This window comes from Paenibacillus sp. FSL R7-0312 (assembly GCF_038004445.1).
Lineage (GTDB): Bacteria > Bacillota > Bacilli > Paenibacillales > Paenibacillaceae > Paenibacillus_AQ.
In genome coordinates, this window is record NZ_JBBORE010000001.1 from 5,128,052 (window position 1) to 5,185,722 (window position 57,671).

46 protein-coding genes and 1 pseudogene (2 of these 47 running past the window's edge) are annotated in these 57,671 nt (G+C 50.9%); 3 read left to right on the forward strand and 44 right to left on the reverse strand.

Going from position 1 to position 57,671, the window contains the following annotated elements:
• The 3 genes from MKX70_RS22315 to MKX70_RS22325 form a co-directional block, all read right to left on the reverse strand.
• A protein-coding gene (locus tag MKX70_RS22315) for a sensor histidine kinase (protein ID WP_042236414.1) crosses the window boundary here: on the reverse strand, nucleotides 1-1,089 show its 5' portion. 333 nt of this gene lie to the left of the window's left edge; 1,089 of the gene's 1,422 nt are visible here — the first part of the coding sequence; the start codon lies at nucleotides 1,087-1,089; its stop codon lies beyond the left edge, outside the window.
• Entirely contained in the window at nucleotides 1,067-1,774 is a 708-nt protein-coding gene (locus tag MKX70_RS22320) for a response regulator transcription factor (RefSeq protein ID WP_042236412.1), read from the reverse strand. Before MKX70_RS22320 ends, MKX70_RS22315 begins: the two co-directional genes overlap by 23 nt.
• A 249-nt stretch (nucleotides 1,775-2,023) precedes the next feature.
• Nucleotides 2,024-2,818, reverse strand: coding sequence for an SDR family oxidoreductase (locus MKX70_RS22325; RefSeq protein WP_340840755.1), 795 nt, complete (start codon nucleotides 2,816-2,818; stop codon nucleotides 2,024-2,026).
• Between the two features lie 158 nt (nucleotides 2,819-2,976).
• On the opposite strand from MKX70_RS22325, the gene MKX70_RS22330 reads away from it, so the two are divergent.
• Nucleotides 2,977-3,861, forward strand: a complete 885-nt coding sequence (locus MKX70_RS22330) for a LysR family transcriptional regulator (protein ID WP_042236410.1) — start codon at nucleotides 2,977-2,979, stop codon at nucleotides 3,859-3,861.
• An 87-nt stretch (nucleotides 3,862-3,948) separates the two neighbouring features.
• On the opposite strand, the gene MKX70_RS22335 is transcribed toward MKX70_RS22330, so the two are convergent.
• The 31 genes from MKX70_RS22335 to MKX70_RS22485 all read right to left on the reverse strand — a co-directional run bounded on the left by MKX70_RS22335 (nucleotide 3,949) and on the right by MKX70_RS22485 (nucleotide 43,851).
• Entirely contained in the window at nucleotides 3,949-6,762 is a 2,814-nt protein-coding gene (locus tag MKX70_RS22335) for a glycoside hydrolase family 2 TIM barrel-domain containing protein (RefSeq protein WP_340840756.1), read from the reverse strand.
• Between the two features lie 2 nt (nucleotides 6,763-6,764).
• Nucleotides 6,765-8,369 carry a response regulator gene (locus MKX70_RS22340; protein WP_340840757.1) on the reverse strand — a complete coding sequence of 535 codons (1,605 nt, stop codon included), beginning with the start codon at nucleotides 8,367-8,369 and terminating at the stop codon, nucleotides 6,765-6,767.
• Nucleotides 8,370-8,380: 11 nt separating this feature from the next.
• Nucleotides 8,381-10,156, reverse strand: coding sequence for a cache domain-containing sensor histidine kinase (locus tag MKX70_RS22345; protein WP_042242531.1), 1,776 nt, complete (start codon nucleotides 10,154-10,156; stop codon nucleotides 8,381-8,383).
• A gap of 63 nt (nucleotides 10,157-10,219) precedes the next feature.
• On the reverse strand, nucleotides 10,220-11,902 hold the full coding sequence (locus MKX70_RS22350) for a hypothetical protein (protein ID WP_340840758.1): 1,683 nt from the start codon (nucleotides 11,900-11,902) through the stop codon (nucleotides 10,220-10,222).
• A 31-nt stretch (nucleotides 11,903-11,933) separates the two neighbouring features.
• Nucleotides 11,934-12,830 (reverse strand): carbohydrate ABC transporter permease, encoded by an 897-nt coding sequence (locus MKX70_RS22355; protein WP_340786211.1) that lies wholly within the window; start codon nucleotides 12,828-12,830, stop codon nucleotides 11,934-11,936.
• A 6-nt stretch (nucleotides 12,831-12,836) separates the two neighbouring features.
• Nucleotides 12,837-13,730 (reverse strand): ABC transporter permease, encoded by an 894-nt coding sequence (locus MKX70_RS22360; protein WP_340840759.1) that lies wholly within the window; start codon nucleotides 13,728-13,730, stop codon nucleotides 12,837-12,839.
• Between the two features lie 207 nt (nucleotides 13,731-13,937).
• Nucleotides 13,938-15,419, reverse strand: coding sequence for an Lsa family ABC-F type ribosomal protection protein (locus tag MKX70_RS22365; RefSeq protein ID WP_340840760.1), 1,482 nt, complete (start codon nucleotides 15,417-15,419; stop codon nucleotides 13,938-13,940).
• Nucleotides 15,420-15,707: 288 nt separating this feature from the next.
• The gene (locus tag MKX70_RS22370; RefSeq protein ID WP_340840761.1) at nucleotides 15,708-16,565 is read right to left on the reverse strand and encodes a Cof-type HAD-IIB family hydrolase; all 858 of its coding nucleotides are present in this window, start codon (nucleotides 16,563-16,565) and stop codon (nucleotides 15,708-15,710) included.
• 152 nt (nucleotides 16,566-16,717) lie between these two features.
• Nucleotides 16,718-17,878 carry an amidohydrolase family protein gene (locus MKX70_RS22375; RefSeq protein WP_340840762.1) on the reverse strand — a complete coding sequence of 387 codons (1,161 nt, stop codon included), beginning with the start codon at nucleotides 17,876-17,878 and terminating at the stop codon, nucleotides 16,718-16,720.
• Nucleotides 17,875-18,939 (reverse strand): pyridoxal-phosphate-dependent aminotransferase family protein, encoded by a 1,065-nt coding sequence (locus MKX70_RS22380; protein WP_042236400.1) that lies wholly within the window; start codon nucleotides 18,937-18,939, stop codon nucleotides 17,875-17,877. The genes MKX70_RS22375 and MKX70_RS22380 overlap by 4 nt, the downstream gene beginning before the upstream one ends.
• 23 nt (nucleotides 18,940-18,962) lie before the next feature.
• Nucleotides 18,963-19,712, reverse strand: coding sequence for an ABC transporter ATP-binding protein (locus MKX70_RS22385; protein ID WP_042236399.1), 750 nt, complete (start codon nucleotides 19,710-19,712; stop codon nucleotides 18,963-18,965).
• Nucleotides 19,712-20,473: an ABC transporter ATP-binding protein gene (locus MKX70_RS22390; protein ID WP_340840763.1), complete on the reverse strand. Its 762-nt coding sequence runs from the start codon at nucleotides 20,471-20,473 to the stop codon at nucleotides 19,712-19,714. The genes MKX70_RS22385 and MKX70_RS22390 overlap by 1 nt, the downstream gene beginning before the upstream one ends.
• On the reverse strand, nucleotides 20,473-21,339 hold the full coding sequence (locus tag MKX70_RS22395) for an ABC transporter permease (protein WP_340840764.1): 867 nt from the start codon (nucleotides 21,337-21,339) through the stop codon (nucleotides 20,473-20,475). The genes MKX70_RS22390 and MKX70_RS22395 overlap by 1 nt, the downstream gene beginning before the upstream one ends.
• Nucleotides 21,336-22,325: an ABC transporter permease gene (locus tag MKX70_RS22400; protein ID WP_231637665.1), complete on the reverse strand. Its 990-nt coding sequence runs from the start codon at nucleotides 22,323-22,325 to the stop codon at nucleotides 21,336-21,338. The genes MKX70_RS22395 and MKX70_RS22400 overlap by 4 nt, the downstream gene beginning before the upstream one ends.
• The gene (locus tag MKX70_RS22405; RefSeq protein WP_340840765.1) at nucleotides 22,322-23,941 is read right to left on the reverse strand and encodes an ABC transporter substrate-binding protein; all 1,620 of its coding nucleotides are present in this window, start codon (nucleotides 23,939-23,941) and stop codon (nucleotides 22,322-22,324) included. The genes MKX70_RS22400 and MKX70_RS22405 overlap by 4 nt, the downstream gene beginning before the upstream one ends.
• A 141-nt stretch (nucleotides 23,942-24,082) precedes the next feature.
• On the reverse strand, nucleotides 24,083-25,210 hold the full coding sequence (locus tag MKX70_RS22410) for an NAD(P)/FAD-dependent oxidoreductase (RefSeq protein WP_042236395.1): 1,128 nt from the start codon (nucleotides 25,208-25,210) through the stop codon (nucleotides 24,083-24,085).
• Between the two features lie 18 nt (nucleotides 25,211-25,228).
• The gene (locus MKX70_RS22415; RefSeq protein ID WP_081956528.1) at nucleotides 25,229-25,987 is read right to left on the reverse strand and encodes an alpha/beta fold hydrolase; all 759 of its coding nucleotides are present in this window, start codon (nucleotides 25,985-25,987) and stop codon (nucleotides 25,229-25,231) included.
• Nucleotides 25,988-26,165: 178 nt separating this feature from the next.
• Nucleotides 26,166-26,597, reverse strand: a complete 432-nt coding sequence (locus tag MKX70_RS22420; RefSeq protein WP_042236393.1) for a cupin domain-containing protein — start codon at nucleotides 26,595-26,597, stop codon at nucleotides 26,166-26,168.
• A gap of 3 nt (nucleotides 26,598-26,600) precedes the next feature.
• On the reverse strand, nucleotides 26,601-27,482 hold the full coding sequence (locus MKX70_RS22425) for an amidohydrolase family protein (RefSeq protein ID WP_042236391.1): 882 nt from the start codon (nucleotides 27,480-27,482) through the stop codon (nucleotides 26,601-26,603).
• A 20-nt stretch (nucleotides 27,483-27,502) separates the two neighbouring features.
• Entirely contained in the window at nucleotides 27,503-30,625 is a 3,123-nt protein-coding gene (locus MKX70_RS22430; RefSeq protein WP_340840766.1) for a GNAT family N-acetyltransferase, read from the reverse strand.
• Nucleotides 30,626-30,818: 193 nt separating this feature from the next.
• The gene (locus MKX70_RS22435; RefSeq protein WP_340840767.1) at nucleotides 30,819-31,313 is read right to left on the reverse strand and encodes a DedA family protein; all 495 of its coding nucleotides are present in this window, start codon (nucleotides 31,311-31,313) and stop codon (nucleotides 30,819-30,821) included.
• A gap of 6 nt (nucleotides 31,314-31,319) precedes the next feature.
• The gene (gene pssA, locus MKX70_RS22440; RefSeq protein WP_042236385.1) at nucleotides 31,320-31,844 is read right to left on the reverse strand and encodes a CDP-diacylglycerol--serine O-phosphatidyltransferase; all 525 of its coding nucleotides are present in this window, start codon (nucleotides 31,842-31,844) and stop codon (nucleotides 31,320-31,322) included.
• A gap of 57 nt (nucleotides 31,845-31,901) precedes the next feature.
• On the reverse strand, nucleotides 31,902-33,656 hold the full coding sequence (locus MKX70_RS22445) for a sensor histidine kinase (protein WP_042236383.1): 1,755 nt from the start codon (nucleotides 33,654-33,656) through the stop codon (nucleotides 31,902-31,904).
• Nucleotides 33,653-34,333, reverse strand: a complete 681-nt coding sequence (locus MKX70_RS22450; RefSeq protein ID WP_042236381.1) for a response regulator transcription factor — start codon at nucleotides 34,331-34,333, stop codon at nucleotides 33,653-33,655. The genes MKX70_RS22445 and MKX70_RS22450 overlap by 4 nt, the downstream gene beginning before the upstream one ends.
• A gap of 149 nt (nucleotides 34,334-34,482) precedes the next feature.
• Nucleotides 34,483-36,327 (reverse strand): ABC transporter ATP-binding protein, encoded by a 1,845-nt coding sequence (locus tag MKX70_RS22455; protein WP_340840768.1) that lies wholly within the window; start codon nucleotides 36,325-36,327, stop codon nucleotides 34,483-34,485.
• On the reverse strand, nucleotides 36,311-38,056 hold the full coding sequence (locus MKX70_RS22460) for an ABC transporter ATP-binding protein (RefSeq protein ID WP_340840769.1): 1,746 nt from the start codon (nucleotides 38,054-38,056) through the stop codon (nucleotides 36,311-36,313). Before MKX70_RS22460 ends, MKX70_RS22455 begins: the two co-directional genes overlap by 17 nt.
• A 31-nt stretch (nucleotides 38,057-38,087) precedes the next feature.
• Complete coding sequence (locus tag MKX70_RS22465) at nucleotides 38,088-38,573, reverse strand: nitroreductase family protein (RefSeq protein ID WP_340786254.1); 486 nt, start codon at nucleotides 38,571-38,573, stop codon at nucleotides 38,088-38,090.
• 130 nt (nucleotides 38,574-38,703) lie between these two features.
• Nucleotides 38,704-39,648, reverse strand: a complete 945-nt coding sequence (locus MKX70_RS22470) for a ketopantoate reductase family protein (protein WP_340786257.1) — start codon at nucleotides 39,646-39,648, stop codon at nucleotides 38,704-38,706.
• Nucleotides 39,649-39,926: 278 nt separating this feature from the next.
• A complete protein-coding gene (locus tag MKX70_RS22475) occupies nucleotides 39,927-40,253 on the reverse strand; it encodes a hypothetical protein (protein WP_042236375.1) in 327 nt (108 codons plus the stop codon).
• A 228-nt stretch (nucleotides 40,254-40,481) separates the two neighbouring features.
• Nucleotides 40,482-41,198, reverse strand: a complete 717-nt coding sequence (locus MKX70_RS22480; RefSeq protein WP_042236373.1) for a response regulator — start codon at nucleotides 41,196-41,198, stop codon at nucleotides 40,482-40,484.
• Nucleotides 41,191-43,851 (reverse strand): sensor histidine kinase KdpD, encoded by a 2,661-nt coding sequence (locus MKX70_RS22485; RefSeq protein WP_340786262.1) that lies wholly within the window; start codon nucleotides 43,849-43,851, stop codon nucleotides 41,191-41,193. The genes MKX70_RS22480 and MKX70_RS22485 overlap by 8 nt, the downstream gene beginning before the upstream one ends.
• A gap of 226 nt (nucleotides 43,852-44,077) precedes the next feature.
• On the opposite strand from MKX70_RS22485, the gene MKX70_RS22490 reads away from it, so the two are divergent.
• Complete coding sequence (locus MKX70_RS22490) at nucleotides 44,078-45,061, forward strand: SHOCT domain-containing protein (protein WP_340840770.1); 984 nt, start codon at nucleotides 44,078-44,080, stop codon at nucleotides 45,059-45,061.
• A 145-nt stretch (nucleotides 45,062-45,206) separates the two neighbouring features.
• Here the strand turns inward: MKX70_RS22490 and MKX70_RS22495 are convergent, their stop codons facing one another.
• The 7 genes and pseudogenes from MKX70_RS22495 to MKX70_RS22525 form a co-directional block, all read right to left on the reverse strand.
• On the reverse strand, nucleotides 45,207-45,983 hold the full coding sequence (locus MKX70_RS22495; protein WP_340840771.1) for a flavodoxin family protein: 777 nt from the start codon (nucleotides 45,981-45,983) through the stop codon (nucleotides 45,207-45,209).
• A gap of 189 nt (nucleotides 45,984-46,172) precedes the next feature.
• Nucleotides 46,173-46,526: pseudogene (locus MKX70_RS22500) on the reverse strand (prolyl oligopeptidase family serine peptidase); the annotation flags it as partial.
• 10 nt (nucleotides 46,527-46,536) lie between these two features.
• Nucleotides 46,537-46,716 (reverse strand): hypothetical protein, encoded by a 180-nt coding sequence (locus MKX70_RS22505; RefSeq protein ID WP_340840772.1) that lies wholly within the window; start codon nucleotides 46,714-46,716, stop codon nucleotides 46,537-46,539.
• A 301-nt stretch (nucleotides 46,717-47,017) separates the two neighbouring features.
• Complete coding sequence (locus MKX70_RS22510; RefSeq protein ID WP_340840773.1) at nucleotides 47,018-48,619, reverse strand: peptide ABC transporter substrate-binding protein; 1,602 nt, start codon at nucleotides 48,617-48,619, stop codon at nucleotides 47,018-47,020.
• Between the two features lie 150 nt (nucleotides 48,620-48,769).
• Entirely contained in the window at nucleotides 48,770-52,726 is a 3,957-nt protein-coding gene (locus MKX70_RS22515) for a discoidin domain-containing protein (RefSeq protein ID WP_340840774.1), read from the reverse strand.
• A gap of 289 nt (nucleotides 52,727-53,015) precedes the next feature.
• The gene (locus tag MKX70_RS22520; protein ID WP_340840775.1) at nucleotides 53,016-53,621 is read right to left on the reverse strand and encodes a hypothetical protein; all 606 of its coding nucleotides are present in this window, start codon (nucleotides 53,619-53,621) and stop codon (nucleotides 53,016-53,018) included.
• Between the two features lie 126 nt (nucleotides 53,622-53,747).
• Nucleotides 53,748-54,227, reverse strand: coding sequence for a GNAT family N-acetyltransferase (locus MKX70_RS22525; protein WP_231637868.1), 480 nt, complete (start codon nucleotides 54,225-54,227; stop codon nucleotides 53,748-53,750).
• A 391-nt stretch (nucleotides 54,228-54,618) separates the two neighbouring features.
• Here MKX70_RS22525 and MKX70_RS22530 point away from each other — a divergent pair, with 391 nt between their 5' ends.
• Complete coding sequence (locus MKX70_RS22530) at nucleotides 54,619-55,221, forward strand: AAA family ATPase (protein WP_340840776.1); 603 nt, start codon at nucleotides 54,619-54,621, stop codon at nucleotides 55,219-55,221.
• Here MKX70_RS22530 and MKX70_RS22535 read toward each other — a convergent pair.
• From MKX70_RS22535 to MKX70_RS22545, 3 genes are all read right to left on the reverse strand, one after another.
• Entirely contained in the window at nucleotides 55,218-55,790 is a 573-nt protein-coding gene (locus MKX70_RS22535; protein WP_340840777.1) for a GNAT family N-acetyltransferase, read from the reverse strand. The genes MKX70_RS22530 and MKX70_RS22535 overlap by 4 nt on opposite strands.
• Nucleotides 55,791-55,868: 78 nt before the next feature.
• Complete coding sequence (locus MKX70_RS22540) at nucleotides 55,869-56,786, reverse strand: class I SAM-dependent methyltransferase (protein ID WP_340840778.1); 918 nt, start codon at nucleotides 56,784-56,786, stop codon at nucleotides 55,869-55,871.
• A 104-nt stretch (nucleotides 56,787-56,890) separates the two neighbouring features.
• A protein-coding gene (locus tag MKX70_RS22545; RefSeq protein WP_340840779.1) for a sedoheptulokinase crosses the window boundary here: on the reverse strand, nucleotides 56,891-57,671 show its 3' portion. Its footprint extends 605 nt past the window's final position; 781 of the gene's 1,386 nt are visible here — the last part of the coding sequence; its start codon lies off the right edge, out of view; the stop codon is at nucleotides 56,891-56,893.

Genomic DNA, 57,671 nt, shown 5'->3' on the forward strand with positions numbered 1-57,671 from the left:
ATAATGGGCATACACCTGTTCTTCAGGCACCTGCAGCTGCAGCTCGAACTCTTTTTGCTCAATTTCACCGTAGGTATCGGCGATAATCTCCCGCAGCTGATCCCCCAGCTCCAGCCGCTCCACGCGAAGAATGAAATCCGGTGATTCCAGCTTGAGCAGGTCCAGCATATGCTGAATCAGCTTCGTCACCTGTACGGATTTGGTATAAATATAATTCAGGTATTTGGTCTGCCGTTCAGGGTCCGTAACCCGTCCTTCGATCAGCGCCTGTGCATAACCCTGAATACTGGTAATCGGTGTCTTCAGATCATGTGACAGATCGACCATCAGCCGCTGCTTGCTCTTCTCGGCCTGCCGCTTCTCCTCCGTAGTCCGCTCAATGACATCCGCCATATAGTTGAAGCTATTGCCAATCCGCAGAAATTCCGTCTCCGCATAGAGGGCAATCCGTGTATTGTAGTGCCCTTCCATCATACGGTTCATCCCCAGATTTAGAACCCGCAGCGGCTTCTTGATCCTTCTGGAGACCCAGTAGCTATATACAAAAATCAGCATTAGAATCAGACCGCTGACCACAAACACATAAAAGAACACCGAATGGTTCAGATAGGCCATCAGCATTTCGTTGTTAATGGATACGCTGACCACATGGCGGGGAATCTTGAGCAGCAGCCAAGCCACTCCGCTGTCACTATCCACTTGAGAAATGGAGTAGTAATAGGGCTGATCGCTGCGGTTCTCCAGCCCCTGGAACAGACTGTTCTCATCATAGCCCATAGTCTGATCCTGCTTATCTCCAATAACGCGGATAACCTGCTTGCCCGAATCGAGCAGCTCCAGCCACCCTCCGCTTTGCAGCAACCGGTCGCTCTCCGGTCCCTGGCCCAGCTCGTTACGGTAATCTCCAGCTTCGACCGACAGATCGGGATCGGGGATCAGTTTCTCCATGATGACGTGGGTGATATCCTTCTGGATGAACAGATAGACCACCAGTACAAGCATCACCAGCATACAGTTGAACAGCAGAAAGTCGATCGTCAGCGACGTTTGCAGCGGGCGGTTATCTCTACTTTTCCACGGGTGCTTCAATTTTGTACCCCAATCCCCTGATCGTCTTCAGGTATTCCGGTTTCTTGGAATCACGCTCGATCTTATCGCGGATATTGCTGATATGCACCATAATGCTGTTGTCCTCATAGACATAGAAGTCTTCCCAGACGGCCTCATAAATCTTCTTGCGCGTAAATACCCGGCCCGGCTGCTCCATCAGCAGTTCGAGGATTTTGTATTCGGTAGAAGTCAGCGCTACCGGTTCGCCGGATACCTCAACCTGACAGCTGCTCCGGTCAAGCGTTAACCGTCCGAGCACAATCTGTTCTTTCGTCTGTTCTTCTTCTATAGCCTTGGCATCGAACTGATGCACCCGCCGCAGCAGAGCCCCGACACGGGCAACGATCTCCAGCGGATTGAAGGGCTTCGAGATATAATCGTCTGCTCCCAGCTCAAGACCTAAGATTTTATCATGATGCTGGCTCTTGGCTGACAGGAACAGCACCGGGAAATGCTCATGCTCACGAATCCGCTTCAGCAGCTGCAGCCCGTCCATCCCCGGCATCATAATATCGAGAATAGCCAGATCTATCTTGTTATTCTGCATCTGCTTCAGCGCCTCGATTCCGTTCTGTGCTTGCAGAATGTTGTATTCCTTCTCCAGATACAGCTGCAGAAGCTCTACAATCTCCGATTCATCATCAGCTATGAGAATGGTATACATGGTGAAATCCCCCTCTATCTAGTTGTGCAAGCTGCGCTAACTGTAACTATAGCCTGCCATTCTTAATCCAGTCTAAACCAAATCTAAAGAATAGCTAAAGATTAATGCTGCTTTTCTTAAGAAATGATATCCCGAATAAGACAAAAAGAACAGCCTGGAGCAGCCATTAAGCTGCTTCCCGGTCTGTTCTTTATCTTTTAGCGCAGATTTGCTCCTGCTTGCCAGTGAAAGTGAAAGTACGTCTGATGCTTATACCGTAGGCACGGTTCCTCCGTCTATCACATATTCAGCACCTGTAATGGATGCTGCGCGGTCGGAGGCCAGGAAAGCCACAAGCTCGCCTACCTCCTCCGGGAAGCCTGGACGGCCCAGCGGAATGCCGCCCAGTGAATCCATTACGGACTGCAGCGCACTTTCCACACTCCCTGTAACCTTCGCAATATTCTCCATAAAGGCATTGGCTGCTGTCGTCTGAATGAAGCCAGGGGCAACACGGTTTACACGGATACCTTGTGGAGAGAATTCTTTAGAGAGGCTTTTGCTGTAATTGCTTAGTGCTGCCTTAGCGGCTGCATAAGGAATAGTGGATTCGACCAGCGGCAGCACTCTTTGAATTGAAGAGATATGAATAATCACACCTTTTCCCTGTTCCAGCATTAAGGGGATCAGGCCCCGGTCCAGCCGGACCGACGCAAGCAGGTTGAGATTCAGCGCATCCATCCAGTGCTCGTCGCTTGCCGCAAGAAACCCGCCGGGAGGTGTAGAGCTGCCTCCGATGTTATTCACTACGATATCGATGCTGCCGAAACGTTCCTTAACCGCAGCAATCACTTTCTCCACGCCTTCTTTGGCAGACAGATCTGCTTGTACGAACAAGTCAGCATCCGCCAATCCAGACGGGAGTGTGCGGGCAGTAGTCATCACTTCAGCACCGGCTGCTTTAAACCGGTTAACGATGGCCTCCCCCATACCCTTGGTGCCACCTGTCACCAGTATTTTTTTGCCCTCGTATTCTGTCAGCGGGTTTGCATAAGTTATAGTCATTGTTGCAGCCTCATTTCATTAGTGATTCCTCGTTCAAGCTGCCGGGTGCAGTCCTTCAAGGTCTATAATAATTTTAAGCTTGATTAAGTTATGCGTCTAATTTATTATTTTCATTAAATCTATTATTAATATTAATGTAATGAGGAGACCCGTCTGAAATGGAGCTTACCCAATTAGAATATTTCCTGACCGTGGCTCGGCTTGAGCATATGACCTCCGCATCCAAGGCGCTTAGAATTACCCAGCCCGCGCTGAGTCATGCTATCTCCAAGCTGGAGAGTGAGCTGGGCGTTCCTCTGTTTGAGCGGAAAGGACGCAATGTCCAGTTGAATAGGTATGGGGTTATGTTCAGCAAATGGGTAGAAGAAGCGATGAACAATATCGGCAACGGTATACGTGAAATCGGAGAATGGTCGAATGCGGAGAGCGGTGTCATCCACATTTCGTATCTGAATATTCTCGGTGTTGACCTGGTGCCTTCACTGATCAGGGATTATCAGGCGGACAACCCCAAGGTACGGTTTAATTTGTATCAGGGAAATCATGGGGATATCGATGAAGCTCTGGAGACTGGCACTTCGGATATGCTGATCACTTCCAGAGAAACCACAATGAACGATGACGAATGGATGATTATCCGGCGAATGCCGATCTTTATTGTGGTCTCCACTCAGCACCGGTTTGCTTCACGCTCCAGTCTGAGTTTGTTTGAGCTGTCCGGTGAACCCTTTGTCGGCTTGAAAACGAACTGTGGACTCAAAGCTACGATTAGCTCGCTATTCAAAAACACCCATTTCGAGCTGGCCTCGACTTATGAAGCAGAGGACCTGATTACGGTAGCCGGCTTCATCAAAGCCGGGCTTGGAGTCTCTGTACTGCCGCAGACGCTGGGCTTAATGCTGGACGGCCTGGTCTGGATTCCGATTGAGGAAGAGGGCTGGGAATGGGAGGTCGGCTTGAAATGGCGTCATGACCGTTACCTGTCTCCTGCCTCCAGACGGTTTCTGGATTATATTCAGCAGGTTCGACTGAAGTCTGAATAGATGAGGGCTTATAATCTTGAAAAAGACACAAAGGAGCGACTCTCCCGGAATGGAGAATCGCTCCTTTGTGTTATTATTTCGTTCCTGCTATTGAATCAGCGCCTGAAGCTCGGCAACAGTTGCCTCATATTGCGGTTTGAATTCAGCAGATTTCATATAATTTGCCACGCTGGTCAAGAACTGTCTGCCTTCAGGGGTCTCGCTCACCTTCCCTGCATCCAGTGCACATACCAGCAGATTACCGTTGCCTACACGGCACTCCGTAAGGAAGCTAAGCTTATGATTACGTTCGAAATTATCAATGGTCTGCACAATGGGATTCCAACTGCGGTCCGCATCATCCATGATCAGTGATTTCGAATTCTCGACAATGCTCCACCATGGATAGGTCGAATGCTCCTCACCCGGGAACTCACGAAGTACCGGGTGGCTGTTATCAATCAGCAGACCCATTGTACCGACAGGTACAGGCCGGTTCATGCTCTCCGATATCGAACGGAACATCGGATAACACCAGAAATCTGTGCAGTAATATCCTTCTACAGCATTCTGGAGAGAGTCCGGCTCTGGCATCAGCAGCACATTTCCACCCTTCTCCAGCATTGTAAGCGCCTCTTCGGACAGCTCCGTGAATACGTGAATGTGCTCAAGCGGGTTGCTGCTCTGCTCAGGGTATACCCACAGGTCGTAGCTCTTGCGGATATCCGTTCCCTGGATGGAAAGGGATAATACGAACTTATTCATCCGGTCTACGGCAGGAAGAGTTACCGCCAAATCGCAAATGTCGATATAATGGCTTCCGGCCGGAATGGCCGCTAAGGTTGATCCTTCGGCTATTACGCTATCTTCTGCTGCAAGCTGCCATAGCAGCTGAGCGGAATCCGGCATACCGCTACGGAAGCAGCTAAGCTCCACATGGGCAGTGAACAATTCGCCCGAGGTATAATTATACTTAGGAAATCGTGCCATCAGCACCGCATCATTGCAGAATGTACGCCATTCCTCGGCACTAACCAGTCCTTTGGAATCCATGAAGGCATCAAGCACGCCAACCAGCGCAGTTCCCTGACCGCTGAAATCCTGCAGATCCAGCAGCTGGAAGCCGGCCAGCCGCCGCGAGCGGAAGGCGGCCTCAAGCTCTTCCTTATAACAGGCTACCGCAAGCTGGCCGGAGGCTTCAAAGTATTTCGATGCCAGATGACCCAGCCCCTTGCTCTCCAGCCGTTCACGGAAAATTACAAAGTTCTCAGCTTTGAGCGAACCTGTGTATTTCGCGATTTCTTCGAAATTAGGGAACGTAGCGTATTGTCCGATCTCATGCGAGACCACCGGAACCTGCGGAATCCATTCGCCGGATTCTCCGCCAGCCTGCACCGTTTTGGCTTCGGTGCCATACTGGATCTGGATCTCGCCGCCGGCAGCAGCAGCCTGTCCTCCTCCATTCAGGAAGTCCGGAGGAACGATCTGGTCGTCATAATCCTTCATCGTGCCTGGCACAGCCGTCTGGACATGGCCCAGCGGAGCATCGCACATTGCATAAGAGCCTCTGAACAAGCGGTCCCGGGTAAAACGCACCCCGCTGAAGAAGTCGTCATGCTCCAGAATCTCCGGTACCCATTGGTGGTTATTGGAGCCTTGGGTGTATAAAGGGCGGTCATCGAACGCTTTGTAGTCCTTCAGGAAGGAATCAATCTTCTCTTTGCTGCCCCACAGCTCGTTGCCGAGAGACATCATCACAAAGGATGGATGATTGCCAAACTCCCTTAGAATGGCATAGCCTTCACTGATCAGGTAATCCTGCTCTGCCTGATTATGCCCTTCGTCCGTTTCTACCGTAATCGTACCCCAGAACGGAAGCTCCGGCTGCATGTAGATCCCAAGCATATCTGCAGCGGTAAAAGCAGCCTCCGGCGGACAGCAGGTATGGAAACGGTAATGATTGATCCCGTAAGACTTGGCAATCCCAAGAATTCTGACCCATTCTTCAACATTTGTAGGAGCATAGCCGGTCAGCGGGAAGATCAGGCCGTCATGTTTGCCGCGGAGGAAGGTCTTCTCCCCGTTAATCGTGAACTTGTCCCCTTCTGCCCGGAATTCCTTCAGTCCGAAGATAACCTCCTGCCTGTCTATGACATTGCCTTTGCCATCCTTCAGAACCAGGAGGATGTTATACAGATTGGGAGCGGATTCACTCCATAGCAGCGCCTCATGACCGAGAGCGTAATCTACAGAGAATTTCCCCGGAGCTACTATGTACTCCTGCTCTTCTACCGTGTGTGAATCCTCACTATTGAAGCTCTTGGCAGATACTACAAGTGTAGTTTCGCTCTTACTCTCCAGAGTTGCTGCGATGCGGACGGAACGTGCAGCCAGTTCTGAATCCAAGCGGATGCCGCTAAGCTGTGACTCTCCGTAGAATTGCAGCTCCATACGGCCGGTAATTCCGTTCCAGTTCGTCTGGGTATCCGGCGAAGTCAGATGTCCGCCTTTGGTCGGGTAACCCGTGTTGTCTACCCGGACCGTGATCGTATGCGTACCCGGCTGCAGCTGCGGCAGCTTATATACATGGGCAGTGTTCAGACTGTCACGGCTGCCAATCTCCTGCCCGTCCACCCACAGCGTTGTAAGCCGTGTACGTTCCAAATATAGATAACTGCTCTTGCCGGCCAGCTCCTCTGGAATGTTAATCTCCCTGGAGTACCAGACGGGTCCTTCGAACATATATTCATCCGTAAGAGCGCTTACCAAAAACTCCTCATTCTTCGGTCCTTTGCGTGCATGGGAGGTTGTTCCCGGCAGTGTGATTACATCTGTGTAAGGTAATACAAGTCCCTGCTTACTCTCGTCTAACTGCAACTTCCATTCGCCTTCGAGGCTGATCTTTGTCTGCAAAATCCTCACTCCTAGTAATGGTAATCTCTGAACTCCTGCGGTGTGGTACCGGTAGTTTTCTTGAACAGGAAGGTGAAATAAGCCGCGGTCTGGAATCCCACCTGCTCTGCAACCTCATAGACCTTAACATTCGGGTCCCGGAGCAGCTCCTTGGCCTTGTTCATTCTTGCTTCCTGCGTGAAATCAGAAATCGTCCGGCCCATTTCTTTCTTGAACAGAACACTTAAATAACTGTGATTCAGGTGAAACTGCTCGGCCAGCTGCTTCACTGTTATATTCTCCTGGAGACGTTCCTCCAGCTGGCGGGCAACCCGCTGGATCAGGTTATGCTGCTGGGCGACTTGTTCTCCCTGACTAAGCTTAGCATATTGCGCCAAATATTCCAGTAATACCTTCCTGACGTCATTCACTCCGGTGCAGTCGATCAACCGCTGCCACATGAGAATATTCATCTCTGTATCCGTCTCTTGAAGCCGCTTCGTCTTACGCGCCAGCTCACTGAGCAAGCCCATACCGAAAGCCTGCACATAAGAAAAGGATACGGGCTCACGCGCTAGCAGCCTTTCAAATGCATGATTGAAATACACTGCTGCCTTCTCGCCCTCTCCGGTGTCCAGCAGCTTCACGATCTCCGGAATATATTCCTCACGTAGCCGGAAGTCCTGATATTCGTTCATCAGGCTCTGGTCAAAATATAGGATTTGCCCGTACCCGGCCAGTCTGGCACCGGACATCATATGCCTTACTTCCTTGTACAGCAGCGGTATTTCCGTCCAGGTATGGCACTCCCTGCTGATTCCGACTGTAACGGAAGCAGTGTACTGCTCCTTTAGAATATCTTGGATGAACGTGAGCTGCTTCTCAAGTCTTGCCCGGACCAAGGGTGTTGCATTCAGTACAATGACCGCCAGCTCATCCGCCCCAGTCTTGCCGATATAAACAGTAGAGAATCCCGCAAGCCCAAGCTTCACACAATTCAAGAGCCCTTCGCTATGCATAATCCGCTCCTTGGCATCATGCGGATTGTCCCGGAACAGACGGTCATAGCCGAAGAGGAATAACGAAGTCTGCCATTCCCCATCCGGCAATTCCAGCAGCCGCCGCCAGGATTCAAGCAGTTCTTCATTATGAATCCAGCCTTCGATCATATCCTTGACGAACCGCTCCTGCAATACCTCATAGCTCTCTGTAACCTTCTCCTTAAGCAAGGCGGTTTCCTGTTCGATCTGTTTTTTCTTCTCATACACTTCCCTGAACGCCGCAAGCTTCAACTCCAGCTCTTCTGTCCGGACAGGCTTCAGAACGTAGGCTTTAGCCCCCAGATGTATAGCTTCCTGCACAAATTCAAATTCGTCATATCCGCTTATCATCACTGTCTGCATAGACTGCAGTGCCGGATAATCCGCTTTGCATATGGCCAATAGCTCAATTCCGGTCATACCGGGCATGGAGACATCCGTAATCAGTACATCTACCGGAGTTTCCCGCAGGATCGCCAGTGCCTCCTCACCAGACTGCGCGGTTAGCGGCTCCTCGTATCCCAGGGCCTTCCAGCTGATATGCCGGACAAGCCCCTGAATCTGCATAGGTTCATCGTCAACAATTATTGCCCGCATAAAAGCACCCCCTATTTAATCTCAGGACTATCCGTGCAGACAGGGATAGATATGGTTACCTTGGTCCATTCGTCTTCTGTGCTGTCAATTTCAAAACGGCCCTCCGGACCGAAATACAGCGCCAGGCGCTCCCGGATATTGTTCATGCCGAATCCGTTTCGGGTTCCCCTGTAGCTGCCGGAACGAATCTGTTCCAGCTTCTCCCGGCTGATCCCCTGGCCATTATCAAAAATCTGGAACTGAATTCGATTCCCAACCCTCCTGATCGTGATCTGTATAAAAGCATGCGCCCTGGTCGGAATCCAGCCGTGCAGATAACAATTCTCTACCGTGGGCTGGAGGATCAGCTTAATGCTGTAAAGATCCAATACCTCAGGCTCCACCTGCCATTCTACCGACACCTGACCGGGATACCGCAGCTGCTGGATTTCAATATACGCCTTCAGATGCTCAATTTCATCACGGATTAGGGTCACATTAACCCGGTTGTTGAGCGCAAGCCGGTAGAAGGTGGTCAAGGCATCTATCGTCCGGATTTGGATATCATCCTGCTGATCCATAGCCCGCCAACGGATCAGGCTAAGGGAATTATAAATGAAATGAGGGTTGATCTGTGCCTGCAGCGCCCGGAATGATTGCTCACGTTCCTTGAGCATGGCCTCTGTATGCTCCTCTACCAGCTTTCTCAAACGGCCGGACATGGAGTTGAACAGTACCTCAAGCTCACCGAGTTCATCATTGTCACGGTTCCTGACGGTCGCTTCGAAATACCCTTCCGAGATATCGGTCATCCGGATCCCCAGCTTGCGTATCCGCCAGATGACATTTTTGAGGACAATCATGATCAGAAAAATGGATATCAGCAGGAAGAAGGCAATGCCTATTGCAATATAGTACATAATACGCGTAGATTGCTCTTCCAGCCGGTCGAGATGTACAAGCGCAGCAACGGTCCAGCCGGACTTAATCTCTTCTGTGATCAGCATCATTCCGTTCCGGGTGACCGTGGACGGCTCAGAACCGTTCCAATACTGCCCTAAGGAGGAGGAATCCAGGCGGCTGCCTATCTTCGCAGGCTCGGAGGAGGCAATAATCTGCCGGTTGTCGTCTACGATATACATTTGCCCGGCCCCGTCAAAGGGATGGTCGAAGGATTCCATGAACACACCGTTATAGTCCAGCAGCAGATAGACTATTCCGTAGACATCGCCGTACGCATTCAGAATCTTGTGGGACACCACCAGCTTTGTTTTGTCATCGGCGGCATTCCTCCATACCAGATTGTCCGGGGTATTCAGCATCTGCGTATACCAGTCCTTCTCACGTACGCCGGAGAGCAGCCGGTCCTCCGGCTTCCATAGAAGGCCACCATCCTGCACAAGGGTGTCGTTGGTATGATAGATCCGGAAGTTCTCAATGCCCGGCAGGTATTTGCTCGTAAGCAGGAACGAACGGTCCACATAATTTACGGTCGCCAGCTGCTCTTCGATATTTCCGTAATCCCTGGACAGCCTGGAGATCAGCTCCCCGTCCGTAGCTGTCCTGGTGGCCAGAAGATCATAGCTCTGCTTGCGGAACTCGATGCTCTGCGCACTTTGCCGCACCGCCTCGCGGATGGTAAGCAAGTAATTTGCCCGTACCGTATGCAGCATCATATAACCCGCACCTGCCGCGAGCATTACGGTAGGGATGAATACAATCAGACTATAGAATAAGACGATCTTGCTCCTCAGATTCATGGAACGGGTCATACGGATGATCCATTTCTCTATATGTTGTTTAATCATATGTCCCCCCATGAAGTGCAAAGGGAGCCCCCTCTTTACGAGAGGTGCTCCGTACTTAATATCTTATTGGGCTGGTACTTCTTCCTTGTAGGTATCCAGCCATTCCTGTCTGACTTCACTCCAGTGTCCGCGTTTCTCCAACGCTGCCTGGAAGTCCTTCCAGTTGCTCTCGAACTGGTCCGCATCCTTGGACATCAGCAGCTTGGCACGGTATTCCTTGCGGATATTCTCGATTTCCGGGGCGTATTTCTCCCATGAGCCGCCTTCCTTCATCGGGAACAGATCGTAAGGCTCAGCTACGCGTATAGTACCCATTTTACCAATGGCTTCGGTGAACTCTATTGTCTTAGCGGCTCCGGCTTTACCGCCATCCTCCGTGTTCCACCAAGGGTACCATGCGTTACTGTATGAGGAAGCCATGTAGAGCTCAGGTGTAACCTTTGCCTTTTGTGCAGCATCTCCTGAATTACGGCCTGTTTCGTATGTTTCGTCGATAAATTTCCATTTGCCCAGCGGCTGATCGCTCCAGTCCCAATACAGACCCGCCGGTCCTTCATTGATAATCTGCTGCATTTCCGGTTTAGGCTGCAGCGTATAATCGAAGAATTTCAGAATGGCATCCAGGTTTTTAGTTTTATCACTGATATACACATCATAACCCGGATTCGGATTAGTAACCTGATTAATACCCAGCTTCTCTACACCATCCACTTTAGGGAATGGGATCGTTTCATAGAACCAGCCCGGTTCGGTTGGTCCGTCCAGCGTCTCCCAAGCGGAGGAAGGAATGTTCCAGAAGCTGCCTGCATTCATGGCAACACGGCCTGACTTATTTTTCTCCCCGTACTGCTCCTTCTTGCTGGTTACTACCTCAGGATCAATCAGCTTCTCCTGATACATCTTATTCATCCATTGATAGGCGGCTTTGTAGTTAGGATCATCGTAAGCGAATACAAATTCATCGCCGCGTTTGTCGACCCCCTTACCTGCGGTGCTCACACCGAAGGCGGTCAGAATGGCGTTCTCGTCACTCCAGCCTATGGAATCGCTGGTATCCATCAGGAAGGAAAGCGGAATCAGCGGTTTGCCCGAAGCGTCCTTCTGCTCGGCAGCTTTTTTAAGGAAGGTCTCAACCCCGGCAAGCGTAGACAGATCCTCTTTGGTCATCCCTGTCTTCTCCAGGACATCACTTCTCACAATCCAAGCCTGTGAAGCCCAACCCGGCCACGGCTCTTCAGGGTTCTGGTCAAACCAGGTCGGAATGGACCAGATATGTCCTTCATCATCCTTCATCAGGTCCAGATACTGCTTAGGGATGGAGGCCAGTCCCGGATATTTGTCGGGCATGTCGAAATACTGCTCAAGCGGCATCAGCTGTTTGGACCGCTGCATCGCACTTTTCACCGTTTCATTCCGGCTGAAGATGGCAGCATCCTCGAACCCGCCGGTATTGATTTTGAGATTAAGCGCTGTCATTGCATCGCCTTGTGTAGTCTCAAGCTTAACATCCACTTTCGGCTCCTGCTCACGCCAATACTTCTGAACCAGGCTGTCGTTGTTAAGAGTTGCGGTCCAGCCCAGCCAGAGATTGAAGGAGGTTGAACCGCTCGCTGGCGTATTGCCTGCGGTTTCGTTGCCTAAAGCAGCATTGTTAGGTGTATCCTTGCTGTTTCCGGAACATGCCGTAATGGTTGTCAGTAAGACTGCGGCTGCCAGGACCGTTAGTCCTGATCTCTTGATCTTCATTAAATAACTCCCCCTGTGTTCTTATTGTACCTCATCCTTTCACTGAACCTACAAGTACCCCCTTTACGAAGTATTTCTGCAGAAACGGATACACGCATAGAATCGGAAGAGCGCTTACCATAACGACTGCCATTTTAATCGACATCAGCGTTATGTTCGCCATCTGTGAACTTCTGGCCAGCGCTTCCTGGTTTGTATTTGATCCGAGGACAGCGGATAGATCCTGAGCCGCCAGCAACTGCTGCAGGAAGGTCTGTACAGGAATTAAATCTTGCCTTGTGACATAGAAGGCACCGGCGAACCAGTCATTCCAGTGACCTACTGCGGTGAACAGCCCAAGAGCGGCTAACATCGGCTGAGAGAGCGGAACCACAATCTGTATCAGAGTGCGGAAGGGGCCTGCCCCGTCCAGCTCCGCGGACTCGATCAGCGCTTCCGGAATTCCCTGGATGAACTTCAGCATGACGAACATATTCCAGACCGAGAACAGGCCGGGGAAAATATAAACCCAGAACGTGTTGATAAGCCCGAGATTGTTCAGCTGAATATAGAAGGGAACCAGCCCACCGCTAAATAACATGGTCAAGAGAATGTAGCCAAGAATGGTGCTTCTTAAAGGCAGTCCCCGGTAGGACAAGCCAAATGCTACCAAGAGCGTAACAATAAGTCCCGCAAACGTGCCTATTACGGTTCTGCCAATCGTGATCAGATATGACTGGCGGATGACCTGATTGCCGAGTACGATTTCATAGTTAATCCAAGTAAAATCCTTTGGCCATAAATACACGCCGCCTTTGGCTGCACTTGCCCCATCATTTAAAGAAATGGCCAGCATATACAGGAACGGGTACAGGACAGACAAGCATAGCCCGCCCAAAATGATGACGATGATAAGCTGGGCTATTTTTTCACCTCTGCTGAGCTTCATGAATCTTCACCATAATCCTTCCCCGTTTATTCTTCTGGACAGCTGATTGGTTGAGACAACCAATATTAGGCTGAGTACTGAAGATAACAGCCCTACGGCGGTAGCCATTCCGAAGTATCCCTGCTGCAATCCGTTACGGATAATATAAGTATCCAGTACATCCGCTACGCCTTGGTTAGCCGAATTCATCAGCGGATAAATCTGATCCATCCCTACGGTAATCAGGCTCGGAATGCTCAGGATCAGGACAATTGAGATTGTCGGCAGCATACCCGGAATGGTGATATGCCGGATCTGGGCCAGCTTGCCTGCACCCTCAACCTTGGCAGATTCATAGAGCTGCGGATCAATCGTTGTGATGGCGGCCAGATAGAGAATCGTGTTCCAACCGGTCTCCTTCCACAAACTGCTTAAGATAACCATAGGCCGGAACCAGTCTGTCGAACCCAGGAAGAATATGGGGTCTCCACCTGCTTTGCCGATCAGCTCATTGACCAGGCCCCCGTCCAGTGTCAGAAACGACTGTAGAATGTAAGCGACTACAATCCATGAGAAAAAGTGTGGCAGATAGCTGACGGATTGAACGAAACGCTTAAAGACCGGCCGTGTGACTTCATTAATCAGCAGCGCCAGCAGAATTGGTGCCGGGAATCCGAAGATGAACTTAAGCACCGATATATATAGCGTGTTTTTGACCACGGTCAAAAATTGGGGGTCCTGCAGGAAGGAGAAGTTATTCAGCCCTACCCATGAGCTGTTCCAGATTGAAGTGCCTATCTGGAAGTCCCGGAAGGCCACTTGAATCCCTGCCATCGGTATGTAGTTGAACAACAGCAGCAGGACTACTCCCGGTAGAATCATTAAATATTGCCAGCGGTACTTGTAAAACTTTGCGTACAATGTGCATCCCCTCCTTGATAGTTCTATCATAAATTAACGGGGGATCACTTCATATATAACAGCGGTTGGATATCTATTGCTCTGATTGGATATTTAAAGCGCTTACCCATCATTGTGGATCGCCTTCATCCGCGTACCAAAAAGCACCTGCCTATTTAGTAACGGCAGATGCTTTTTTTGAAATTCAAATCCTGTTATCGGCCAGGCTCAATCCAGATAAACCTGTTTCGTTGCGATATTCGTGCAGAATTCCCGGTCGTGCTCCACAAACAGGATTGTCGGCGTATGTTCCATCAGCAGCTCTTCAATCTGCATCCGGGAGATGACATCAATGAAGTTAAGCGGCTCATCCCAGATATGCAGATGCACCTTCTCGCTGAGGCTCCGGGCAATCAATACTTTCTTCTTTTGGCCGCCGCTGAAGGTGGAGAGCTCCTTCTCGAACTGGATCCGCGAGAAATCAAGTTTGCGCAGAATCGATTTGAACAGGCTCTCATCGATCCCGTGCTCTCTGGCATATTCGGTCAGACTGCCCTGCAGATGCGAGGTGTCCTGTGATACATAAGAAATGGCAAGCTGACTATCTTTAATGAAGCTGCCGGTATATTTCATGTCCTCCCCGCAGATCAATTTGAGAATACTCGATTTCCCGGAGCCGTTGCTGCCGGAGAGCGCTATCCGGTCCCCCCGCTCAATCGTGAAGCTCACCTCTGAACATACGCTTTTATCCCCGTAATAGATCGAAACATCATCCAGCTGGACCAGCTGTTGCTTATGATACGGAAGCTGTGATATTTCCAGACTGTCCGAGCTTTCAATGTTCCGCAGCAGCTTGGATTTCTCGGTGATCGCAGATTCCTGTCGCTGCTGGATCGATTTCGAGCGTTTCATCATTTTTGCAGCCTTGTGGCCGACATAGCCCTTATCTAATTTGGAGCCGGAGTTCCGGGTGCCGTTCTTGGACTTCTCGACCTCATGGGCCCAGCCGCCCGTCCGTTTGGAGGAAGCCGATAACCGCTTAATGTCCCGCCGCAGCTTCTCGTCTTCCGCCAGCTCAAAGTTATCCTGCCTAGTCTTATTCTCCCACCAGCTGCTGAAGTTCCCCTTCTGGATCTCAATGTTGGTCTTGTTGATCGACAGGATATGGTCTACACAGTTGTCTAAGAAGGCTCTGTCATGGGAGACCAGAATATAGCCGCTCTTCGTGCTGAGATAGTCACTGACCAGTTTACGAGCCTTCATATCCAAATGGTTGGTGGGTTCATCGATGAGCAGGAAGCTATTCTCCTTGATGAAAAGGGCTGCCAGCAGCACCTTCGTCTGCTCCCCGTTCGATAATGAATTGAAGGGCCGGTACAGCACATCCTCCGCCACCTTCAGCAGGTTCAGCTCCCGCATCAATTTCCAGTGAACATATTCCGGGTCAATTTCACTGATTACATCCAGGGTCTGACTTGTGGGGTCCGCAACCGGAAACGGGAAGTATTCAAAGCTTACTTGTGCGGATATCGTCCCGCTGTATTCATATTTGCCGAGCAGCAGGTTCAGGAAGGTGGTTTTGCCCCGGCCGTTGCGCCCGGTGAAGCCCAGTTTCCAATCGGTATCCAGCTGGAAATTCACCTGCTCAAAAATATTATCGTATGTGCCCTCATAGGCAAACGTCAGATTGCTCACATTGATTAATGACATACAATATCCTCCTGTATAAAATAATAAAAGCTGCAAGAAGGATATCTTCTTACAGCTCAAATAAATACAGCAAATTCAGCCCGGACGGACTTGAATAAGGATATATGGATTGAGTGAAAAGATGCAGACCCTTCTTGCATATAAAGAATAAAACTATAAAGCTGTTTTATTGTTTAATACCGCAAGAGAATCCTACACTATACTATTCAACTCCAATCCTTTAATTAAGTGCATTTTACCATGTGCTTTATCGGATATCAACCCGGGCCGTATGCACACAGTGTCTCTTCAAGCAGAGATCAGACCGTATTTCAGGAAACAGTTATATAGTCCATCTTCCTCAATGTGGTCGGTGATATCATCGGCAATCTCTTTGAGCTGCTCTCTGGCATTGCCCATAGCAACACCTACCTGGACATATTCCAGCATCTCCAGATCATTAAGCCCATCACCGAGCGCCATGCTGTCTTCACGCGGAATGTTCAGGTGCTTCAGTACATCGGCAATAGCCGAAGCCTTGTGGACACCCGGAATCATCAGCTCCCCGCTGTTCTCTCCAAACAGGGGGATAGAACTCTGGAGTGCTGTGAACCTCCCTTCTAATGCCTCCTGGATCTGATGAAAGGGCAGACTGCTCTCCAGAAAGCAGATTTTGTTGACATCATCCAAATATAATTCTTCGTTTCCATATGTCAGTGTAGCGATATAAGGATGCGGGGACAGCCGTTTGCGCTCCTGTGCTGCAGGATCATTCAGCAGATCACCATAAATTCTGCGTTCCAGATGCGGCTGCAAATTCCGGCTTCCGTATAAGGCGGTGTTGGATTCCAGAATGAAATCCACCTCATTGGCGTGGAAATAATCGATCAGATGTTTGGCGTCTTCCGGGGTTACTTTTTTGTGATAAAGCATTTCATTGCCGCTCTCTACATACCCGCCTGCCGCTCCGATCAGGCCGTCGAAGCCGATATTCCAGATCGAGTCATAGATTTCAGCCTTCGAGCGGCCGGTACACAGGTAGAGCAAATGCCCGTTCTCCCGCGCCTGTCTGCACGCCTGCTGCGCCGATTCCGGTATGATTCCATTCTCTGTGAGAAGTGTTCCGTCAATGTCGATGAAGACTATTTTTCTGCTGCTCTGACTCATGAATCCCCAGCCCCCTTGTGTAATGTTCCTCTGAACTATAATTTATGTAATGCGTTCCAGGTCAAGGATTATTTTCAGAAATGAACGTGAAAAAGGACTGACCCAAAACCATGAAATGGTTAAACGGGACAGTCCTAGCATGCTGAGCACGATCAATTTGTCTGGATCAGATCCGATTCCTGCGCCCCGGTAACCACCGAGATGATGCTCTTCCGCAGCTGATCTGCATTCTGTGCCTGATAGGGATCGGCAGCAAAGATTACCGCATCCGCAATATAGCCCTCGGCAATCTGCCCCAGCTCATGACCGCTTCCAAGGATCTCTGCGGCGTCTTGTGTAGCGGACTTCCATGCTTCTGCCCGGTTCAGGCCGTAATCGAACAGCGTATCGAATTCCTGCAGGTTGTAGCCATGCAGTGAAGGAGTTGCATAATCCGTACCGAATCCAAGACGTATTCCCGCCCGCTTGGCATATCCAATGGCCGTGGCATGAGCATCGGCGGCACGGGCAGCCCGTTCACAAATGACCGGACTCAGCGCCAGTACACCTTTGGGATCGGCAGCGATCCGGTAGATCGAAGTTGTAGGCACGAAGGCTACGCCGGACTCGGCCAGTCGGCCTGCCTGATCCCAGGTCAGGAACATCCCATGCTCTATGGATTCCACTCCGGTCTGGATGGACCAGTCTATCGTTACGCCGCCCCAGGTATGTACCAGAACCTTCTTCCGGTTCGCATGGGCATGACGGACGATGAAGGCGAACTCTTCCTCAGAGAAGTTCGGCTCCGTTACCTTCTCGGTAGGTGCACCAAGTCCTCCTGTTGCCATGATTTTGATCCAGCCTGCTCCGGTAGCGTAGATATCTGCCAAGCGGCCCTCCAGATGCTTAACCCCCTTGGCATCCGCTGCGCCCAGCATTTCACTGCTGGTCTGCACCCGTAACGGCTGCTGATAATACTTCACGAGATGACGGATGGTGCTTGGCAGAATGCCGCCGGCATCACGCGCAGTAGTTACGCCAGTGCGTAAAGTGGCTGCGAAGGCTTCTGCCTGCATCACTTCAACCTCCCGGCTGTCCCGGTTCAGCTGGTCAGCATGATCGAAGTCGGTCCAGGCCAGATGCGTATGCAGATCAATGATCCCCGGACTGATCCATAGCTTCTGCTGAGGTTGTTCCGCCTGTACATGCTGCGGTTCTGCTTCCTTAACCGAAGTGAACCGGCCATTCTGAATTTCAATATCGAACTGTTTGCCTTCGATACCTGCGATATGGATACCGCTGTACGCCTGGAAATGCGGATGCTTGAGAATCATAGGGCTTCACCCCAAACCTGATGAACAGCTTGTACGGCCTGCTCCGCATCCTGCTCCAGTAATCCGGCAAGCGTCCGCACTGCGCCTTCAACACCTTCCCGGCTGGCATTTGCCCCGAAATGGTTAATCCGCAGCAGCTGGCCGGATAATTCGCCGTCTCCGGGAGCCACGATGCCGATTGGCTGCTTGATCAGCAGGTTCTGCTCCCCGTTCACTCGAACCGTAGTCGTCAATGTGGAATAATGCCGGTTATTCTTCTGCCAGGGTTCAAGCCCCAGAGCTGTGATCCCCGCTATGGCAGAAGCTGCTGCAAGTTCATGGCGCTTAATCACTTGAGCCAGTCCCTCTTCGGCAACAGCTGTCAATGCCTGGATCAGCGCTCTGGCTTCAAGTACCGGAATATTCGGCGGGACACGAAGCGGCGGCGTGCCATCCGGTGCCGGCTTCAGATCGAGCAAGGATAGAATGGAATTGCGAGGCGCTCTTTCATTCGACTCCAGGAAGGCCCAGCCGCGTGGTGAAATGCTGACTGCGCTGACACCGTTAGGTCCGGCGAGCGCTTTTTGCGCACCCATTACGGCAAAGTCCACGGACCACTCATCGACTAGCAGAGCCTCTCCGCCTACTGCTGATACAGAATCCGTCACCGTAAGGAGATTATGCTGGCGTGCAAGCCCGAAGATTTCCTTCGCAGGGTTAGAGCCGCCTGTAACTACTTCTGCCTGTACGAAAGAAATAGCAACCGGATGATACCGCTCAACTGCAGACGCAACCTCTTCCACAGTAATGACTTCATCAAAGGAAACTTTCACTTCGATCACCGTCGCTCCGCCGCGCTCCAGCCATTGTCCAAACAAACTGCCGTAAGGGCCAGTCACTACATTTAGTATGGTCCGGCCGGGTGCAGCAATTCCTGCAGCTACCGCTTCAATGCCTAAAATGGCTTCCCCCGGAATGATCACTGGAGGGTACTGGGTGGATAAGAGATTAGAGAGCTGTCCTGTTAATGTATTGAACTCTGACAGGGTCAGCGGGACAAATCCTTGTGCTTCTCGGTTCATATAGACCTCCTGATGTAATTGTGTCATTGTGGCATCTTCGGAACCGCAGATAACAGCTCACGGCTATATTCATGGTCCGGACGGATGAAGAACTGATCCTTGGTATTGATCTCTACCAGCTTCCCCTGCCGCATGACGGCAACGGTGTCGCTGACTGCGTGAATAACCCCGAGATCATGAGAAATGAATAACACGGTCAGATTAAGCTCAGCCTTGAGCGTGTGGAACAGTTCCAATACGCTCCGCTGCACGGATACATCGAGTGCACTTGTCGGCTCATCGGCGATCAGCAGGCTCGGCTCCACACTTAGAGCGCGTGCAATGGCAATCCGCTGGCGCTGGCCGCCGGAGAATTCATGCGGATATTTGTCCAGGGACCTGGCTTCCAGCTGCACCCGGCTAAGGAGCTCTTTACTTCTTGTCTCCACTTGGGAACGGTCGACAATCCGGTGAAACAGCAGGGCTTCAGACAGAATCTGCCGGATAGAATGCTTGGGATTCAGCGAGGCATCCGGATTCTGAAAGATCATCTGAATCTTCTTATGCTGCTCTCTGCTTCTCTTCTTGCGCAATTCCTGGGAACCCAGCAGAATCTGCCCCTCATCCGGAGCGATCAGCCCGGCAATGACCCGCGCCAGCGTAGACTTTCCTGAACCGGACTCTCCGACAAGTCCAAGCGTCGTATGCTGCTCCAAATCCAGCTGAATATGGTCGAGCGCGGTAAATCCGCCGTAACGGACCGTTAAATCCCGCACCTGCAAAGCTAAATCCATTATTGTCCGCTCCCTTCAAGCTCCAGCTCCGGCAACGGAAGCACCGAATCGATCAGCATCTGCGTATAGGGATCAGCCGGATGCTGCAATAGACTAAGCGTCTCACCGTGCTCGACAATCTGCCCCTGCTTCATGACATACAATCTGGAGCAGAGGTTAGCGGCAATTGCCAGATTGTGTGTAACGAAGACCATGGCGAAGCCCAGCTCACGCTGCAGACTGGTGATCGTGTCGATGATCTGCCGCTGAACGGTGACGTCCAGGGCGGTTGTCGGCTCATCGCAGAGAAGAATGCCGGGCTTACAGGCAAGAGCCAATGCGATAACAACACGCTGACACTGGCCGCCTGACAGCTGGCTGGGATAGCGGTCCTTTTTTCTCAAAGAATCCGGAAGACCCAGTCTTTCAAGCAGCTCCAGCGCAATCGTCCGTGCAGCTCTCCGGCTGACCTGTTGTCTGTAATACACGACTTCTGCCAGCTGCTTCACAACCAGACAGAGCGGGTCCAGCGCCCCTCTCGGGTCCTGGAATACCATCGCACTGCTTACCTTACTCCGGACGGTCCCTCCGGTCTGCTCCACACCACGAGGAAGGATACCAAGGATTGCTCGCAGGGTAAGCGACTTGCCGGAGCCCGATTCCCCTACCAGCCCGAGACTCTCCCCGCGCCCAAGTGAGAAGCTTACATTATTGACGAGGATCTCTTTCGACTTGGCTGCGAGTATCAGTGATTCTACTTCAAGCACAGGCTCAGTTGACATTATTTTTTCCTCCAAATATCGGCCAGGCCATCCCCTAACAGAGACAACGCTATCCCCGTATATACCACGGCGAATCCCGGAACTGCTGACAGCCACCAGGCGGTGGTAATGAAGGGTTGTCCGTCTGAGATCATTGTCCCCCAGTCCGGTGTAGGCGGTGCGATACCGATACCCAGATAACCCAGTGTAACAATGGCAACGAGCAGCCCGACCATATCCGTCATCAGCACAACAACGGCTTGCGGCAATACATTAGGCAGGAGATGGCGCAGAATAATGCGGCTGCCGGGCAGTCCCAGGGTCTGGGCAGAAGCCACCCATTCCTGTTCCCGGAAGGATGCGCTAAGACCTCTGACCACACGGGCGAACACAATCCAGCCCACGAGAATGAAAGTGATATAAATCCCCCGCTCTCCGGCACCGCTGGCGAAGGCTACGATAATTACGATCAGATAGAACGGGAAAGCGATAAATGTATCGGTAATCAGTGCAATAATTCTATCGGTCCATTTGCCGTAATATCCTGACAGCATCCCCAGTAGGACACCGGTACAGAAAGGAATGATCTCGGCCAGAACCATGATAGTCAGATCCGTCCGCGCTGCATAGATCAGTCTGGTAAACAAATCACGCCCCAGCTGATCGGTACCCAGCCAGTGGGTGGAAGACGGCGGCTGCAGGAAGGCGCTCAAGTTCTGCTCCGTCGGATGATACGGACTTAAGTAAGGGATGAACAGAGCCAGCAGAATAAGCACTGCAAACATAATGATTCCGATCAGCAGGGATGGGGTATTCCATATCCGTCTCAGCCCGTTTACTTTCTTCTTGCCCTCTGGCAATTGTATATCTGGCGTTGTAGTTGTCATTGTTTCCCCTTCGTTCTGGGATCCAGCCACCAGGAGATGATTTCAATCAGCAGACTGATGATCACTACAGATAGCGCACAATATAGGGCTATTCCTTGGATGACAGGGAAATCCCGATTCGAAATTGAAGTGAACAGCAGGCTGCCGATCCCTTTGATACCGAATACCTGCTCGACGACGAGCGTACCTCCGATGAGATAAGAGATGTTGACTCCCAGCAGCATCAGTGTCGGCAACGCAGAGTTGCGCAGGACATGCTTAAACAGAATAACTCTGGAGGGTATACCCGCTGCTCTCAGCGTGACCACAAAGTCGGATTCGAGTACCTCCAGCATTTGCGCCCTGAGCGAGCGGACCAGCGTAGGAATCTGTGAAAAAGCAACCGTTATCGCCGGCAGCGCCAGGCTACGCAGCGTCCCTGTGAAGCCTTCGCCTATTCCCCCGACAGGGAACCAGCCCAGCCGGACACTAAAGAGCAGAATCAAAAGGATGCCAACCCAGAAGATTGGCATACCGAGAGTGATCGCAGGAAAGATGCGGATCAGATGATCCAGCAGTTTATCCTTATGTGTGGCTGCAGCAGTAGCAAGCAGAAGTGCAGTAATAATTGCCAGCACACAGGCAATTAGGATAAGCAGCAAAGTTACAGGAGCCCGCTGCATAATCAGCTCTCGTGCCGAGGTGCCCATAATAATGGAGTTGCCGGTATCCCCTTGCGTAAACAAGGTCTTCATAAACCGGATGAATTGTTCCCATAGCGGGAGATCCAGCCCCAGGGTGTGATGCATATTCTTAAGCGCTTCGGGCGTACTGTATTCTCCGAGAATCATCTTGGCAGGATCGCCGGGTACAATACGTATGAGGAAAAAGACTGCCGTCATCACGCAGAGGATAACAATTAAGGCTCTTACAAGTGCTATCCCCAGCCACTTGTAAGAACCATTGTTTCCTTGCGCACCGGTTAAGGTTTGCCTGGAATTCATCATTTGCTTATGCGCACATCTTCCAGACGGATACTGCCGTTAGGCAGAACAACCAGTCCATCCACCGAAGAACGGGCACCAATCAGGATATCCGGGTAGTAGAGCGGAATATAAGGCACTTCATCGGCAAGCGTCTGCAGCAGTTCGGTGTAGATGGCTGCGCGGGCATCGCCGTCTGCTGTTTTTTGACCCTCATACAGCAGCTTGGTTACATTATCATTCGTGTAATGCGTCCAGTACGATTTGCTGAAGCCTTCCGGATCGGTCTGGAACGCCAGGATCGAATTCGCTTCCGGAGAGTCGGCTTGACCGCTGTTCAGCATCGCCGCGAAATCATAGGCGAAGAAGCGTTCACGGAAGGTAGCCAGTTCAACGGATTCGATCTCAATCTTGATTCCGATGGTCTGACCTGCTGCCTGAATAATCTGTGCTTCCTGGGCTCTTGTGCTGTTGCCGGAAGCGATAAGCAGCTTGGTTGAGAATCCGTTAGGGAATGCAGATTTGGCAAGCTCTTCCTTGGCTGCGGCGGCATCGAAGTTCAATGACTTAAGGGTATCATTGGCGTTGTATGGAATTGTTGTCGGCAGCAAAGAATTGGCGGTCTGTGCATATCCGAAGGTTAATGCTTTGGTCAGACCGTCACGGTCTAGCGCCAGCGCCAGTGCACGGCGCACATGCACATCGGAGAAATGCTCATCCAGCGTGTTGAAGAACAATTGCTCCGTCACCCAGCTGCCGTTCGTTACGACAGTAGTGTCTGTGCCGTCCTTAATCTCCCCTGCATTCTGAAGGGACAGAGCTTCTACTGCATCCACTTCTCCTGCCTTCAGCTGGTTGATCGCCTGGCTGTCGTCTTCAATCAGTTTATAGACAAGCTTATCGATATAAGGCTTGCCTTCCTGCCAGTAGTTTGTGTTCTTGGTGAAGGTAACATCACCAGCAGGGTCCCAGGTTTCAACTACGAAAGGTCCCGTGCCTACCGGCTTCTTGAAGAACTCTTCTTCGCTGACGCCGCCGAAGTTATTCGGGATGATACCGTTGGAGAAGTTCGACAGCTCAGAGATGAACGGTGTGTACGGTTCTTTCAGCTTAATTACCAGCGTCTTGTCATCCTGTGCCTTGAAGGATTCGACCGTCGCCGAGATCGCCAGCGGACCTTCAACCGTCAAATGACGGTTCAGAGAGAACACGGCGTCCTCTGCTGTGACTGGCGTTCCGTTCGAGAACTTCAGACCGTCACGCAATACGAAGGTATACGTCAAGCCATCTTCACTGATCGTGTGCGCCTCTGCAAGAAAGTCCTTAATTTCACCCTTGCTGTCAAAAGCGACCAGTGATTCAAACACTTTATCAATTGCAAACGCATTATTGGAGGTGATCTGGTTATGCAGATCAAACGAGGTTACTGAAGCCGGCCGGCCATAGGTAAAAGTACCTCCTGCAGCAGGTTCTGCTGTGCTTGTGCTTTCGGTTGCGGCTGGACTTGCACTTGCCTGAGCGCCATTACGGGTGTCCGCATTGTTGTTGGAACCGGAGCAGCCTGCCAGTAGCATTACAAACATTACTGTCAGTGTCCCCATTCCAATCGTTTTTCTAAATTTTGCATTTAACTTGGTCACGTGTGATCCACCCTTCCTATTAAATCATATATGTTTAGTATGGATTGTATTATGGATTACACATCTTCTCCTGTCAAACAAAAGTTCATTTGAGCGTCAGGAATGAATCTAATCCTTCCATTGCAGGAAATGAATTCGTAATCATCTGCTCTCCATCGCCGCTTGAAGGTCATAAGCGCTAATATCCATATCGGTCTCTCTGCCTAATGCCAGCTTCGCCAGCTGGCTGCCAATAAACGGGCCCATCGTGAGTCCGGAAGCTCCCAGTCCATTGGCTGCGAGCAGCCCCTTCCATCCAGGGACAGTACCTAAGACCGGGAGGAAGCCTGGTGTAAACGGGCGGAACCCTACCCTCACTTCTCCCAAAGTGCTGTTTGCCAGCTCAGGTGCCACGTCCAGCCCCTTATTCAGAATCTCCTGCATCCCGCCAGCGGTTACTCTGGTATTATATCCTTCTACATTATTCTCATGAGTTGCCCCAATTACAATATGCTGCTGGTCAAAAGCGAGCAGATATTGATCACTCGGCGGGATGACTACCGGCCATGCTTCCGTCACCTGATGACCGGAAACCTGCAAGTGTAGGATTTGCCCTTTTTGGTAACTGACTTTGAAATCAATGCCAAGCGGCTGGAGCAGCGGGTTCGCCCATGCGCCTGCGCATACAATAACTTCATCCGCCGGGTAATACTCCGCATCTACTGTAATCCCGGTCACCCGGTCTGGCCCATATTGAAGCGCCGCATCTCCGGTAATTCTGGTGGCACCCTGCTGCTGCGCAGCGTGAAGTAACGCATCCCGCAGGGCACGTCCATCTACCCGTGCAGCCCCGCTGATATGAACAGAGGCATACCCTTCAGCAAGCAACGGGAACCGTTCACGGGTTTCTTCAGCCGTAAGCCGCGTAATTTCTCCGATTTCCGGTGCATCTGCCCGCCGCAGACGCGCCCGCTCTTCTATTTTATCCAGCTTGCCTGCATCCGTATGAATACTTAGCGCACCTACCCGGGCATAGCCCGTATGGGTTTCGCCTCCATGCTCAAGTTCGGCGATCAGCTGAGGATAGAATCGTGCACCAGCCTTTGCCAGCCGGTACCAGATCTGATTGCGCCGCTGGGATAGCCAGGGACAGATGATGCCTGCGGCCGCATCCGTGGCTTGTCCTTGATCTTTACGGTCGACAATCAGCACCTCTGCCCCCATTTTTGTCAGCTGGTAAGCTGTAGAAGCCCCGAGAATCCCTGCTCCAATTACGATGACTTTCTTCATAAGCTATGTACAGCCCTTTCACTTGAGGTTAGAATTCTGTGCGAGAAATTCAAGGATCGTATCGTTCACCAGCACCGGCTGTTCTCTTCCCATATGCGGCCGGTGGCCGGCACCAGGGACGATCAGGCATTGTGATCCTTTGATCAGCGAGACTAGCTGAATGATCTTATCCGCTGCAGCGTATGTATCGTGCTCTCCTGCAATGATTAGAACCGGACAGCTGATACTGCTTAACTGTGCTACGCTCAGGTCCGGGTATCTACGCCAATCATTAGCAGATTGACGCATGAATTCCTGCCAGTTCCCTTGATGCGCTTCTTCATGCCTCTCTTTCATCTGACGGATGATGCCATGTTGCCCAAGCTCCAGCAGACGCTCCGGCTCAAATTCCTCCGCTCCGGCAGGATCGAAGAATCCGCCCGTTCCTATTGTCGTCAGTGTAGCAACTCTTGCCGGATTATTCACCGCGAGGTATAGCCCGACATTGCCACCCATGCTGTAACCGATCAGATGCGCTTTTTCAATATTCATGCAATCCATGAAGGCTATGATATCATCTGCCAGCTGAGGTGTAGACCATTCAAGGCTTTCGCACCTGGTTCTGCCATGTCCGCGGAAATCAGGGAAATAGCAGGTATATCTATTTTGGAAGTCCAGAATTTGACTAGAGAAGGCTAATAACCCACGTGAGTAACTGCTGTGCAGAAAAATAATCGGCTCTCCGGTACCCATTTTTTCATAAAACAATTCCAGATCTTTAACTTTCACATGAGGCATGATGCTTACCCTCCATCTGTAGGAAATTATTATATTTCGGCAAGTATGACCCTTAATAGCTTAGCACAGGTTGCCTAATCAAGCATCAGGCGGGAGTAAACCCTGGCCCCAACCCATTTCACGCAAAAACAAAAAGAACAGCGATCCCCCGGTTAGAGGAGGATCACTGTTCTTAGTTTCACAAGGATAAAAGTACTTCCGAAGAGAGGTGTTGTGTCCGGCTATCCAGCTCCGGGGAGGCGTGCCAGTCATTGTCCTCTGATATGCCGTATTTAATCGTATGGATGACTGCCTCGGAGGACAAATAAATATTATGATGCACGAAAGGCGCAAACGAGACAGTCTCTCCTTCCCGTAATACGCGAAGCTTGAATTCTTCTTCTTTCAGTTCCGCATACACCATCCAGCCGGACTGTACGACGTAGATCTCAGAGACGGACCTATGATAATGACTGCTCTGCCAGGCACCTTTCTCAGAGGCTACCGTCCGGCAATAGGAGCTTCCGTCTGCTGAGCAGATTAATCTGAATCTGCGCTCACCGCTATCCATAAGATCATGTCTGGTTTCAATGCCATACTTATAAGCATCTTCGTCAGAGATTCTGTGCATCGTTTACGCCTCCGCCAAATCTAGTTCTCTAATCCGCTCTTCCAGCTTAGGGAACACGCGGAGCGCATTATTATAGAATACATCCTCCCAGTGTGCTTCCGGGATCAGATGCTTCACGAATGTAATGTAGGCATCCAGCGGAACCAGCGGCCAGTCGGTACCGAAGACGAGCCGGTCATATTTCTCGGCGAATACAATCGCCCGGCGGAAATGATCGGTGTAGGTCTGCTCGGTCAGCAGACGGTCCACCTTCGCCTGATCTCCGACGATCCAGCCCGACAGGTCGGTATAGAGATTCGGATTCTTCTCCAAAAGCGCCGCTGTGTCCATAACCCAGGGATCGCCCAGATGGCAGAGCATAAAGGTAATGTCCCGGTGCTTCAGGAACGTCTCTTCCATAGACAGCGGATGCGAATATTTGAGCAGTCCCCGGTCAGAGTAAGTAAGCCCTCCATGAATAACGACCGGCAGTCTGTAAGCAGAGGCCAGCTTGTAGACCGGATCATAGATCTCATCCCCCACATTGAAGTGGTAATAGCCGGCATAGAGCTTGATTCCAACGACATCCTTCTGTTGCAGCGATTGTTCCAGCGCCTCCAGCTGCCCGTCCAGATGGAGAGTCAGCGGATTAATTCCGGCACAGGTAAACAAATTGTCAGGAAGTGTCCCGCTAAGATCAAGCAGCATGGGATTAAGCGCTTCGGAATCCGGAAAGCTACCTGCGGCCGTCTCCGTTACGCCCATACCGACTCCGGCGACAACACCGGAGCGGCGGAACTCCTCCAGGAGTCCTTTGCCGGTATAATCGATATGCGCTAAAGTCCGGGCTGTCTCGTGAAAGGTATCAATATTCGAATAATGCACATGTGCGTCAATGATTTTCATGGGTGCTTCCTTTCTTCAGCTCATTTGTTGAACCGGATTGTCAGCAGATCGGCGTAGGCCTGCTCAGGAACCTTCAGATCCGAGATAAGATAGAATTGAGGCTTGCTGAACCGCTCTTCCCCGTCTTGAAGATACAGCGGGTCTATGGCATAAGACAGTGCCGCATGAGTGTTGGCCATGAAGGCTGTAGAAGTAAGATCCTTTGCAGTAACTAGAGTCAGGCGCTGTTTACGTTCTGTGGAGCCCACCTGAAGGATTCCGTTAGTACTTCTAACCCCCAGCTGGACTCTTCCTGCCTTATACACAATCTCTTCACCACTGCTATTCTTCAGATACCCTCTGCTGTCCTTAAGATCGGCGGCCGCACGGTAATGGGACGAGGTGTCAAGCTCGAGCGGATATAACGGCGTCCCTGTATTCTGTTCAATGTGTACAGTAGAGGCAAGCACAGGTACACCCGGAAGCAGCATGAAATACTGATAAAGGGTTAGCCCTTTATATTTATCATTCTGCTTAATGGTAACGCTCATGCGTATGCCCGACCAGCGGTTACCTTTGTTGTCCGTGAGCTCAGCGAACTCAGCGGTCCGCGGCTCCTCCATGAAGCTGCGTAAGGACATGTCATTGATCGAAGTTAAAATCCCACCCACCCAGGGATTCCACCAGGATTTAGCTATGGGCTGTGGAAAAGAGGAATCCAGCCACTCCTGGCCATGATACTCCAGCGAGAATAATCCCGGAGCAAAATGGCTGCTGGCCTGTATCCGCAGAATTCCGTTGTCTACGGCAAGCACCTGAGACTGCTCAATCTCCAGAGTCTGACGGCGGATAACCTGATCCGACACAGGAAAGACAAGGAAAGCTCTTGAGCTCTCATAAATATCCATATCCAGCTGCAGCGTAAGGAGATCAGGCTCAGAGCCTAATGAACGGGTCAGCGGAAGGCTGATTTCCGAGAGCTTGTGTTCACCTTGTACCGTAACCGAGGTCTCCTCAATGCTGCCTGCACAAGAAGAAACAGTGATCTCGCCGTCCAAATAACTCTTCTTCTGCTCCAGAATGGAGAGTGTAAGCGGACCGCTGATGAACGGGTTACCCTGATTAAGCTTCACTTCCAGCTGTTGTGCAGCATTCAGATCGCGTGTGTTGCTGCATTGCAGTGCGAATGAACGGAAATCCTGCCAGGTGTTCCAGGTCCCCAATGCAATCCGCAGCGGACTTGTCTCCAGCTTGCCTCCAGCCGGAATCCGGCCCAGCGAATGCTCAACGGCGTGCAGCCAAGACTCCTGGATAAGCTCTAATTCTGCCGGCCAGCTGATCCCCCGCGTGATTGCTCCATGGGAAGCGAACATCCAGTTCTCTGTAAACTTTTGCACATCCCAGTAGTCCGGGCTGGAAGCTTCTGCGCCTGATTTCAAATCCAGATACTTGCCGTTATAAGGAATAACGCCTCCCCTAAGACTGAAATCGAAGCTGTCCTTCAAGATCAATTCTTCCTCCTGATCCGTGTCCAGCGGGTTATGAATCCTGAAATGCCGCGAGATGAGCCCATTGCTGTTCAGTTTCACCACCATGGTCAGCAGCATGCCCTTTCTTGCTGTCAGTTCATAGACGGCTTCAAGCACAATGGCTCCAGCATCTGTATCATACTGCACTTCAACAGGCGATACCTTCTTGAACTCATTGGTATAAGGCAGACCGAACTTCGGATAGGGCAGGCTAACGACATTCTTACGTCCGTCATATAGCTTCAGCGTATTGCCGGATTTCTCCAGGACTGCCGAATATCTTCCGCTGCTGATGATCCATTCCTTCTCCGTTTTGCCGCCAAAGGCAGCATCTGCCCCAGGGAAGACCAGGCTCATCTCCTGCTGGAGAATTAATGAAGCGGCCTTCGCAGGACTGCTGCCCCAATTAAGGATCTTCACATGATGATGCCAAATACCGTAGGCTTGCAGCCGCGCTTGTACAGTAACCGTTCTCCGGCCCTTTGCCGGAACTTCGACTTTAAGTGCAGACTGCCGGAAAGAGAGTATAGCATCATCAGGCAGGTCGAAGGCGAACACCGTATCTGCGTTGTATTCATTTTCGACAATCACATCAATCTCAAGCTCTTCGCCTATATAAGCTATTCTGTCCGGCAGCTGCAGCTGTACTTTGACCGGGAACTTGGGTTCAACCCCGAGTTTGAATACGGCGGGCAGGCCATTAATGAGCAGTTCAGCCTCAACAACCGGATGAGTCTGATAGATACTCTGTTCCTCTTCTGCCGGATGGATGAAGAAGCTGCCTTCGATCCGTGCCTCGGATTCAATTTCCTGCGCTTCGTTCAGCTCAAAGCTGATTTGCGGATTGCTTATGCCCTTAATCTCCAGAGCCAACGGCTTTCCGCTTTTATTCACAGCTTCATAGACAATGGGGTATCGGGCTCCGAAAGGCAGCTCATGCCGTTCAGGAATCGTTGCCTGTATCCGGTAATCCTCCGTCTCAATCAGGCGCAGGCCTCGGCCGCTCCGCTCATACTGCATTGTCAGCCGCAGGCCGTCTTTCAGCCATTCATATGTAAAATAGTCAAATCCGTTGTCTCCCTGCCCGTCAGGCTGAACGTTGATTTCGCGGATGCTGTCGTTATACCAGTCGATCTTCCCGAAATAAGACTTCACCGCTCCGGTCTGCAGCACTGAAGGGATAAAATTCATCAGGTGGGTGGTATCGTCCCGTTTCTCCCAGAAAAAGCCGCTTTTCTTGTAGGTAGGAACTGCCTTGACGTTCCCAGCCCAGGTGTACAAATCGAGCCGTGGCCAGCCAAGCCGGATGGTCTCCTCGACAGCTTGTCTCACCAGTCTCTTGCCAACCTTACGTCCATGGAAATCCGGTCTGACATTAAGCAGTGGTATATAAAGCGCGCCTGTATCCTCTTTGTAGTGGGAGAAGCTGCAATATCCGATAACCTCTCCGCCCGCAACGGCCAGAAATACCTTGAGCAGCGTGCTGTTCTCGTGTTCACGGAGCACACTTTCCTCTGTCCGGTAAGTATTATCCCCGCCCCAGCTCTCAAAGCTCCGATTCCACATCTCGGCAATGGATGCGGCATGTTTGGCAGGCACGTATTCTTCAATGACGATGTCTTGTGTTTCCGGCATTACGATATTCCCTCCTCAGATCACTATAGCTTCTCACCTAATGCAATGTACACACACGGCAAAAAGTGGATGTTTTTTACAGTATATAATAGAAGGTTTAACCATAGTAATATCTTCTTTGATTATAAAAGATTATTACCTATAGCTATCATCATACCGTGCCCGCTCCGGTCATTGCAAAAGTATGAACAAGCTATGCAAAGGATAACCTTGCACCCACCAGATACCCGATAGAGACAAACAGAAGCGACCAGATAAATGCACCGGCAACGGTGACAACCAGATATTTCCTGAAAGACATTGCGCTGATCCCGGAGATATAGCTCGTAACATGTCTGAGGCCCGGGACGAAATAAGCGATGAAGACCGTCCAGTTTCCGAACCGGAAGAACCATCGTTTCATACTCGCGAACCGCTTCGGCGTAAGTCCTATCCACTTCCCGTATTTATCCACCACCGGTTGCCCGAGTCTCAGACCGATCGTATAGCTGATCAGCATACCTGTTATGGAGCCGATGAAGCACACCAGCACCGAAACTGAGAAATCAAGCACCATAGTCGAAGACAGATAGCCCACGAACAGCATCAGCAGCTCGTCGGGAACCGGGAGTCCAAGAAGTCCCAGCGCGAGCAGTGCAAATATAGCTATATATCCGTATTGCGAGATCATCTCCATGATCCAGGGCATAAGGCATCACTTCCTGTTGACGTATTTTTTGAACGACGGGAATGGAATCCGGCTTACCATGAGCAGTGACAGCAGTCCCATTACGGCGATGACCAGCTCCGGCTTCATCCGTTCATCCACCAATGTAATCATCGATAAAATAACGCCTGCAGCTGTAATCGGCATCCCAGTGAACCCCTTCGAAGGTGCAGACAGATTAAATCTGGCCAGGCGCAGCGCCCCGCAGATCAGGAAGGTAATCGCAGCAACAGGTCCAAGCCACTGCATATTCTCCAGTCTGTACAACAATATGAGGAAGGTTGGAGCAAGCCCAAAGGAAATAATATCTGCCAGGGAATCCAATTGTTTGCCGAAATCGCTGGTACAATGGAGCATTCTTGCCAGCAATCCGTCCATGACATCACATATTGCCGCGAGCAGTATCATTAATAAGGCGAGATTATAACGTTCTTGAATGGTGAAAAGCAAGGAAACTGATCCAAGTCCCAGGTTTCCCAGTGTGCACATTGAAGGCAGCCAGTTCCATTTCATGCTGTTTCACTCCTTTCTCAAAATATAAGAATTCTTGACAGGTTGTAAGGAGTCCGTTCAGCCTTCAAAGGTCACACTAAAACAGACGCCGTCCGTTGTGTTTATCACTGCATACCGGCAGCCGTGCATATCGAGTATCTGCTTCGTAATCGAAAGCCCGAGTCCGGTTCCTCCTGTCAGACGGCTGCGTGAAGCCTCCGCCCGGTAGAAGCGCTCCCAGATCTGCTCCAGCTGATCTTCGGGGATGTTCTCACCCTTATTGTGTATGTTGAATGAGAGTGATTTCTCATGACCCTCCACAGCTACTGTTATTGTACTATCATGCTCCGCATGTCTGATCGCATTGGTCAGCAGGTTGCTGATTACCTGCTCAATCCATGACACATCTGCATAAAGCGGCCGCTCATTCGCCGGAATAATAACCACATTCAGCTGCTTGTCACCGAGTGAATGGATCAGCTTGTCCGTCACCTTCTCCGTCATTTCACTCAGCATAAAGGAGCTTTTGCGGAGTTTGATGGTCCCGGACTCCAGCTTGGCTAAATCGAGCATATCTTTGACGAGAAACTCCATCTTGTCGGCTTCCTCGATAATGACCTTGATATAATGATCCTGTTTGCCGGCGCTTACCCCATCCTCCAGACCTTCGGCGAATCCCTTGATAATACTGAGCGGAGTCTTCAATTCGTGAGAGGCGCTCGCAAAAAAGTCCTGCTGCATCTGCTCCATTTTCTTCTTCTGCTCCATGTCTTCAACCAGTTGCTGATTCGCCTCACGAAGGTCACCCAGTGCAGCATCCAGACTTTGCGACAAAGTGAACATACTTTTGGACAAGCTGCCCAGCTCATCCTTTTGACGGATCGAAGAATGACCTGTGAAATCCAGCGATACCATCCGTTTCGCGATATTATTGAGCTTAATCAGCGGACGGGTAACCATCTTGGAATAGAACAGGGACAGGACCAGTATCAGAACAAACCCGCCGATCCCCAGATATAAAAAGAACCAGCGCAGCGCTACATTCGAATCCTTAACATCCTGCAGGGAGGTGACCGTAAATAAGAGTTCAATCTCCCCGTCCGCCTGCTTGACCGGAAGAATGATGACTGAATTCCGGATGCCGCTCCAGGGAGCGGTCCACTCCTCTTTCAGTATGTTCAGATTACGGAGCTCTTCATTCTGCTCAAGAGTCAGAGGAAACCAGTCCTCCAAGGCCTCGAAGAGGATGCCCTGCCGCGGATTCCAGACCTTCAGATCCGGTAATACAAGTTCAGTGATTGTCCCGGAAATAGTGCTCATCCCGTCTTCGGGCTCCTCGCCTATCTGCGGTCCGCCTTGCTTTGTAATTGTGAGCGGATAGATCAGATTCCCAGAGTCATTGTCTTCCTCAAGACGTTCTCCCTGGACAGTGACTTGATCATTTTCCTTCAGATTGGCTGCCCTAAGCGTATCCCCGTACTCGTTCATGAACAGGGACATCGGAATTACCTGAATCTTGCCCGCCTCATCCGTCAGCTTCATCCGGAACGGGTCCTCTGACTTCATTCGGCCATCCAGCTTCAGAATGACCATTTGAGTCTTATTGCGCAGCATGAAGCGGACCAGTTCGCGGGACGTACGGCTACGCCCCCAGGATTCTTCCGTATAGCCCGTCCCGAAGCTCTTAAGATGCTTCTCCACCCTGTTCTCCTTCTGGCTCTGGTAGAAGCTGTCGAAGAACAGCAGCTGGCTCAAGATCACCATCCCGTAAAAACATACAAAAAAGATTACAGTCATCACAAACAGCTTAAAGGTAATTCCGCGTCTTCTCATTCCTCAACCTCGAACCTGTACCCTGTACCGATGACCGTACGGATAAACCGGGATTCATAACCCAGCTTGCTGCGCAGTTTCTTGATATGGCTATCCACGACACGGGAGTCTCCCTCAAATTCAATTCCCCAGACCCGGCTGAGGATCGTATCCCGGGAAATCACCATCCCTTTGTTCCGGATCAGCAGCGTTAATAGATCATATTCCTTCGGGGTAAGCTCGACTTCTGCACCCTCTAACTCCAGACGGTGGGCCGGCGTATTGAAGATCGCCGACCCAAACTTCACAATGCCCGAATCCGGCAGATGTGTGCCTTGGGCCCGTTTCATAAGCGCATTTGCCCGGGCCACCAGTACCTTGGGACTGAAGGGCTTGGTTACATAATCATCTGCACCTAATTCAAAGCCGTATATTTTGTCGTCATCTGCAGACTTGGCGGTCAGCAGAATAATGGGGATCGCTGATTGCTTGCGGATTTCCCGGCAGACTTCAAAACCATTCATCTTGGGCATCATGATATCCAGAATCAGCAGATCCGGCAGAAGAGAATCGAACCAGAGGAGCGCATCCTGTCCGTTGTCGGCTTCGCGCACTTCCCAGCCGTTCTGGATGAAATAATCCGATACCAGTTCACGGATACGCAGCTCATCCTCGACGAGCAGCAATTTCTTCTTCAATGTAGTCCCCGCTTTCCCCCCGTTTATACCACTCAGCATAGTCGAGTTGTATGTCCTTTATGTGCCCTGATTCAAATTTTCTAAGAAAAAGAAGCAGCGCATTGCGCTGCCCTCCTGAAATGCAACTATTCAAATGTACTGTTGCTGCCTTAGCCTGCCTGAACCGCATGCTTGAACTGGCTGCTATACAGCTCATGGTACACACCTTTTAGAGCAAGCAGCTGCTCGTGGCTGCCCTGCTCGGCGATCTGACCGCCCTGGATGACGAGAATCCTGTCCGCATCCTGGATCGTGCTTAGCCTATGGGCAATCACAAAGCTGGTCCGGCCCTGCATCAGGGTCCGCATCGCCTGCTGGATATGCATTTCAGTCCGGGTATCCACGCTGCTGGTTGCCTCATCGAGAATAAGGATAGCCGGATCGGCAAGGATGGCACGGGCAATCGTCAACAGCTGGCGCTGGCCGTGGCTGAGCGATGTTCCGTCCGTGCCAAGCATCGTATTGTATCCATGCGGCAATCTTGCGATGAACCCGCTGACGTTAGCCAGGCTTGCGGCCTCTTCAACCTCACTGTCAGTAGCGTCCAGGCGGCCGAACCGGATATTCTCACGAATTGTTCCAGAGAATACATGCGCGTCCTGCAGTACCATACCTAACTGGCTGCGCAGCTCATTTTTGTTCAGTTCGCGGATATCTCTTCCGTCGATCAGCAGCTCTCCGCTGTTCATTTCGTAGAAGCGGGTCAGCAGGTTAACAATAGTAGTCTTCCCTGCCCCGGTCGGGCCGACGAGAGCGATCTTCTCGCCAGGCTTAGCTACGAAGCTTACACCGCTCAGGATCGGAGCATCCGCCTGATAGCCGAAGACGACATCACGGAATATCACTTCCCCGTGCACCCGGGGCAGCTCTTGCGGCTGCTCGCCGATGTACTCCGAAGGCATATCCATCACTTCGAATACACGCTCCGCTCCGGCAATTGCCGACTGGATCAGATTGTACTGGTTCGCAAGCTCGGATATCGGCCGGCTGAACTGCTTGGCGTAGTTCAGCATACTGACAATAACTCCGACTGTAGCCAGGCCTTTGAATGCCATCCATCCGCCCACACTGGCAATCAGCGCGAAATCCAGGTTGTTAATCAGGTTCATGACCGGACCGACCAGCCCGGATACAATCTGCGCCTTAATGCTGACCTTATTAAGTTCACCGCTCATTCCGCGGAACCTTGCCGTTTCAGCTTCTTCTCTGCGGTACTGCTTGATCACCTTCTGGCCGCTGATCGCTTCTTCAATGAAGCCGTTGAGTTCACCCAGATGCTGCTGCTGGTTCTTGAAATAGATCCGGCTGAGGCCTGTAATCTTACGGCTGGCCAGCAGGACCAGCGGGATCGTCACCAAAGCGATAACTGTCAGAGGAACATTAAGCATCAGCATTATGACCAGCGAACCGCTTAATGTGATTAGACTGTTCAGCAGCTGGGTCACACTTTGATTCAATGAGTTCGACACGTTGTCGATGTCATTGGTTGCCCGGCTCATCAGCTCACCATTGGCACGCGTATCGAAGAAGCCTATAGGCAGCTCCTGATATTTAGCGAACAGATCACGCCGCAGCTCGTACACCGTTCTCTGGGACACGGAAGTCATTACGTAGGCCTGCACCCAGGAGACGGCGCTGCCAAGCAGGTAAACACCGCCCAGCATGATACAGAACCGGACGAGCCGCCCATAATCATGGGGAATGATTGCCGAGTCTATCGCTTTTCCGAGCAGATAAGGCCCGATCAGTGCTACTACGGCGTTAAGTATTGTAAATACATAGACCATAATAAGTCCCGTACGCTGACGGTTCAGATAAGACCAGATGCGCTTGATCGTAGCCATGCGGTTCTTCGCGCGAACCTTCGGCACCACAGCTCCTCGTCCGCCGGGAGGCCCCCCGCCGAACCCGCCTGGGCGGACGGGTGCCTGTGTCTGATTAGGATGACTGGACATAAGGTTCCTCCTCTCCCTTCAGCTGCGACTCCCGGATATCCCGGTAAATCTCGCTGCCTGCCATCAGTTGTTTATGGGTGCCCTGGGCAGCAATCCGGCCATTCTCCAGGATCAGGATCCGGTCCGCATCGATGATCGACGATACACGCTGAGCTATCATAACTATGGTGCAGTTCCGCAGCTGAGTCTTCAAAAGCAGACGAATCCGCGCATCCGTTACCGCATCCAGCGCACTGGTGCTGTCGTCCATAATCAGAACTACGGGCTGAATCAGCAGCGCACGCGCGATGGACAGCCGCTGCTTCTGTCCGCCGGACAGATTAACCCCACGCTGCCCGAGCAAGGTGTCATAACCATCCGGCAGTGTATTAATAAACCCATGTGCTTCGGCGGCTATAGCTGCCTGCTCTACCTCTGCATTTGTGGCTTCCGGACGGCCGTAGCGGATATTGTCCCTAATGCTGCCGCTGAACAGCAGCGACTGCTGCATAACGAAGCCGATCCGGCTGCGCAGATGATCAATGCCAATCTGCCGGATGTCTGTTCCGTCAATGGCAATAGCTCCGGACAACACCTCGTAGAACCGTGGAATCAGGCTGACCAGCGTGGATTTGCCGGCACCGGTAGCCCCCAGAATAGCAACTGTCTCGCCGGGGTTCGCAACAAAGCTGATATCTTCCAGCACAAGATTCTCATCTGCCCGGTTATAGGCGAACGAGACTTGGTTGAATTCGATCCGTCCATGCGTAATTACATCACTATTCGCCGAAGGTGCTTCTGTAATCTCGCTTGTGGTTGCGAACACTTCATTCACCCGGTCTCCTGACACCTTAGCCCGTGATACAAACGCGAGCATGTTGCTCAGCATCATCATGGACATCAGCAGCTGGGTTACATAGTTAATGAATGCGATCAGTTCACCCACCGGCAGCTTGCCGCTCCAGTTCTGCAGCCCGCCGAACCAGAGGACGGCAATAATACTTGCGTTCAGGATAGCCATCATCAGAGGCATGTTGAGCGCCATTAGGCGAATGGCTCTAATTCCGGTATTGGTATAGTCTGTGTTAGCGGTATCGAACCGCTTCTGCTCATGTCCCGCGCGGACAAAAGCTTTGATCACGCGGATGCCGGATAGGTTCTCCTGCAGCACATTGCTTACCCCATCCAGCTTCTCCTGCATTCTAGCAAACAAAGGAAAAGATAGACGGATCAGCACGTATAGCAGAATGAACAGCAGCGGGACCGCAGCCAGCAGGATTAGCGCCAGCGACGGACTGATCCGGATCGCCATCACCAGACTGCCGATCAGCAGCAGTGGAGATCGAACAAACATCCGTAATATCATCTGCATGAAAGTCTGCAGCTGTACCACATCATTCGTTAAACGGGTGATCAGTGATCCGGTCTTGAGCCGGTCCAGATTCCGGTTAGAGAAGGTCTGGATATGCTCAAATAGCTTGATCCGCAGATCATTCCCGAAATTCTGTGAAGCGATACTTGAAAAAACAGTACAGCCTACACCGCCGACCATACCTATGATTGCAACCCCAAGCATGATCCCGCCTGTCGAAATAATATGCGGCAGATCATTCATCATCAGGCCCTTGTCCACGATGCTGGCCATCAGTGCCGGCTGCAGCAGGTCCATAACTACCTCAACTACCATTAACAGCGGGGCGAGCACGCACCAGAGTACATACGGCTTCATGAACCCCCTGAGTTTCCACATTCAGGTCACCTTCATCTCATCAGTCGTCCGTTTACGGCAAGTATGTGATTTTATCAGCGATTGGCGTTCTCTGCTTGGCAGCAGGGATTTCCGCCGGATAGCCCACAGCGAGTACAGCTATCACATCATGCTCCTGCGGAACGCCAAGAATCTCACGGCCCCGGACTGAAGCGCCCAGGGACGACCAGAACACACCTGCACCTGCTTCATGGGCAGCCAACATGAAATTCTGGATATAGCAGGAGACGGCCATAACGTTCTCATCGCGTTCCATCTGGCTGGCGGCAGGCTTGGAGAGAATGCCAATTAACAATGGAGCTCCGCCGAAATCTGTCTTATGGTTCAGCGCTGCTCTTGTCTCCGGTCCAATAAACAGCAGCTCCCAGGGCTCGTTCATCCGGTGATTCGGGGCATAGCTTGCCGCCTCCAGCCAAGAGTTCACATCGTTCTCCTGGATTGGCTCCGGTTTGAAGACTTTAATTGTTCTGCGGGTCTGGATGGTATCAATGATTGTCATGGTTTATGTTCACTCCTTCAGTTGTATACATTTGTATACCCTTATTCAGGGAATTGTCAAGCCGCATAACAAAACAACTCATAAAGCTCCGCAGCAGCGGTCTCTTCATGAGTTGTTTCTGGTTAGTTTGTCATTTCTGCTCCAGGGCATATTTCGTGAACGTTTGCTGCTTGAAATCATCCCAGGCCGGAGTAGGCAGACCCGCTTGCTGTTTAAGCGGTTCAAACGCTTGATAAAGTGCGGAAATCTCGCTGAAGGAGCCGTCCACCAGCTTCATGAATGGCAGCTTGTGGACCATTTTCATTCCTTGATAGACCAGCCGTGGATGCCGCTTAACCCCTTTCACGAGTGCTGCCGGATTCGTCTTAATGCCAAGCTTGTCAAGCACACTGAATCCTTCATCTATCAACGCAACGGCTTGTTTCCAGCGGGCGTTATCCTTTGTTGCTTTTGCCAAATCGCCGTTATGAAGATAACTGACTGAAGTGATAGCTACAATTGGAACAATATGGCTCAGCAACCATGCGGTAATATCCTCCGGATAATCAAGCTTGTATTTCGTCTGCCGGAAGGCCTGCGCAAGCTCGGACTTGAAGGGAACCTCCCCTTCCAGGCTGCCCAGCACCATTTGAACACCCATACGAATGCTGATCACACGGCCGTTCTTCTCCCGGATCCCTCCGCTAAGCTGAAACCCGAACACGATATTCTGTGGAATTCGGCTGTTCTCCTTGAAGAACCGCTGCATGCCGTGAGTATCTCCGTTATTGCCGACCAGAACAATATTGGTACTCTGGTTGTCCGCCAGAAGCGGCAGCACCGCCGGGAAGTCATTGTACTTCATCACCACGAAGATCAGATCATAGACATCCTCCGTCCGGAGTCCGGTAATAACCTTCACCTGGTCTACAGTCGTTTTACGCTGAAAATAATGCCGGATCACCAGCCCGTCCTGCTGCAGCTGGGCCGCTCTCTTCGCCCGGGCGAGCACCGTTACGTCATTCCCGCCACGCACCAGCACATGTGCCAAATAACTGCCGAGTACACCTGCTCCAATAACTAATATTCGCATCATTAATCCCCTCTCATCTTCAAACATTTGTTCTTTTCTGAACATCTGTTCATTAGATTATCAGCAGAGGGGATGATGCGCAATTGCCAATGCGGGCATGTCTGTACATTTATGAACATAGTGCAGGTGATTGTCTATTAATAAGCTTGGGCCCAGGCCCAGCGGATCTTCTTCATTCCACAACGCACGCCATAGAGGTGTGCGCGACTGGCCGATGATTGCTTCTCCTACAGGGGCTTTTCTGCGAATGGACCATGACTATCCGTGTGCATTCTTCTGAATTATGAGCGGTAAATTTCCTCACCCAGCTCCTGATTGACCGCCTGGATAAAAGCCCGATGTCCTCCGTCCGGTTCCATTCTGCGGGGCAACGCCCGGGCAAGAATCTGTTCCGGCCCCTTTAGATCGAACTCGAAGCTGTCAACGAGAATCGCCCTGACCTCCTCTGGAGACGCTCCATTAGCGAACCGGTCCGCTGCTTTATATACATCACAGTTCTCATAGCAGCCTTCCTGCTGCAGACCGATCCAGTCGTATCTCTTTTTGATCAGAACCAGTAATGTTGTTATGACCGTGAGCAGACCAATATTTCTAAACATCAGATCCATTTACATTGCCTTCCTTCTTCTGTGTATCACTTCCGCTTCAGCGTACCACTCATGCCATTAATTCAGGGTTAGGGTTTGCTTCAGCGAATTAAGATTTCGTTAAAATGCCGGTAGCACAACCGCTCCAGTTAGCGCCTCCATAGCTGGAACGACAAATAACCATGTCTGTTAAGGACATGGTTAAGAATGTTATTGGGGACCGCAGCTGTGCGAATTCCGCCAGCCGGTTCAGATCACCTTGCTGTCGTCTCCTGCCTGAAGCATCCGGTAACCGACACCAATATGCGTCTGGATAATCTTCGGCTGTGAGGGTGTACTCTCGATCTTCTTCCGGAGTGTAGCCATAAATACACGCAGTGCCGGAATATCATACGTAGGGCTGCCCCAGATTTCATGCAGGATGTAATTATGGGTTAATACCTTACCCACATTCTTGGCCAGCAGGCACAGCAGCTTATATTCTATCGGCGTCAGATGGATTTCTTCATCCTCCATCCAGACACAGCCTGCCGAGTAATCGATTCGCAAATTCCCGTTGGTAAAAACAGACGAATCCTTCATCAGCTTCTCGCTGTCTCCCCGGATCCGGCGTAGACTAACCCGCAGCCTGGCCAGCAGCTCCTCCACGCTAAACGGCTTAGTCAGATAATCATCAGCCCCCGCATCGAGCGCTTCAATTTTGTCCCGGTCTTCACTGCGCGCACTGACCACAATAATCGGAATATTGGACCAGGCCCGGACCTTTCGGATAATATCAACACCATCCATATCGGGCAGCCCCAAATCCAGAATCATGATATCCGGCTGACTGGACACGGCCTCTAGAATCGAAGCTTCCCCTGTCTCTGCGGTATGATATTTATAGCCTTGGGTCTCCAGTGTTGTTGTAATCAGCTTGCGGATAGGTTTGTCATCCTCTACCACAAGTATCAAAGGTTTATTCATGGACATTCACCTCTTCTGCCTGCAGGGTGAAGCTGAATACCGTCCCCTGCGGTGCATGATCTCGTAATTCAATATTACCGCCATGGGCGTGGATAATCGACTTGCAGAGTGCCAGTCCTAGGCCTAATCCGCGCCTGCCGTCTCCGCGCACGTTGTCTGCCGTGTAGAACATCTCGAACACCTTGGCTTTGGCTTCAGGTGAAATGCCGGGGCCATCATCAGCGACCTCCACTACCACCCAGCCCGCCTCGCGTCTGGCGGATACCGTTATCTGTGACGCGGGCGGAGTATATTTAATCGCGTTATCCACCAGATTGATGATGACCTGAATAATCAGCCGTGAATCCATTCTGGCCATGAGCAGCTCATCCTCCAGCCGGATCTCAATATGATGCTCATCCTTATTGCGGTTTACATGCAGCAGCGCCTCGGCAATCACTTCCTCCAGCAGCTCCGCCTGAAAATTCAGGTGAAGAGCGCCGTTATCGATCCGGGTAATGGACAGCAGATTCTCCACCAGATTGATCAGCCACATGGAATCATCGTAGATATCGTTATACAGTTCCTTCTTCTGCTCTTCATTCAGGACCATCGAGTTGCCGATCAGTATGCCCGCATTGCCGGAAATACTCGTAAGCGGTGTGCGCAGATCATGTGAAATGCCCCGCAGTAGATTGGTACGCAGCTGTTCCTGCTGGATTTGCAGAGAGATTTCCTTTTGCTTCTCATTCAGCTTATCTTTCTCCAGGGCAAGGGCACATTCACCCAGCATGGCAATCATCAGGCTTTTCTCAAAAACCTCCAGCGGTTCTTCCTGCTCCATTACGATGCCCGCCACCGCAAAGACCGTATCCCCTCCGCGCACCGCATGATACAGACAATGAGCGGCTGAGAAAGTATCAGTTGAAGCTCCTGCCCGTTTGTTATTTTGCAGCACCCACTCCGCCACTCTGCGTTCATCATCGAAGATACAGCTCTGCGGATCAACTGCGGCTTCCTCCTTGGCAAAAATCAGTGGTTCGGCAAGCTCACCCTCCACTACCCCATAGATAATAATGCTCCGGTCCAGCAGCTTGAGCATTTGCAATGCCGTTTCGTTGATGATCGCCGGGGTATCCTTGGCCTGCTGCAGCTTCCGGCTGGTCTCCAGCAGAACCTCAGTCCGGTAAGCCTTTTGTGCGGATTCCCTGGCTTGTTCCTTCACCCGCAAGGTCAGTGTGCTCGTGATAAACGAGGCTGACAGCATGACCAGAAAAGTCACTGGGTAACCGGAATCATAGGCTTGCAGAGAGAATAAAGGCTCAGTAAACAAATAATTAAATACAAGCACACTCAAAATCGAAGTAGCTGCGCTGTACAGCCGCCCTTTCGTAACCATCGCATCCAGCAGAACACCCAGGATATACACGTTGATAATATTCGCTTCACTGAAGCCTAGATACTTGAACCATAACCCGATCAATGTACAGACCAGCAGGATGCCTATCGTTTTACCGGTATCAGCCAGCGTCAGAAGCGGAGATTTGGCATATTGCGGGAACTTTTTGTACAAGGAAGGCCCATTATCCGGAATAATGTAAATATCAATATTCGGAGCGGACGCCGACAGCTTGTCGACAATGGTATATTTGGCCGGCCAGCGGGTTTTGTGCTGAGAACGCCCCAGAACGATCTTGGAGACCCGGCTTGTTTTGGCGTATTCGGCAATTTGTCCGGGAACATCCTCCCCATAGACTGTCGCGACCTGTGCTCCAAGCTGTTCTGCCAATCTCAGATTCTCTCGCAGCTCTGCCTTGTTCTTGACTGTTAATTCTTTCGTCCTAGACGTTTCCACATACAGTGCCGTGAACGTTCCATGCAGGGCATCGGCCATTCTGGCTGCAGTGCGGATCACCTTCTTGCTGGAGATTGCCGAGGACAGGCAGACCAGTATATGATCCTTCGTATAAAAGGTAGCACTGACCGCCTTCTCCCCAAGCTGTACGGCGATCCTGTTCAGCTGGTCAGCTGTATAGCGCAGTGCAATTTCCCGCAGGGCAAGCAGTTTTTCGGGGATGAACAAACCTGCATGTCTCTGCTGCAGCTCTTCATCCGGGTATATCCGGCCTTTCTGGAAACGTTCAATCAGCTCGCCGGGTCCGACATCCACAAACTCCACCAGATCTGCACGGTCAAATACGCTGTCCGGAATACGCTCCAGCACAGGAATACCTGTAATGGAGGTCACGACATCAGTCAGACTCTCTATATGCTCAACATTTACCGTGGTGTATACGTGAATTCCAGCCCGCAGCAGCTCCTCCACATCCTGATATCTTCTTTTGTGGCGGCCTCCCGGAGCATTGGTGTGGGCGAGATCATCGACCAGGATCAGCTGCGGCCTTCTGCGGATCGCGAGGTCAATGTCAAACTCCCGGACCCTTTCCCCGTGAATAGATATGTCCAGCGGTGGTAGAAGCTCCAGCCCGTTCAGCAGCTCCTGCGTATCTGCTCTGTTATGAGATTCGATAAAGCCTGCGGCCACCTGAAGACCTTCCTTTTGTTCTTCATGCGCGGCATAGAGCATAGCACATGTCTTGCCTGCACCGGGTGCGTAGCCGAAGAATATTTTCAGCCTGCCCCGCTGATTCTCAGCCGGTGTGTATCCTGCCATTCGAATGGTTCCTTCCTATATAAGCATCATGCCGTGCGTTCGTACTCTTTATGATAGCGTCAGTATATCATGTGCACAATCAGCATGACATTATGGAATTGGCTGTGGCATTAAGATTGCATTAAGATGAGGTGATGGATGGCAGCATTTAGGAGGTGATCCGCAGGGCGGTGCAGAATATTGTAGAGTAAATAATTTCAACATACCGATTCTAAGGAGATCTGAGATGACCAACGAACAGCAATCTGGACAAGGGACGATGGAGATGATTTTGGCTGGAGCAGTGAAGCTTCCCGGGGTACAGGTTGACCGGAGTGAATTCCTTGCACAGCAGTTTGCCAAATATGATACTTATGGAAATATGAGTACCATACTGGAGCGGGGACCGCTTGAAGCCGGGATCAGCCTATCGGTCATTGACAAACTAGCCAAGACGCTAATTGAAAAGCGTACTATCTTGAGTACAGCAGCTTCCACAGCAGCAGGCCTTCCGGGCGGATTAGCCATGGCAGCGACCATTCCGGCAGACACCCTGCAGTTTTTTGGCGTAGCCATGCGCTTGTCCCAGGAATTAGCCTACCTGTATGGGGGCGCAGCTCTGTGGCAAGGCAACAACCCGGATTCGGAGCAGGTTAGCCGTGAGCTTACATTATATCTGGGAGTTATGTTTGGAGTGGCCGGCTCTGCTCCGATGCTGCGCATTCTGAACGCACCTAATTCCCGGCAGCTACTGAATGAGCAGACCCGGCAAGACTTCGTCCAAACGATGTATTACCCGCTGCTGAAGAAAATCTCTTCTTATATCGGGATTAAAATTACCAAGAAAACCTTCGCCCAAGGCGCATCCAAGTTCATACCTGTTCTGGGCGGACTTCTCTCCGGTGGGATGACCTATTTCTCTATGAAACCTATGGGACACCGCCTGCGGGAAGCTTTGTACGATGCTTGCGATCATTATTCAGAAGCTCAGCTGGCGCAGGATAGGGATAAGGTGCAGCGTGCGGTTGCAGATTCGGAGATTAATGTAATTGAAGGCGAATTCTTTGACTTAGGGTTTGATTCCAAACCAGAACCGGCAACAACAGCTGCTGCGAAACCGGAGAAATTTAGTGCCGCGGATGAACTGCTGAAGTTCAAACAGCTGCTGGATATGGGCGTAATTTCGCAAGAGGAATTCGACCGCAAGAAATCTGAGCTGCTGAACAGCTGATTTCTTGCGTGAGTCTTGAAGAGCTATGACCTCTGCTATTGCAGGAGGCATAGCTCTTTTTTAATTGTGCTATTGAAGTAGCCTCAGCCAAGTCAGCGTATCCAACGCCCCCCCATTTTCCGTGAATGAATATAATTATACTCATTCATTGTTTGGCATTCTTAGCCATTCTTCGACCGATCAGATCAAATAGGCGTCCGGCCAGTCTTTTGAAGGGCCCCAGCGGAACTTTAACATAATAAGCCGACTCAAACCAGCCGTTGTCCTTGTAATGCCGGTAATCTTTGGACTTGTCATCCAGCATATTATGAATACTGGTCCGGGACAAGCGGAACAGCATCAGTCTAAATAACGTGGGCGCTGGAGGTGACGGACGCATAAGCCCTTTGTGGAATCTGGCGGCGGCCTTGCGGATTTGCTGTGAATTTTTCTCCTGGGCAGCTTGTGTTATCGGCTCCATCGTATGAAGCACACAGCCCGGGGTCACCTGAAAGCCCAGATTCTCTCCCATACTGCTAAGATATTTGACGATACCCTTGCCGCCGTAAATGCCCTGGTTGACGACCGCTGTATAAGTCTTGCCGAAGAACTGCGGACGATGGAATACATAAGCCAGCCGGTCCAGCAGATTCTTCATCGATGCCGATACATGGAATGCATAATTCGGAGTGGCCATAATAACACCATCGGAGCGCTCCATCTTCCTGATCAGTACATCCCGGTCATCTTTGAGCGGGCACAATTCTTCGCCTTTACTGAAGCAGACCTTGCAGCCCCGGCAGAACTCTAGCCTGTAATCCTTCAGGAAAATGTACTCAAACTCAATCTCCCCGTATGTCCTTAGCTGAGCTTCAAATTCGCAGACTGCTCTGTACGTCGCATGCTTTTGCTGATTACCAATGATTGCGGTGACTTTCTTCATGACTGTCCCTCCAGAGTAGTGATGAGATCATAATTATATTTTGGACTTGTTCTTGTGAATGAATCTTATTATATTCATTCATTGCATATAATAACATAGATATGCTTCGTTGTCTGGCCGGATACAGCTTGATCTTGAACGATTAGTGAAGACCTGCAAAAAGGCCACAAGCGTTATCCGCTTATGACCTCACCCTCCCCGTATAATAAAAGCTTGAACAATACCGAGCACATCATCAGACCAGAAGTCCGGGCCGCCATGATCGGCTTCCTCTATTTTGTAGAACTCAACATCCTTACTTTTTTGCTTCAGGTCGTTGTACAGCAGCACACTTTGCTCAAAAGGAACCAGACGATCCTTATTGCCATGGATCATTAGAATAGGCGGAATGTCCACTTCCTGCGAAATATGATTCATAATAATGGTTGGTTCCGCCTGCTCCGGATTCACCAGTACATTCAGACCTCCGATCAGCAGGCCTTCGGGAGAATCTGCTCCGGCATGGTCCATCGTTGAGTGCGCCTCATTCATCCGGGTAATATCTGCAGGACCGTTAGTAGTCGATGATTCCCTTCACTTCGCAGGAAAATCCGTTGTACACATCCGTATCGAGCGTCTTGTCCTGCGGAGTTATCCCCGTCATCACTGCCGTATGACCGCCGGAGGAGTCTCCCCAGATTACGATTTGCTCCGGATCAATATTAAACTGCCCGGCATTCTTCCGGACGTTCATGCTGTGACGGTAATATCAGATGCATATGCAGGGGCCGGCCGTCTCTCTCGCAATAGGTATGATTGTGCAGCACCTTGCATAGACCGCGTCAGGATTCATAGGCAGGACTTTCATCCCCACCGCTGTCGCTTCCGATGCAGGGAATGCTTTGTAGCTGAGCTCTCTGGGTTCAATCCGCATCATCTTTTGCCTCCTGTGAAATCAGTTGAGTAAATTTTACCACTTCTATTCATACCTTGTCTTGCGATGCGTTTAGGTGCAAAAAAGGAGCTGCGGTTAGATACCGAGCTCCTGTATAGATTCACATCCAAAACCCTCTTGTAAACGCTATAGACCCGTCATAGTCAACGTGTACATTTTGGATTGAAGGATTATGCAGTACACCGGAAACACAATAAAACAGCGGGAGAATCACCATTTGGTCGATAAGCATTTTTTCGGCTTTCGTATAGATTTGCATGCGTATAACAGGATCTGCCGTTTGCCGGGCTTCCTTTAGATAAGCGTCATACCCTTCATCGCTCCAGCCTGTATCATTATCCGGACTCCATGAGGTGAACAGCTCCAGCATAGATGCCGGATCATTGAAATCTGCTCCCCAACCTGCTCTAGCCACCGAGAAATTCTGATTCGCCCGGTTATCCATCAGCTCCGGCCAGCTCTGCACCTCAAGACTTGCCTGAATGCCAAGCTTCTCTTTCCAATCCGAAATGACAGATTCTGCGATGGAATCATGGTTGCCCTCATCATTCATAATAATTGTAAATTCTGGAAGAGTGGTCAATCCTTCTTCACGCAGCCCTTCCTCCAGCAGCACCTTCGCCATTGCAGCGTCTTCTTTTAAGTAGGCTTTGTCGGAGACCTCTGACCTGAAATTCAGCTTCGCTCCATGAATGCTTGGGGGAACAACTCCAAATGCAGGAGTACCATAACGCAGACCTTCGCGGTCAACGGCCATAGCCAATGCCTTACGTATTTTCAGATTCTTGAATGGAGCCTTATTCAGATTGAATTGATAGTAATAATTAGTTGCATAGGGCGCTCCATAAGTAAGCTTGGAGGTTCTGTAATCTAAAGAAGATGAATCCAGAAGCTCTTGTCCTCCGCCTCCAACCCAATCCACCTCTTTATTGACGAAAGCAGCCGTCGGATTTGCTGTTCCGGCTTTTGGCAGAAGCAAGCGTACCTCAGACAGCTTGATTTCTTTGGCCGCATAATAATCCGGATTCTTGCCTAGAACAATTTCTTTATAGGACCACTGCTTCAGCTTAAAGGGACCATTGGTTACCATAGATTTAATATCTGATGCCCATTGGCTGTTGGCTTTTGCGTTCTTCGGGTACACCGGCAGATAGATGCTCTCCGCAAGCAACTGAATGAAATAGGAGGTCTTCTCCTTTAATGTGACCTGAAGAGTGGTTGTATCCAACGCCTTTACGCCGATTTTGGCAGCATCCTTGAGAATTCCCTCGTTGTAGTTCTGCGCATTATTAATCATATACATATTAAAAGCGTAGACATGCTTTGCTTCCGGAGCGAGCGCCCGCTTCCAGGCATACTCGAAGTCCGAGGCCAGCACCTGCTGCCCATTGCTCCATTTCGCATTCGAACGAAGGGTGAAGGTATAGATTAGGCCATCATTCGATAGGGTCCATGATTTTGCGATTGCCGAAACAGCCTGGCCGGCAGCATTCAGGCGGAACAGTCCTTCAAACAACCCCTTAACAACCGTAACTGAACTGTCATCTGCAATTACTGCCGGGTCAAGTACCTCTGGAAGACTTCCCAGACCAATACGCAATACAGTATTAGCTTGTGCAGCAGATGAATTGCCCGTCCCTCCCGTGAGCGTTACACTCAACATTAAACCTATTGCCAAAATGACATGAAGCAACCTTTTCATCAACGTTTCCCCTTTGTAAAGCCATTATGTATTAGTAATAGGATAGCATGGGGGGCAGATATTACGCTGTCGGAATTTATCGAAGATCAATATTAATATTCCATGTAAAATAAGAGGAGCCCGCTTGAGCCCCTCCCCTTACTATCCTGTCTACTGTATCAGCAGCCCAAAGCCGGTCTGGATATAATACAGGCTTGGATAAGCAATATTGCTGGTTGTCAGGTTGTTGAATGTAGCCGAGCCGTTGCCGGTATACGTATAGATCGCAGCTCCCTTATGGGCGCCGGAGAAGCGTGAGGTGGTTACTCCATCGAGTCCTGTGCCGTTAATATTGATGTTGTTGAATACGATATTGGAGAATCCGCCCCCGTATCCGAACTGAATCGCATCACGCTGGGTGTTGATGATATCGATGTTAGTGAACGTTACGTTCTTGATCGGGTCACTCGAAGCTTCGAGGTCAATCGCGCCGCGTTCCCCGTCATACAAGTCACGGCTGGTGCCGCTGTTAATAATCGTGGTATCCGAGAAAAGAATGCCCGTGTTGTTGTTGAAATGCGCACCCGGGAAGGTCGTGTTCAGACGAATGCCGGAACCGCCTACCGTGTCGATAATGTAGTTATGATCCGCTTTGTGGCCGCTGCCTCCGAAGAAGGCAATCCCGCCGGCACGCCAGTTATTCTCGATTGTATTGTACGAGAAGGTATTATTCACCCCATCCGGAGCACCGAAAGTGTTGCTCGGCCATACGGCCAGACCATCGTCTCCGTTATTGCGCACATTGGTGTTACGGACGGTCGAGTTGCTGGTACCCTGGGAGTAGTTGATGCCGTCAGCCAGGTTGTTGCGGATACGGCTGTTCTCCACTAGCAGATTGTTAGCGAAGATTGCCGGAGTCCGTGCATAATCGCCTACCCACATGCCGCATTCAAAATGCTCAATCCAGACATCATGAATGACTGAATTGTTGCCGAAATTATCCATCATTCCCTTGTAGATGGCATTCTGGTTATAACGTGATCTGAGATTGGAATTCATGTAGACATTGCTGAAATCCAGTTTACCCAGGATGCGGAGCGAGATCCCGCCGCCCGCAGCACTAGGATTGGTGAATTGCAGGTTGGTATGCCAGAAACCAGCCCCTGTAACCGTAAAGTTATTGATCATATTGCTGACGGAGCCAATCACCCACATGCTGCTGAGATTGAAGGTTCCGGCTGGAATATAGAGTGATTTGTTGCCGGCCACGGCTGCTGTAACCGCGCTGTTGAAGGCTGCAAGATCATCCTGGCCGTCACCCGCAACTGCACCGTAATCGGTTACCGATACCGAGTTGGCCGGGCGGGCAATCGCTGCCGGGACAGGCTCGATTTCCAGGAAATCCACACCATATTCCAGACTGTCCCCGTTATTCTTCTGAATACGGATCGTATCACCGGGCTGGAGCGGTGTATCCATCTTCCAGTGTACTTCATCGAAGCGGAACAATGGGCGTCCGGCACCTGGTGCATCACCAGGCTGGTCGCCGGAGAAATATTGCCAGGAGTAATAGGAAGTAAGCGGGATGGTTTTGGCTTTGGTGCCGTTTACGTATACATCCAGCGCTCCGGTAAGACCCATTCCGTCTGCCGAATCCGGCATTGTGAATCGCATTGTGACCCCGGCACCGCCTTGACCTGAACGGACGGTCCACTGGGCATAAGAGCCATTCGAAGGCAGGGCTACGTAACTCTGGCCCGATGCTTCTGAAGCAATCAGCATCTGGTCGAAGTTTGGAGCGGATTTCAGTGTAGCAGATCCGCCACGGGTTGCATCCTGTGTATCATACCGGCTGTATGGGACGCTGGCCCCGCGCAGGGCATATACAACTAGATTAACGGTATTTACATTATTAACCTGCTTGGTCGTTACTTCATTCGCATCTGCAGCAATTGTTGTGGTGACGGTATAATTGCCGTTGACTGCGCTCCATGTTCCCGGGATGGAGACATTCACAGAAGCCCCTGCAGCAATCGCTCCGCTGTAGGAGCCGTTGAATGTCTGTACGGTGGAACCAGCTGAGTTCTTCAATACTACGGTGATTCCATGAGCACCTCCTGCGGAAGCAGTTGTTCCTTGATTCTTGAGATTGACTGCAAAGGATACGCTATTACCTGCTACCGGATTGCCCGGTGTCCAGGATGTCGTACCTACAAGGTCGGAGCTTGATACAGGAGCAACAACAAGTGATGAAGGACTGCTGTAGCTGTTGTTGCTGTCATTCTGTTCAATGATCAGATTAGTCTCATCTACCTTCGCACTGAGCGGGTAGGTGGCAGCTGTTCGGGTACCGGCATTCAATGACACGGTTGCCGAAGCACCCGCTGCCAGAGCTGCTACCGGGGCCGAGCCTGCCAGCTCGTTGTTCAGATAGAAATTAACTGTTGAGGCCGCTGCTGCGGCACTGCCGCTATTCTTCACGATGGCATTCAATGTAATCTCATTCGTTTCAAGGGGAGAAGCCGGAGTCCATGACATGCCTGTAATCGTCAGGTCCGGGTTCGGTGCAGGTGTTCCATAGACCTGGAACTCGGCTATCTGTCCCGCAGGGGCACCTGAATTGGAAGCAATATTGATCTGGACACGCTTGACGGTTGCCGTAACGGAAATCGTCACCGTATTTCCGCTGGCTGGGTCGAACGTATACGCCTGAGCGGAGACCAGATTGCTGAAGGTTGACGTGCTCTGATTATGTCCTAGTACTTGAATATTCTGAGTCCGTGTCCCCCATTCCGTGGCCGGGTTCAGCTTCAGTACAATCGAAGTGATGTTATGATTGGCACCGAGATCAAGCGTGAGCGAGCTTGGATTACCGCTTCCTTCCCAGTAAGTAGCCGTATTGTTGTCGTTGGCATTACCGGCAACGAAATTCTGTGTGCTGGAGGATGCGCTGATTGCCTTACCAATGGCGATGTTCCCTCCAGGGGAAGCCGTTGGCGTTGGAACCGGTGTGGCGGTCGGCGTTGGAGATGCCGTCGGAACTGGGGTTGCGGTAGGCGCAGGTGTAGTTGTGGAAGTAGGCGCCACCGTAGCCGTAGGCACCGGTGTTTGTGATGGAGCCGTTGTAGGAGCTGGTGTAGGTGTAGGTGTAGGTGTAGGTGTTGGTGTGGCGGTCACTGCTGCCGCTACAACAATCTGATCCAGATTGACGTTCCCCGTATCACCTGCATCATATTTGTAGGCGATGGTATTACTGCCGGAGTTCAGCGTCAGGAGCTCGGCCTTCGTGCTCCAGGTATCCCAGTTCGCCAGATTAGGCAAGCTGGACTGGCGAATTTTGTTTCCATTAACATAGATGCTGAGGGTCTTATCGCTTCCGCTCGCATTGGCGTACTTCAGCGTAACATTCCGCGAACCCGCTGCGGCTACGTTCACCGTGAAGGTGGTTGACGGTCCTTGGGTCAGATAACCGTCAACAAATCCCGTGCCCGAGTAACCCGCATGATCTGTATTCACTTTCGCCCCGCCGGAGAGTGCGGCAGATTCTGCTTCATAGGTACCTGCTGGAACCGGTGTTGCAGTAGGAGTGACTGCAGGGGTGGCCGTTGGAGTGCTGGCACCGTAAATTTCAAGCTCAGAGAACTGGGCTGCCGGCCATCCGGTGTTCGCGGTTACGAGCAGGCGCACATAACGCGTACTGGTTGCTGCAAAGTTAATCGTAACACTGTTGCCCGCAGCCGATGGATTAAACACATAAGCTGCCGAAGCCACGATATCTGTAAAGGTGGAACCGTTCGTACTCCCTTGTACCGCTAGCGTCTGCGTGCGTGTTTCCCAGCCTGCAGGTATCTTCAGCACGAGCTGATCAATACTGGTGAGTCCACCCAGATCAACCTGAATCCATTGGGGAAAAGCATCATTTGTGCTTTCCCAATAGGTGCTCTGGTTGCTGTCCTTGACGTTGTCAGGCGTATACGTCTGAGATTGGCCGCTGGAAGTGATGGTTTTGTTAAGCGTCAGATTCTGTCCCCCGGCAGCTGATGAATGTGTCAGCGGTCCGGCGGCCATAAACAGAGTTGAGATTAGCAGCGTGGCTACAAGTGACCATAAGACATACTTGTTGCGCATTATATTCCTCCTCATTTCGATTGTGAGAGCGGTTACAACAAATGTAGAACCCATGAGCCAATCTTCTTACAACCTGTCTATGCCACCCTTCTGGTCTAATCTTTTTACGTAACAATCTATAATATCTTCATCGCCTCCCTTCACTTCGCTGCAATACACACTAATTATAAAGATAATGCAGCAAGATCTTTAATAGCTAATTCTACTTAAAAGATAGGCGATTCAATGATCGTGATCAAAAAAAAGCACTTCCGCCAGGGAAGTGCTCAAGGATCATGCCTGCATCATATTAATCACCCGTATATTCGTACCCGTATAATACGAAACCATCGTATTCTACATCAATAGAATAATTGTATTGTTCCAGGATTTCGAGGGGAATAGACACAGAGACACTGCTGCTGCCTGAACCATACCCGTAACCGAAGGAGTCAACAGCAAGCGGCTCGTTGCGGGAATAGAATTTCAGCACAGGGGTTATCCCATGCTGCGCTCCATCTTTATCAATCATATAATCGTACAAAAAAGCACCGCTCCGCACTACAGTATGATGCTCCAGCGACAGTGCCAAAGTTACGTCACCCCGGCTCAGGTAGGCTTTCTCCAGCGTAACGACGGTATCGCCTATCTTGCGGATCTCCTGCTGAATATCAATCACATGCTCTTCATCCTCAGGAATCCACTGCTTCTGGAAACTGATACGGAACGGCTCTGTCAGGCTGAGTATCGACTTGGTGTACTCCCTTCGGGCTGCGATAGTATCCACATCAACAGCTTCCGTTGCATAGCTCTCATAACGCTTTTCTTTGGCAACCTTGCCGGAATAGTCAAGGGCTAGGATCAAAAAGGCTACAAGAAACAGCGCTCTGATGATTCTGTAAACAAGCTTCTTCAAAATCCACCTTCCTTGCGATTACTGGGTGCTTACACCCGAGTATTATAATCCCGGTGGTTTATTCTGGAATGTGACAAAAATCCTCCCTGAATCTTCAAGGAGGATTAGATGACCGACTATTCCATTCTAAGACAATTCTTTGATATACCAGGCATCACAGGCATAATGCTCTGAGCCGGCAAGCGGAGCATCCAGCAGCCCGAAACCGTGTTTGACATAAAAGCGGCCTGCGGCCTGCATGGTCTGCAGCGTCTCCAGATAACATCTGCCGTAATGCTGCCTGGCGAATGCCAGCGCCGTCCCTAATAGATCTGCAGCAACTCCTTGGCCGCGGATGGCGGATGACAGATACATTTTCTGCAGCTCACAGATCCCGTTCTCCTCATCAAAAGGTGCAATTCCGCAGCCGCCAAGCACCTCTCCATCTTCTTCAACAATCCAGTAAGCCCTGTTCGCAGCACTATTGTAATAGGTGTAAAGGTCATGCATGCTGTCATCAGCCCAGGCGAGACCCTCACGGTTGCCCCCGAATTCAATCAGACATTCCCGGATAATCCCTTCAATGGCCGCATTATCTCTTCGCTCTATGTATCTGATATTCATCATTCTGTTAAGCCTCCCGCCATTTTTCCGGGCTATGTCCCGCTATCCTATACACTTTATCATAACAGCAGACTTCCTCCTCCATCAACTCACAAAAAAAGCTACGAAATTAATATGATAGCCCATCCATCCAGAATAAGTGCCGGTACAGATTTCACTCCAACCCGCATGAAAAAACACCGCTTTTGCCATTGTAATTCCTCTTTTCTAGTTTTGTTGTTTCTGACAACTCTTAATTTAGAGAATGGCAGGTGCTTTTTCTATTCAGAATAGGCTATCATTATCATAGTTTCAGCCAATCCAAATCCGGTGGAGAGCTACCTGATCTCTCCTGCGGTTATCCGGTTCCACAAGGAGTATCCGAGAATTCTGCACATTTCAAGGAGTGAGTCTAATGAACAAACTTGTATTTTTCCTCGGTCCGGGCGGGGCCGGCAAAACAACACTGGCCAAAACCATAGCAGCCCGGCGCCCGGCCTCTGTATTCGATATGGATATTCTGCTGCGTCCGGCAGCTACAGCGATCATGACTATGCGTGGACTGGACCCCGATGACAGGGATTCGGATGAATATAAAAGCTTATGCCGAGACCTGGGGTACCGGATTACGATGGACGCTGCACTGGACAATATCGGACTGCAAAGCGATATATTCGTCGTAGGTCCCTTCACCAAAGAAGCGGCCGACCCGGAGTGGATCGTGCGTGAACTGTCGCGCATCGGACGTACACTGGAGGAGGTCGAGGTCAAAGTTGTGATGGTCAGTCTTCCGGATGCGGCAGCGTTCCGTGAACGGCTTGAGGGCAGACAGTCTCCTCTGGATGCCTGGAAGTTCGCACACTGGGATGAGTTCAGCGCTTCCCTGGGCAGCCGCACCGTGGCATGGCCCCTTCCGCCTTCGCAGGTGGCACAGATTGATAATTCCCATCCGGACAGGAATGTAGCTGCCGCGGCTGTGGAAGCTTTTATTTATGGAGCAGGTGAAGGGACTGCCTAGTCCCCTTTTATAATTCCATAATAGATTCTGTCATCATATTCTCCGGTTTCCCTGTAATAAAAGCTCTGCCTGAGCGTACCTTCGTACGTCATTTTTGCCTTACGCAGCACGCCTCCGGAAGCACTATTCCTCCCGCGGTGAAAAGCCTGCAGCCGGTGCAGGCCCGTCTCCGCAAAAGTATATCTAATCACAGCGGACAAAGCTTCACTGGCATATCCCTGCCGCTGGTAAGCTTGTCCGATGCAGTATTCAATATCCGCAATCCGGTGTTCGTGATCTATACTGCAGAAGGCAATTTGCCCGATGCATTCTCCGTCCTCCTGAAGCACTATGGCCCATCTATAAATGTCCTTATTGCCGTAAGCGGCGGTCCAGCGCGTAAGCAGCTCAATCACAGCATTTAAATTATCGCAGGCCCGCTCCCCATATTCAGATTGAACTGCCGGATCGCCAATCCAGTTGCCGTACATGCTGGCTGCATCCTGCAATAGGAATGGCCTTAATCTGAGACGCTCCGTAACAATCAGTTGGGTCCCTGTATGTACACATTCTTCACCTTTGCTCTGCATAGGTTATCTTCCTCCACATTTCTTGAAAAGCCCCCCAATCAATAATATTAGATTGGGAGGCCGATTTGTGATTAGACGTTATTTCTTGATTGCATGAAGATAATGAATCGTCTCAAAGGCGGTCAAAGCATCACTCCGGTTGCTGAAGAACCTGTCATTGATCTCCGCCGGGGATAAGTGCTCATAAATAAGCAGACCCGCTTGCTCCAGCAGCTGCTCCATTTCATGATAAGCGAAACAGGATTTCATCGGCTCACCGCTGGCGGCAGCCATCTGCACCATCTTTTCCACCCGGCCCGACAGCCCCTTCTCTTCAAAAAGCCGCTCATCCGCATAATCCAGTACAATAGAACTGCCTGCCGGGAGACCGTTGAACAATTCAGTAATCAGGCTGGCGTTCTCCTCTTTCGTCAGGTAGTAGGATACACCCAGCAGGCTGAAGAAGGTCTTTGCTTGTGGATCAAACCCCTGCCCAATCAGATTGGAAGAAGAGAATTCCCTGGTGAAATCCATAGGTACAAAGTGAAGATTGACCGGAACTTCCAACCCGGCGTCACTGAGCCTCTGCTTCTTGAACTCCTGTGTAGCCGGATAGTCCACTTCAAAGATCTCCAGCCGGTCTTTCAATTCAGGATGACGGTAGCCAAAGCTATCAAGTCCGGCTCCAAGGATGACATACTGCTTCAATCCTAAGATCAGCTCATGCATTAATATGACCTCACAGTATGCAGCACGCGCGAGCGGTGTCGGGGACAGCTGTACATGTGTAATCCATTTCAGAATGGCGTCCGGATCATCCTGATGTTGATTTGCAATGTCTGTGTTGAAAAAAGGGATGCCCTGCACCATATTCTTGCTGATGTCTGAAAACTCCTGCGGTGAAATCAAGTCTTGGGCCAAATAATCATCAAAAATTTTGGGTGTGTCATATTTACTGTGATAGGCTCGGCCAAACGCTGCTACTTTGGAAGTTAAACTGGACTCTTTCTGCTTCAAACGTATATCCTCCCATAAAAAAAATAAGATTCCCCCGGCCGGGAGAATCTTATTATATACACAAAACATTAATATGTATATTATAGCATATTTAATATATTTTGTCAATGATAAATATCCCTAAGAAAAGCACCAGCAGCCTTGAAACTGGAGATCACCCCGCTGCCCACACCGGCACATAGAGCCGCCCCTACCGCAGCTTCTTCCGTTTGCGCACCAGCTGTTAGCGGTACTCCGAATGCTGCTTCAGCCTTGGCACACAGCACCGGATTACTCCGCAATGCATTACCGGAACCTATGAGGCGGGTGAACCCCTTCGCCCCCTGCTGCTCAAGATCCTTCAGGAAGCCGTATAATTCATCAATCATACCTTGGAGAAAAGCATGGGACAGTCCGGCAGGTGTGAAGTTATCCAGAGTGATTCCCTCGATGCTGCCGCGCTTGCCCGGATCTGCTCTTGTACCCAGAAACTGTGTATTCACCTTTAGTCCGGCGGTCATACCATCTGCTGGCTCTTCCGCAAGCAACTGGGCCAGCAGAGAATAGATATCTGCAGGTGCTTCTCCTGTGTAAGCTGTGATCAGCTGCCGGAAGAAGCCTTCCAGCAGAGCATACGACCTGCCGCCGCTAAGCGCAGCCCCTACCATGAGTACTCCACCGCCCGGATAAGGACGCACCTCCATTGCTGATGGAGCAGGGTTGTATTCAGGAAGCCAGGCCGACAGCTGGCTTCCTGTGCCGATGTTCAGCAGCAATGAACCGGCGGGCTGCGGTACGCTGCCCAGGAAGCTGGCCTGATTGTCACCGAGCGAAGTATACACCGGTATTCCCTGTAGTGTTGTACCGATTGCGGTTCCGGAAGGGACAACCGGCGGCAATATCGTC

Coding starts and splice junctions, on each gene's coding strand:
- MKX70_RS22505 (WP_340840772.1), bottom strand. CDS start 46,716: ATGAACGTCCGGAAGAATGCCGGGCAGTTTAATATTGATCCGGAGCAA.
- MKX70_RS22485 (WP_340786262.1), bottom strand. CDS start 43,851: ATGGCAGGATACACACCGGCTGAGAATCAGCGGGGCAGGCTGAAAATA.
- MKX70_RS22425 (WP_042236391.1), bottom strand. CDS start 27,482: ATGAAAATCATTGACGCACATGTGCATTATTCGAATATTGATACCTTT.
- MKX70_RS22350 (WP_340840758.1), bottom strand. CDS start 11,902: ATGAAGATCAAGAGATCAGGACTAACGGTCCTGGCAGCCGCAGTCTTA.
- MKX70_RS22325 (WP_340840755.1), bottom strand. CDS start 2,818: ATGACTATAACTTATGCAAACCCGCTGACAGAATACGAGGGCAAAAAA.
- MKX70_RS22515 (WP_340840774.1), bottom strand. CDS start 52,726: ATGCGCAACAAGTATGTCTTATGGTCACTTGTAGCCACGCTGCTAATC.
- MKX70_RS22320 (WP_042236412.1), bottom strand. CDS start 1,774: ATGTATACCATTCTCATAGCTGATGATGAATCGGAGATTGTAGAGCTT.
- MKX70_RS22340 (WP_340840757.1), bottom strand. CDS start 8,369: ATGCGGGCAATAATTGTTGACGATGAACCTATGCAGATTCAGGGGCTT.
- MKX70_RS22420 (WP_042236393.1), bottom strand. CDS start 26,597: ATGCACAGAATCTCTGACGAAGATGCTTATAAGTATGGCATTGAAACC.
- MKX70_RS22365 (WP_340840760.1), bottom strand. CDS start 15,419: ATGTCATTAATCAATGTGAGCAATCTGACGTTTGCCTATGAGGGCACA.
- MKX70_RS22345 (WP_042242531.1), bottom strand. CDS start 10,156: ATGATTAAACAACATATAGAGAAATGGATCATCCGTATGACCCGTTCC.
- MKX70_RS22475 (WP_042236375.1), bottom strand. CDS start 40,253: ATGGATCTGATGTTTAGAAATATTGGTCTGCTCACGGTCATAACAACA.
- MKX70_RS22445 (WP_042236383.1), bottom strand. CDS start 33,656: ATGAGAAGACGCGGAATTACCTTTAAGCTGTTTGTGATGACTGTAATC.
- MKX70_RS22490 (WP_340840770.1), top strand. CDS start 44,078: ATGACCAACGAACAGCAATCTGGACAAGGGACGATGGAGATGATTTTG.
- MKX70_RS22530 (WP_340840776.1), top strand. CDS start 54,619: ATGAACAAACTTGTATTTTTCCTCGGTCCGGGCGGGGCCGGCAAAACA.
- MKX70_RS22390 (WP_340840763.1), bottom strand. CDS start 20,473: ATGTCAACTGAGCCTGTGCTTGAAGTAGAATCACTGATACTCGCAGCC.
- MKX70_RS22385 (WP_042236399.1), bottom strand. CDS start 19,712: ATGGATTTAGCTTTGCAGGTGCGGGATTTAACGGTCCGTTACGGCGGA.
- MKX70_RS22330 (WP_042236410.1), top strand. CDS start 2,977: ATGGAGCTTACCCAATTAGAATATTTCCTGACCGTGGCTCGGCTTGAG.
- MKX70_RS22380 (WP_042236400.1), bottom strand. CDS start 18,939: ATGAACCGAGAAGCACAAGGATTTGTCCCGCTGACCCTGTCAGAGTTC.
- MKX70_RS22525 (WP_231637868.1), bottom strand. CDS start 54,227: ATGATGAATATCAGATACATAGAGCGAAGAGATAATGCGGCCATTGAA.
- pssA (WP_042236385.1), bottom strand. CDS start 31,844: ATGAAATGGAACTGGCTGCCTTCAATGTGCACACTGGGAAACCTGGGA.
- MKX70_RS22410 (WP_042236395.1), bottom strand. CDS start 25,210: ATGAAGAAAGTCATCGTAATTGGAGCAGGGATTCTCGGGGCTTCTACA.
- MKX70_RS22535 (WP_340840777.1), bottom strand. CDS start 55,790: ATGCAGAGCAAAGGTGAAGAATGTGTACATACAGGGACCCAACTGATT.
- MKX70_RS22355 (WP_340786211.1), bottom strand. CDS start 12,830: ATGAAGCTCAGCAGAGGTGAAAAAATAGCCCAGCTTATCATCGTCATC.
- MKX70_RS22510 (WP_340840773.1), bottom strand. CDS start 48,619: ATGAAAAGGTTGCTTCATGTCATTTTGGCAATAGGTTTAATGTTGAGT.
- MKX70_RS22430 (WP_340840766.1), bottom strand. CDS start 30,625: ATGCCGGAAACACAAGACATCGTCATTGAAGAATACGTGCCTGCCAAA.
- MKX70_RS22415 (WP_081956528.1), bottom strand. CDS start 25,987: ATGCCTCATGTGAAAGTTAAAGATCTGGAATTGTTTTATGAAAAAATG.
- MKX70_RS22455 (WP_340840768.1), bottom strand. CDS start 36,327: ATGTCCAGTCATCCTAATCAGACACAGGCACCCGTCCGCCCAGGCGGG.
- MKX70_RS22375 (WP_340840762.1), bottom strand. CDS start 17,878: ATGATTCTCAAGCATCCGCATTTCCAGGCGTACAGCGGTATCCATATC.
- MKX70_RS22470 (WP_340786257.1), bottom strand. CDS start 39,648: ATGATGCGAATATTAGTTATTGGAGCAGGTGTACTCGGCAGTTATTTG.
- MKX70_RS22495 (WP_340840771.1), bottom strand. CDS start 45,983: ATGAAGAAAGTCACCGCAATCATTGGTAATCAGCAAAAGCATGCGACG.
- MKX70_RS22370 (WP_340840761.1), bottom strand. CDS start 16,565: ATGAGTCAGAGCAGCAGAAAAATAGTCTTCATCGACATTGACGGAACA.
- MKX70_RS22395 (WP_340840764.1), bottom strand. CDS start 21,339: ATGACAACTACAACGCCAGATATACAATTGCCAGAGGGCAAGAAGAAA.
- MKX70_RS22465 (WP_340786254.1), bottom strand. CDS start 38,573: ATGACAATCATTGATACCATCCAGACCCGCAGAACAATTAAAGTCTTC.
- MKX70_RS22435 (WP_340840767.1), bottom strand. CDS start 31,313: ATGCCCTGGATCATGGAGATGATCTCGCAATACGGATATATAGCTATA.
- MKX70_RS22400 (WP_231637665.1), bottom strand. CDS start 22,325: ATGATGAATTCCAGGCAAACCTTAACCGGTGCGCAAGGAAACAATGGT.
- MKX70_RS22460 (WP_340840769.1), bottom strand. CDS start 38,056: ATGTGGAAACTCAGGGGGTTCATGAAGCCGTATGTACTCTGGTGCGTG.
- MKX70_RS22480 (WP_042236373.1), bottom strand. CDS start 41,198: ATGAATAAACCTTTGATACTTGTGGTAGAGGATGACAAACCTATCCGC.